Genomic DNA, 54,161 nt, shown 5'->3' on the forward strand with positions numbered 1-54,161 from the left:
CGCCACGACGAGGTCGACGGGGCACTCGTCCTCGAGGACCTCGCGGCCGACGGCGGCCCCGCCCTGCCCGACGGGGACTACGAGACCGTCGGCGGCCTGGTGCAGGTCGCCCTCGACCGTGTCCCGCGCGTCGGCGACGTGGTCGAGGTGGCCGGACACCGGCTCGAGGTGACCGCCATGGCCGGTCACCGCGTCTCCCGCGTGCGGATCAGCGCCGTCCCCGTCGCGGCGGCTGCCGAGGCCGCGGGGTGACCAGCGCCGGACGGGAGGCTCGACACCGGACCGGAGTCGGGCCTCCCGTCCGGCGGTCACCGCGTCGCGCCGCCGTGGCCGGCACCGGCGGTACCCGCACCGGTCCCGGCTCCGCCCCGTAGCCTGGCGTCATGGGTATCGACGTCCGCAACGAGATCCGCGACTTCCTCTCCAGCCGGCGAGCGCGCCTCACCCCCGACCAGGCCGGTATGCCGTCCTTCGGCGGCGGCACCCGGCGCGTCCCGGGCCTCCGTCGTCACGAGGTCGCGATGCTCGCCGGTGTCAGCGTCGACTACTACACGCGGCTCGAACGCGGCACCCTGAAGGGCGTCTCGGAGGGCGTGCTCGACGGTCTCGCCACCGCGCTCCAGCTCGACGAGGCCGAGCGCGCCCACCTGGCCGACCTCGCCCGCCTCGCGAACGCGGGCGTGAAGAGCACCCACCGTGCCGTGCCCACGTCGGTCCGCCCCGCGGTGCAGCGACTCCTCGACGCGATCACCGGGGCACCCGCCTGGATCCGCAACGAGCGGCTCGACATCGTCGCGACGAACACCCTCGGCCGCGCGCTCTACGCGCCCGTCTTCGCCGGGACCGGACGTCCGGTCAACACCGCCCGGTTCGCGTTCCTCGACCCGGCCGCCCGCGACTTCTTCCCGCGCTGGGAACAGACCGCCCGCGACGCCGTCGCCGTGCTGCGCACGACGGCGGCCTCGAACCCCTGCGAGCCGGGCCTGATGACCCTGGTCGGCGAGCTGTCGGTGAAGAGCGAGGAGTTCCGCACGTGGTGGGCCGAGCACGACGTGCACGTGCACCGCTCCGGCCGGAAGCACCTGCACCACCCGATCGTCGGCGACCTCGAGCTGTCGTTCGAGGCGCTCGACCTCGTCGCGGACCCCGGGCTCACGGTGTTCACCTACGGAGCCGACCCCGGGTCGGAGTCCGAGCGATCCCTCTCCCTGCTCGGCACGTGGGCGGCCACCGAGCTCGCCGAGCAGCGGGCGGCGGCACGGTCGTCCGAGTCGGTCGACTGAGGCTCCGCCTCCGACCGGTCGCGGCGCGGGCCCGCCGCCGTAGGCTGACGGCGTGACGAGGACTGCGGACGGATCGGCCGGGGACGCCGACTACGGCACCATCGGCGACGGGTACACCCGGTACCGCCGGCCGGAACCGTCGTTCGAACGGGCGATCCGGGCGGCACTCGGGCAGGCCCGCACCGTGCTGAACGTCGGAGCGGGTGCCGGGTCGTACGAGCCGCGGGACCGCGAGGTCACCGCCGTCGAGCCCTCCGCCACCATGCGGGCGCAGCGTCCGGGCGACCTGCCGGAGGCCGTGGACGCGTCCGCCGAGGACCTGCCCTTCGCCGACGACGCCTTCGACGCGGCGATGGCGACGTTCTCCGTGCACCAGTGGTCCGACCTCGACCGCGGCCTCGCCGAGGTCCGGCGCGTCACCCGGGGCCCGGTCGTCCTGCTCACCTGCGACCCCACGCGCGTCGAGGACCTCTGGCTGGCCGAGTACGCCCCTGAGGTGATGGCGACCGAGGCCCGCCGCTACCCGTCCCTGGACCGCATCACCGCTGCCCTCGGCGGCGACGTCACGACCACGCGCCTGCCGATCCCGTTCACGTGCGTCGACGGCTTCTCGGAGGCGTACTACGGCCGACCGGAGCGGCTCCTCGACCCGGGCGCCCGCAAGGCGAACTCGGCGTGGGCGTTCGTCGACGAGATGACGGCGGCGCGCTCGGTCAACGCGCTCCGCACCGCGATCGAGGACGGTTCGTGGGACGCCCGGCACGGCCGTCTCCGGGTGCAGCCGTCCTACGAGGGGTCGCTGGTGCTCGTCGTCGCGCGACCGTAGGGTGGAGGACGTGAGCACCCGTTCCGAGGAGGTCGTCGGCGCCAGCGCCGGCATCAGGGCCTGACGCCCCCGCCGTGTCGTCCGACACGGCGCCGTCGTCGACCCCTCTGAACGACCGCACCGCTGACGCGCGACACTGCGCCGGTGCCAGAACGACAGGCTCACCATGCTCCCGATCACCCCGGAGGCCGTCCGTGCCTCCTTCGTCAACGCCTCCCGTCGCGAACTCGCCGACATGACCGTCCCCGACCTCGACGCCGTCGTGTGGGACGACCTGACCTTCCTCGGGTGGCGTGACCCGAAGACCGCCCGACGCGCTTACGTGGTCGTCCCGACGCTCGACGGCGACCTCGTCGGCATCCTGTTCCGGCAGGCCGAGGCCTCGCCGAGGTCCCGGGCCCAGTGCTCGTGGTGCCAGGACGTGAAACTGCCGAACGACGTCGTCTTCTACGCCGCGAAGCGCTCGGGGTCGTCCGGCCGGAAGGGCAACACGGTCGGCACACTGGTCTGCCAGGACTTCCAGTGCTCGCGCAACGTCCGGACGACCCCGCCGCCGGCGTACGAGGGCTACGACGTCGAGGCCGCGCGCCTCCGGCGGATGGAGGACCTGCAGCTGCGCGTCGCGGCCTTCGCAGCCGAGGTCTGACGGCGGACATGAGCAATATATCCATGTTGTGTTCCACCCTTCGGTGCGCCACTCTGGCGCTGAGGCTGACGTCGGTCTCGTCGAAGAGAGGAACATGATGTCCAGAACGAGTCGGTGTGCTCCGGTGGCTCTCGCCGCTGCCCTCGTCATGGCAGGAACAGTGGCAGCCCCGTCGGGCGCGCACGCTTCCGGACGGGAGCAGTCGGACCACGAGGAGCTGGTGTCCTCGCTTCCGTCGGTGACGGCTGAGACAGCTCACCGAGCGGTGGCGGAGGCACGGAGCGGAGGAGCGCTGGTTGGAACGACCGTGCGGCCTGACGGCTCGCGTACGTCCACCATCGCTGTCGGAGCGGAGTCGATCGATCTGGTGGAACCGAGTTCCACAGCACGGCTGGGAGCCGGCAGCGACGGGAACGGCTTGTACGTCGACTTCAACTCGTACGACCAGGGAACGATCATCGGTGGAGGAGCCGCTGCCGCGAACTACGGACTGTGTCTGCTCGGTCCCGCGGTGTGCGCCGTCGCGACGGTCGCCGTCGTCCTGGCCTCGACCGCGATCACGACACACGGCATCCGCTGCGGAACGCATGTCATGCGCGTCCACCTGAGTGGCCGGCCCGGCCCGAAGTGCCTGTGACCCGTCGCGAGGTCCGCCGCTTCGTCGTCCATCCGCTGGTCGCCGGGAGCATCGCGACCGCGCTGGTCATCGGTGGAGCCGCGGTCGCGGCTCCACTCATCGGCACTGCACAAGCCACTCTCGGGGGAGCGATGATCGGCGTCACCGCGGCGGGCAGCGGTGCGTACCTCGCTGCCGCCCATCGTGCACGGCGGCGACACCCCCGCGACTGACAGCAGAACGCAACGGAGGCGGCCCCGCGCAACGCGATCGCGTTGTGTGGGACCGCCTCCGTTGCGTGTTGCGGGAGGGTCAGCGCCCGATGCTCGACATGTCGGGGTAGCGGTCCCCGGTCGGCCGCGGCAGCGCCGACAGGCGCTCGACCTGGTCGGCCGACAGCGTGACGTCGGCCGCGCCGACGTTCTCCTCGAGCCGGGTGACGCGCTTCGTGCCCGGGATCGGGACGATGTCGTCGCCCTGCGCGAGCAGCCACGCGAGGGCGACCTGGGCGGGGGTGCCGCCGACCTCGTCCGCGATGCCCTTCACCGCGTCGACGATCCGCATGTTCGCCGCGAAGGCCTCCTCCTGGAAGCGCGGGTTCGCCGAACGGAAGTCGTCCTCGCCGAGGTCGGACGGCTTCGTGATCGCGCCGGTGAGGAACCCGCGGCCGAGCGGCGAGTACGGCACGAGGCCGATCCCGAGCTCGCGGAGGGTGTCGAGCACGTCGCCCTCGGGGTCGCGCGTCCACAGCGAGTACTCGCTCTGCAGCGCGGTGATCGGGTGCACGGCGTGGGCCTTGCGGATCGTCGCGGCAGAGGCCTCGGACAGCCCGATGTGGCGGATCTTGCCCTCCTGCACGAAGCCGGCGAGCTGCCCGATGACGTCCTCGATCGGGACGGCCGGGTCGACGCGGTGCTGGTAGTACAGGTCGATGTGGTCGGTGCCGAGGCGGCGGAGCGACCCCTCGAGGGCGACCCGGACGGACTCGGGGGCGCTGGAGATCGCCCGGGTCTTGGTCGGCGTCTGCTCGTCGGCCTCGTGGTGGTAGAGCCCGAACTTCGTGGCGATGACGACCTCGTCCCGACGGCCCTTGAGGGCTTCGGCGAGGAGTTCCTCGTTCGTGTACGGGCCGTACGCCTCGGCGGTGTCGAAGAGCGTGACGCCGAGGTCGATGGCGCGCTGGATGGTCCGGATCGACTCGGCGTCGTCGGAGCCGGCGCCGGAGTAGAAGGCGCTCATGCCCATGGTGCCGAGGCCGATCGCGCCGACCTGGAGGTCGGAGAGGGAGCGTGTCTGCATGCGTGGTCCTTTCATCAGGTCCGTTGTCTGCAGGTCCCGGTGTACTCGCCCGGGTCGTCGTGGAGGGAGGCCCTGACCGTGCCCGTCTGCCGGGAATGCACCGCGGAGCGGGAAGCGGCGGCGGGGAGCGGGAAACGGCAAGGTCGAGGCGGGCGACGGCACCGTCGTGGTGGGGAACCTCCAACCTCCTCGCGCCGCGGCCCCGGTGGTGGTCGGATCGACCCCGTGAACCTGACCTTCCGGCTCCTGCTGCTGACCCTGCGCATCCGGTTGTCCCGGCGGCGGCTGTCGCTGTGGGACGAGTCGCGGACGCCGTTCCGCGTGACGCTCACCGACCTGGACCCGCTGCGGCACGTCAACAACGGGAAGTACCTGTCGCTGCTCGACCTCGGCCGACTCGACCTCATGCTGCGCTCCGGCTTCTGGCAGGTGGTCGGCGCGCGCGGCTGGTACCCGGTCGTGGCCGCACAGACGATCACCTACAAACGGTCGCTGACGCTCGGGCAGCGCTTCGAGCTGCGCTCGCGGGTACTCGGGGTGGACGAGCGGGCGGTGTACATGGAGCAGACGTTCACGCGGCACGGGGACGTCGTGGCCCGGGCGGTCGTGCAGGCCCGGTTCCTCCGCCGGACTGGAGGCACGGTCCGGCCCGACGAGCTGCTCGCCGCCGCCGGTGGCGCACCGCGTGACCTGACCCTGCCGGACTGGGTGTCCGCGTGGGCCGACGCCGTCCGCATCAGTGGCTCGGGAGGCGACCGCGTGCGACCATGACCGGCATGGAGATCGAGCCGTTCGTCGTCGCCGACGCCGCCGCCTGGCGCGCCTGGCTGGACGGGCACGAGGACACGTCCGACGGGGTCTGGCTCGTCCTCGCCAAGAAGGGCACGACCAGCCCGACGAGCCTGACGTACGCGCAGGCCCTGGACGAGGCGCTCTGCTCCGGGTGGATCGACGGGTCGAAGCGTGGGCTCGACGCGGCCACGTTCCTGCAGCGGTTCACCCCGCGGCGGAAGGCGTCCCTGTGGTCGAAGCGGAACGTCGGACTCGTCGCCGCGCTGGTGGAGGCCGGACGGATGCGGCCGCGCGGGCAGGCGGAGGTCGACCGCGCGAAGGACGACGGTCGGTGGGACCGCGCGTACGCGGGGGCTGCGACCGCCGAGGTGCCCGAGGACCTGCGGGCAGCGCTCGACGCCGCACCGACGGCCGCCGCCCTGTTCGCGGAGCTCGACGCGACGAACCGGTACGCCGTCGTGCACCGGGTGGTGACCGCCCCGAGCGACACCGCGCGGGCGAACCGCATCGCGAAGCTCGTCGGTGGCCTCACGCATGGGGAGACGCCGTACCCCCGTCCCGGTGCGCAGCCTCCACGGGTGGTCGACCCGGAGGCGTAGACCGGGATGCATGACCACTGGCACTGACACCACGAACCGTCCGGCCGCGTCCTCCGGCACCTTCCGCATCGGCGGGGACCTCGAGGTCAACCGCCTCGGCTACGGCACCATGCAGCTCACCGGCCCCGGCGTCTGGGGACCGCCGAAGGACCACGACGAGGCTATCCGCGTCCTGAAGCGCGCCGTCGAGCTGGGCGTGAACTTCTTCGACACCGCCGACTCGTACGGCCCCTACGTCGCCGAGGAGCTCCTCAAGGAGGCCCTCCACCCCTACGGCGACGACGTCGTCATCGCGACGAAGGCCGGCCTGACCCGCACCGGCCCGAACGAGTGGCCGCCGGTCGGCCGCCCGGAGTACCTGCGCCAGGAGGCCGAGATGAGCCTCCGCCGCCTCGGCCTCGAGCGCATCGACCTGTTCCAGCTGCACCGCATCGACCCGAAGGTCCCGCTCGAGGACCAGATCGGCGAGCTGAAGAAGCTGCAGGACGAGGGCAAGATCCGCCACATCGGGCTGTCCGAGGTCTCCGTCGACGACGTGAAGGCCGCGCAGCAGATCGCCACGATCGTCTCGGTGCAGAACCTCTACAACCTCACCGACCGCTCGGCCGAGGAGCTCCTCGACTGGTCGGAGGAGCAGGGCATCGGCTTCATCCCGTGGTTCCCGCTGGCCACCGGCGGCCTGACCGGCGAGGACTCCCCGCTCACCGAGCTCGCGAAGCAGAAGGACGCCACCCCGGCGCAGGTCGCACTGGCCTGGCTGCTCAAGCGCTCGCCCGTCATGCTGCCGATCCCCGGCACGTCGAGCGTCGACCACCTCGAGGACAACCTCCAGGGCGCGACGATCGAGCTCAGCGACGAGGAGTTCCAGGAGCTGTCGAAGCTGCACAGCTGAGCCGTCCCGCTCCGACCGGGAGGCCCGTGGCGGGATCGCCACGGGCCTCCCGTCCGTCTGCAGGATGACTTCCGCCCGACCCGCTTGCCGCCGCATACCGGGTATGTGCATACTCGGTATGCCCGGGGAGAGGCGCTCCGCCGGGTCGGAGGGGGAACGATGAGTGTCCGCATGGGTGTACTCGCACTGCTGGTGGCAGAGCCGGGCTACGGCTACCAGCTCCGGGGGGAGTTCGAGCACCGGACCGGGGGCAGCTGGCCGCTGAACATCGGCCAGGTCTACACGACGCTCGACCGGTTGGAGCGTGACGGCCTCGTGGCCCGCGGGGACGCCGACGACGACGGACACGTCGTCTACACGGCGACCGACGCGGGCCGCGAGGCGGTCGACCGGTGGTTCAGCGAGCCGGTCCCGGCCAAGCGCGGACGGGACGAACTCGCGATCAAGTTCGCGATCGCGGTCACCGTCCCCGGCGTCGACGTGCAACGCCTCGTGCAGGTGCAGCGCACGGCAGCGGTCCGAGCGCTGCAGGACCTGACGCGCCTCAAGCGCACCACGGACCCGGCGACCGACCTGGCATGGTCGCTCGTCCTCGAGTCGATGGTGTTCCAGGCCGAGTCCGAGGTCCGCTGGCTCGACCACGTGGAGTCGAGCGTCGCGCGCTACCAGCCGACGTCGCGCGGGACCCTCGGCCAGCCCGACGACGAGGACGCGTACGGCAGCGAGCCCACCGGCCATCGCTCCGGCGAGGCCGTCCGATGACCTCGACCCCGCTCCTCGAACTCGACGCCGTGGCCGTCCAGTACGGCAGCGGTGCGCAGGCCGTGACCGCTCTGGCCGGTGTCGACCTGACGATCCGCCCGGGCGAGATGGTCGCCGTGATGGGGACCTCCGGATCGGGCAAGTCGACCCTGTTGTCCGTGTCCGGGACGCTCATGCCGCCGACGAGCGGTGAGGTCCGCATCGACGGCGGATGGTTGTCCGACCGTCCGGCCCGGGAGCTCGCGGCCCTGCGTCGGCGGGTGCTCGGCTTCGTCTTCCAGGACTTCAACCTCATCCCCTCGCTGACCGCGGTCGAGAACGTGGCGCTCCCACTCGAGCTCGACGGCTGGCGCACCGGGCGTGCCCGGAAGGCCGCACAGCTCGCACTGGAGAGCGTCGAGCTCGGGCACCGCCTCGACGCCTGGCCGGACGACCTCTCCGGCGGCCAGCGGCAGCGGGTCGCGATCGCCCGCGGGGTCGTCGGCGACCGGAAGCTCGTCCTCGCCGACGAGCCGACCGGTGCCCTCGACTCGCAGACCGGCGAGGTCGTGTTGCGCATGCTCCGCCGACACGTCGACTCCGGTGCCGGCGCGCTGCTCGTCACGCACGACGCCCGGCACGCGGCCTGGGCGGACCGGATCGTGTTCCTCCGCGACGGCCGCATCGTCGACGAGACCGCCTACGCCGGCGTGGAGCTGGCACTGTCGGACGCGCAGGACCGGTCGTGAGCGAGCGGCCCCGTCGGGACACGCACCGTCCGACGATCCGCAGCCGCTCCCCGTTCGCCCTCCGGCCCGCGCTCCTGCTGGCCCGGCGTCTGGCGTTCGCCCGGACCGGTCGCGCGGTCGTCGCGTCGCTCATCGGGTTGCCGATCGCCGGACTCGCGGCGGGCAGCGTGCTCATCGCATCGACGACACAGAGCACCGAGGACGAGCTGACGGTCGAGCTCGGGCGGTCCGCCGCGCTCCTCGAGTCGAACGGCCCGGACCTGGTCGGGATGCGGCAGGACCCGGTCGACCGCTACGCCGCCGTGACGCGGCCCGGCACGCCGCTCCAGCGTTGGCAGGACGACCCGACCAGCACCGACGCCGACACCCCGGCCCCGCCGACCGCGGACCTGCTCACCTCTGTCCCGGACGGAGCCGCGTCCATCCCGGTGCGGGAGGGCTCCGCGGTCGTCGCCGGGCCGGAGGTCCCCGTGACGGTCACCGCGGTCGAGGGCGAGACCTGGGCCGGCGCCCTCCACGGACACTGGGACCGGATCGACGGCGCCGTCCCGCGCGCCGCAGGCCAGGTGCTCGTGACACCCGCCACGCTCGACCGCCTGCACGTCGCCGTCGGCGAGACACTCGAGCTCGAGGACCCGGTGCAGCGGCAGGTCACGATCGTCGGCACACTCCGCGACCTCGGTCGACCGTCGTCCACCCTCGCCGTGTTCGGCCCGTGGGGGTCCCTCGGGCTCGGCGACGACGACGCCACCCAGGTGTTCCTCCCCGACCACAGCGTGACCTGGCCCGAGGTCCAGCGGTACAACGACCACGGCATCGTGGTCGAGTCCCGGGCCGTCGTGCTCGACCCGCCCTTCGCCAGCAGGAGCTCCGGCGGGTACGACCCGATCGTCAGTTACGGGTACGTCGGCCTCGCCGGGGCGTTCGCCCTGTTCGAGGTCGGGTTGCTCGCGGCTGCGGCGTTCCTGGTGAGCTCCCGTGCGGACACCCGCTCGCACGCGGTGCTGGCGAGCGTCGGCGGTGACCGGCGCTTCCTCTTCACGGTCGTGTCGTCCTCCGGCCTCGTGCTCGGTGCCGTCGGGGCGGTGTGCGGCACCGTGCTCGGCATCGGCGGCGGTGTCGCGGCCTTCCACCTGCTCGACTCGGGGGACCGCGCTCGCTACCCCGGGGTGCACCTGCCGTGGCTCGTGCTGCTCGCCGTCGTGGCGCTCGGGGTCCTGGCCGGGTGGGCTGCCTCGCTCGTCGCCGCCAGGAGCGCGAGCCGCGTCGACGTGGACAGTGCCCTCCGTGGCGCCACCCGCCCCGCGCCCGCGTCCCGGCGTCGGTGGGCCGCAGCCGCGGGACCCGTGCTCGCCGGGGTCGGCGTGCTGATGACGATGGCCTGCGGCGTGGGCGTGCTGATGCTCAACGACCGTCCGGTGCAGGACGACCACCTCGCGCTCGTGGTCGGCGTCGGCGTGGCGGTCGGCCCCTGCCTGGCGCAGCTCGGCATCGTCCTCGCCGCGCGTCGGCTGCTCGCCGGGGTCGCCCGGATCGGGGAGCGGCTCGGTCTGCCCGCCCGGATCGCCGTCCGCGACGCCGTCCGCAACCCGGTCCGGACGGTCCCCGTGCTCGCGAGCGTGATGAGCGTCGTGTTCGTCTCGACCGTCGTGCTGACCTTCGCGGCCGCGGGACAGGCGCAGACCGACGCGCAGTACGAGTTCTCCACCGCGGAGGGCGTGGGCACCGCGTCCATCACCGGGGACGGGATCGACGCGGCGCTCCGCGACCGGGCACTCCGGGTCGTGCGCCAGGTCCTGCCCGACGCCGACGTCCGACTCCTCGGCGCGGGCGTCGAGACCGGGTCCGACGACGCCCCGGTCACCCTGCCCGTCGACGTGCACCAGCGGGACTGTGCCGACAGCAGCACCGGAGCGTGCTCCGACTGGCTGAGCGCACCGGACGCCTCGAGCCCGCACGTCCTGACCGGAGACGTCGACGACCTCGCCGAGCTCCTCGGCCACCGGCCGTCCCGGGTCGCACGCGCCGCACTCGAACGCGGTGACGCCGTCTCCATGCGGCCCGAGTACGTGCGCGACGGCGTGGTCCGGCTCGACACCCGACCCTTCTCACAGTTCACCGCGTACGGCGAGCAGCCGACCTCGCGGGCGACGAGCTCGACGACCCTGCCGGCCGTGGTCGAGCACACCGACCAACCCCTCCACCTCGGACTGTTCCTCACGCCGCAGGGCGCCCAGCGGCACGGGCTCGAGACCGAGCGCTCCTTCCTGGTCGGGTCCTTCCCGGGTGGCATCACCGACGAGCAGACGGACACCCTCGCGGCGACCTGGCAGACCGCGGCGGGTGCCGACGCCGACCTCTGGTACCCGTGGTTCTCGGTGGAGAACGGCCCCGAGGACCCGTTCCGGCCGATCGCGGTCGTCGTCACACTCCTGGCCGGGATCGTCACGCTCGGTGCCACGACCGTGGCGATCGGGCTCGCGCGGGCCGACGGGCGTCGTGACGACGAGGTGCTCGACGCGGTCGGTGCCTCGCCCGGTGTCCGCCGCCTGGTCTCGACCTGGCAGGCCGCGCTGCTCACGCTGGTCGGCTCGCTGGTCGGGGTCGCGCTCGGGACCCTGCCGCTCCGCGCCCTGACGCTCCGGTTCACACCGACACCGGACGGCGTCGTCCACATGCCGTTCGCCCCGGATCCGGTGTCGCTCGCGGTGCTCGGACTCGGGCTGCCGGTCCTCGTGACCGCGGGGGTCTGGGCGGTCGCCGGCCGGCGACGGCGTGTGGCGGTCCGACGGACCGCCTGACGGACGGGAGGCCCGCTGCCAGCTGGCTGCGAGCCTCCCGTCCGGCGGTCACGTCGCCGCCAGCGGACACGGCGCGCTAGTCGGCGAGCCGGGCGAGCAGGGGCAGGAACAGCCCGGCCAGCCAGGACAGCACCAGCACCGACGCGCCGACCGCGAGGATCCGTCGGCGTCGGCGCTGCCGAGGGGTCTCGTCGACGCCCCACACGCCGGCCCGGACGAGGACACGGTTCGCCTCGCCGACCAGGCGGCGGACCTCCGGGTCCTCCATGTCGAGACGGCCGGCCTCGGCGTGGTCGGCGATCGCGGTGGCCTCGTCCACCGTCAGCGCGGTGTCACCGGTCGGCCGGTCCCTGCATCGCATGCGCACCACGGTAGCCCGCCGGTGGGGTCGTCGACACCCCGGAACGGCCACCGCGCTCCGCACTCGCGCGGTGCCGGGTCCGCTGCGCGATGTCGGGCGCCGCGACCGTCTACTCGGGGAGCGGCTCCGCGTACGTGCGGAAGTCGCCGCGCTCGGTGTGGATCGACCAGAGCCGCTCGGCGATCGCGGCGCCCGAGTGGTCCTGTTGCCCGTCGTCGATGCCGAACGGGATGATGAGCTGGCCGACGTGGACCTGCTCGTCCCGCACGGCGTCGTGGAGCAGCTGCGCGTAGGCGCTCTCGCCGGCGAAGGCGACCGACGTGCCGGTGACGCGCGCGCCCGGACGGACCGCGCTGCCGCCGTTGACGAACAGGATCGTGCCGGAGCCGATCGCGCGCATGCCGGGCAGGACCTGGCGGACGGCGTTCACCGAGCCGTAGACGGAGAACTCGATCGGGCCGACGAGGTCCTCGGCGGTCGTCTCGAGCACCGGCCGCATGTACTCCTTGGCGGGCAGCGGGCTGTACTGCAGGACCTCGATCGGTCCGAGCTGCTCGGTGGCCTGCTCGAGCGCACGGCGGAGCGAGTCCCCGTCGCGGACGTTCGCGGCGAACCCGGCGGCCTGGTGCCCCTGCTCCCGGAGCGAGGCGGCGAGCTCGTCGAGGCGGGCCTGGTTGCGGGAGATCAGGGCGACGGCGAAGCCCTCACGGGCGAAACGCTCGGCGACGGCGAGCCCGAGGCCCTTGCCGGCGCCGACGATGGCGATGGTGGTCATGTGGTCCTCCAGGGACTGGTGGTGGTCGTTCCACTGAACCAGGCGGCCTCCTGCGGCAGTCAGGTCCGGTCCGGCAGGCACGCGTCGGCCGACACCAGGGCGTCGATGCGCGCCGGTCGTCGTCGGCCGGACAGGTAGTCGTCGAGCGTCTCCCGTCGTGCCCGGAGTCGCTCTTCCTGTCGGAGCAGGTCGTCCCGGACCTGCTCGACCCGGGCGAGGAGGTCCGCCGGCGGCGTTCCTGACCCGTCACCCGTGACGCAGGGCATGACGTCACGGAGGAGTCCCGACGAGAGCCCGGCCGCGAAGAGGTCCTGGATGAGCGCGACCATCTCGACCGCGTCCGGGTCGTAGTCCCGGTACCCGTTCGGACGCCGTCTGCTCGTGATGAGCCCCTCGTGCTCGTAGTACCGCAGCGCCCGCGTGCTCACACCCGTCGCCGCGCTCAACTCGCCGATCAGCACGATCCCGCCGCCCTCCGCTTGACCTTGACGCTGACGTCAATGTCTACGGTACCCGCATGACCACAGCAGCACAGATGCGCGACCGCACCGCCCTCGTCACCGGGGGCTCCACCGGGATCGGCGCCGCCGTCGCCGACGCCCTCGCGCGAGCGGGAGCGCACCTCGTCCTCGTCGCCCGGGACGCCACCCGGCTCGAGCAGACCGCCGACGGCATCCGCGACCGGCACGGTGTCCCCGTCACAGCCATCGCACTCGACCTGGCCGAGGACGGAGCCGTCACCCGCCTGCTCGACCGCCTGGCCGGCGACGGGACCGAGATCGAACTGCTGGTCGGCAGTGCCGGCGTGGCTTCGCGGGGCCTCGTCGTCGACAGCGACCCGGTCGCCCTGCGCCGCCTCGTCGACCTCAACGTCGGAGCACTCACGGAACTCACGACGGCGGTGGTCACGCGGATGGTCGAGCGGGGGCACGGTTCCGTCGTCTCGATCGCGAGCACCGGCGGGTTCGCCCCGGCACCGGTCCTGGCGGCCTACGCGGCCTCGAAGGCGTACGTCCTGTCGTTCACGCAGGCGCTCTGGGCCGAGACCCGGCGAAGCGGCGTGCGGGTCGTCGCCGTCAGTCCCGGCCCGACGCGGACCCCGATGAACGCGGCCACCGGGCGGTGGGGACGGCGACCCGAGCAGGTCGCCGCGACCGTCCTCGCGGCGCTCGACGGCTCCGGCCCGTCCGTCGTCGACGGGCGGGCGAACACACTCGCCGCGACCGTGCTGCGGCTGCTTCCGACCCGTGCCGTCACCGCGCTCGCCCTGCGGGTGCTGGCGCGGTAGCGGGCACCCGGGCGGCTGCCGGTCTCGATGGTGACGGCGCTCCCGGTCGCGGTCCACCCAGCGGTTGTGCACCTGCACGGGGTGCAATCGACGGACACCGCACCGGGAGGCACACCATGGGCAGGACACGTCGTACCGTCTCGGCCGCGAGCGTCGCGCTCGTCGCCCTGACCCTCACCGCCTGCACGGGTACATCCGAGGCCGGCCCGGACCGCGTGCCCCGGGCCTCCGCACCGACCGACCTGGGTGCCGGGCAGCTGGCGCCGGACGGCGAGACGACCGACGTCGTCACCGGACTGGAGGCCCCCTGGTCCGTCGTGCGCACCGGTGACGGTCCCGACGCGCTCATCAGCCTGCGGGACTCCGCGGAGGTGCTGGAGCTGACGGCCGACGGCGAGCGCCGCACGGTCGGGACGGTCCCCGGTGTCCGACACGGGGGCGAGGGCGGCCTGCTCGGACTCGCCCTGCACGAGGACGACCTGTTCGTGTACTCGACCGGCGAGGACGGCAACCGCATCGAGCGCTACGACCTGGAGGGACCGGCCGGGTCGACCACGCTCGGGGACGCCACGACCCTCGTCGACGGCCTGCCCGCGAACACCTTCCACGACGGCGGGCGGATCGCGTTCGGCCCGGACGGCATGCTCTACGCCAGCGTCGGGGACGCCGGCACGAGTGAGGACGCGCAGGACCGGGACTCGCTCGCCGGCAAGATCCTCCGCCTCACCCCGGACGGCGACGTGCCCGACGACAACCCGTTCCCCGGCTCCCCCGTCTGGAGCCTCGGGCACCGGAACGTGCAGGGCCTCGGGTGGAGCGCGGACGGCACGATGTTCGCGTCCGAATTCGGGCAGGACGCCCGCGACGAGCTCAACGTCATCGAGCCGGGGAGCAACTACGGCTGGCCTGAGGTCGAGGGCACCGGCGGCGAGGACCAGGGGTTCGTCGACCCCGTCCAGCAGTGGGCGACCGACGACGCCAGCCCGAGCGGCCTCGCCGTCGTCGGGGACACCGTGTTCATCGCGAACCTGCAGGGCCGGGTGCTCCGCGGCGTCCCGGTCGACGACCCCGGCACAGCGCACGAGTACTTCGCCGGGGAGTACGGCCGGATCCGCACGGTCCTCGCCGGCCCGGACGACACGCTCTGGTTCGTCACGAACAACACCGACGGACGCGGCGACCCGGACGAGGGCGACGACCGGATCGTGCAGGTCCCGCTCACCACGGGCTGACCGCCCGGCCGGTCGAACGGCTGCCGACCGGTCCGGGCGTCACGGGACGAGCCGCTCCGCCCGGTACCGGTCGAACAGCCGCGTGAAGGAGTCGAGCGTCCGGTGGTGCTCGGTGAACCCGGCGAGCCGGCTCTTCGAGATGTCGGTCATCACCTCGATGTCGCGGCCGAGGTCGGCGTCCGTGTGCCACCACGACGCCAGGCGCTCCAGGTCGGGCTCGACGAGGCCGTGCTCGGCGACGACCTCGGCCCAGACCGGTGCGGCGTCGGCCATCTGCTGCTCGAACGGCCGCGGCGCGGTGTCGAACCCCTCGGCCTCGACACCCAGGTGTGCGGCGATCCGCGGCCACATCCACCGCCAGCGGAAGACGTCGCCGTTCGCGGTGTTGAACGCCTCGTCGGCACCGGCCGGGTCGGTCGCGGCCCACACCATCTGCGCAGCGAGCAGGTCGGCGTCGGTGACGTCGGTCAGCCCGTTCCACTGCGTCTCGCTGCCCGGGAACACCATCGGACGCCCGGTGTGGCGGCTGATCGCGGCGGCGACGGCGATCGTCAGCCCCATGTTCATCGCGTTGCCGACGGCGTACCCGAGGACGGTGTGCGAGCGGTGCACCGACCAGGTGAAGCCCTGGCGAGCCGCGGCGGCGAACAGCTCGTCCTCCTGGGCGTAGTAGAAGTTGTCGACGTCCAGTCGGGGCTCGTCCTCGTGGAACGGGGTGTCCGGCATCGCGCCCTGGCCGTACGCCTCGAACGGACCGAGGTAGTGCTTCAGGCCGGTCATCAGTGCGACGTGCCGCACCGGGGCACCGGACAGTGCGGCGAGGAGATCGCGCACCATGCCGCCGTTCACCGCGATGTTCTCGGCCTCGGTGGCCTGGCGCGACCAGGCCGTGAAGAACACGTGCGTCGCCGGGACGTCGGCGAGCGCCGACCCCAGGGACGCCGCCGACCGGAGGTCCGCCGACCGCCAGGTGACGCCGGCGCGCTCGGCTCCGGCTCGGCGCGAGAGCGCGGTGACGGTCCAGCCGTCGCTGACGAGGTGGTCGACGATCGCCGATCCGGCGATGCCGGTGGCGCCGACGACGAGGGCGTGCGGGGTCGCGGTCATGCGGGTCCTTCCGGTGGGGACGGTGGACCGGAGACAACACCTGTCGCCTGGGTGTATTCCGGTGCCCGGTCCATGCAGGTCCTCAGCCCGGGGTCGACGTCCGGTAGCGCAGTTCGATCGCTCCGCCGTCGAACGCCGTCGTGCCGACGAGGTCGAGCGCACCCGTGCCGGACTCGACGGGCAGGAGCGGCGTGCCGGCTCCGAGCGCGATCGGCATCACCGTGACGTGGAGCTCGTCGAGCAGCCCCGCCTGCTGGTACTGAGCGGCGAGCACGCCACCTCCGACGATCCAGAGGTCGCGGCCCCCGGCGGACGCCATCACCAGTCCGTGGTGGCCCCGCACGTCACCGGTGACCACACGGACGTCCCCGTCCGCCGGGACGTCGAGGCTGCGCGACGAGAAGACCCAGGTCACCTTGTCCGGGTACGGCCACGCGTCGTCGTGTCCACGGAGCCACTCGTAGGTCGTGGCCCCCATCGCCAGGGCGCCGACACCGGCGGTGAAGCGGTCGTGGTGTTCCCGGAACGCGTCGAAGCCGAACTGCAGGAGCCAGTCGAGGTCGTCGTCGGGCCCGGCGACGAACCCGTCGAGGGACGCCGCGACGGAGTAGATCGTGCTCATGCCGGGACGGTACCGAGCAGCACCGACAGCGCGTCCGACGGCCCGGCTCAGACGACGAGCGGCCCCGCGACCGCCACCTCGTCGTTGTCGACGAGCCACCGCACCGCGTCGAGCACCGTCTCCTCCGCGGTGTACCGGGGCGCGTAGCCGAGCAGCCGCCGCGCCTTGTCGATGCTGAACACGTGGCTCCGGGAGAGGTGCTCCCAGCTCGCCTCGGCGTGCTCGGCCGGTACCACCTCCCGGAACCGGTCCCAGGAGACGGAACCGAGCCGGGCCTCCCGGCCGAACCAGGACGCGGCGAGCGCGGCGTACCCGCGCACCGTGAGCGCGGTCGGGGCGACGACCGTGAAGTCCTGCCCCGCGGCTGCGTCCCGGTGCTCGACGGCGAGCTCGAAGGCCTGGGCGACGTCGTCGGCGTGCACGTGGTGCATCGACTCGGCTCCGAGCCCGGGGACGGGCAGGGGCTCGCCGGCGGACAGCGTCCGCCAGACGGTGGGGTCGAGGTTGCCGACGGGGCCGATCGGCGCCCAGCCCGGACCACTGATGTGTCCGGGGTGGAGCGACGTCGTCACGACACCCCCGTCGGCGGTTTCCTCCTTGAGCATCCGCGCGATGGCGTCCTTCCCGATGCCGTACTCGCCGACCGGCGGGGTCGCGTTCTCCTCGGTCACCGGCAGCACGGCGCTCGGTCCGGCCCGCCAGATCGACCCACAGTGGACGAGGTGCACGTCGGTCCCGCGGAGCGCCGCGACCAGGGCCGCAGCGGACTCGACCGTGAAGCAGACGAGGTCGACGACGACGTCCGGCCGCAGCGTCACGACCCGGTCACCGAACGTGCCGTCGCGGTCCTCCTGCTCGCGGTCGGCGACGACCTGCTCGACGTGCTGCCACTCCGGTGCGTCGACGTAGGCGGACCGGGTGCCGCGGCTGATGGTCACGACGTCGTGTCCGGCACGCACCAGGCGCGGGACGAGGAAGGAGCCGATGTGGCCGGTCGCGCCGATGACGACGATGCGCTTGCTGTCCATGCCGTCACCGTACGCGCGGGCCCTCGGCGAGCAGGGGCTACCGTCGTTGGCATGCAGCGACGCACCCTCGGCCGTACCGGCCGCGACGTATCCGTGATCGGCCTCGGCACCTGGCAGTTCGGCGGTGACTGGGGTCCGGTGGCCGCGGAGGACGCCTTCGCCGTGATGGATGCCTCCGCCGAGGCCGGCATCACCCTGTTCGACACCGCCGACGTGTACGGCGACGGCCGCAGCGAGCAGCTCATCGGCCGGTGGATCGCCGCGCATGCCGACGCCGGTGTCACGGTCGCCACGAAGATGGGCCGCCGGGTGGACCAGGTCCCCTCGAACTACGTGGCCCAGAACTTCCGCCAGTGGGTGGACCGGTCGCGGGAGAACCTGGGTCAGGACACGCTGGACCTCGTCCAGCTGCACTGCCCGCCGACCGCGGTCTTCGAGGACGACGCGGTCTACGACGCCCTCGACGCGCTGGTCGCCGACGGGTCGATCGCCGCGTACGGGGTCTCCGTCGAGACCGCCGACCAGGCCCTGACCGCGATCGCCCGACCCGGGGTCGCGAGCGTGCAGATCATCCTCAACGCGTTCCGCCTCAAGCCGCTCGACCGCGTGCTCCCCGCCGCCCGGGAGGCCGGGGTCGCGATCCTGGCCCGCGTCCCGCTGGCCTCGGGGTTGCTCTCCGGCAAGTACACGACGGACACCACCTTCGCCCCGGAGGACCACCGCACGTACAACCGCAACGGCGAAGCGTTCGACCAGGGCGAGACGTTCAGCGGCGTCCCGTTCGAGGACGGCGTCCGCGCGGCACAGGAGTTCGCGGCGGCCCTGCCCGACGGCGTCAGCGTCCCGCAGGCGGCCCTCGCCTGGGTCGTCGCGCAAGAGGGCGTCACGGCTGCCATCCCGGGTGCCCGCAACGCCGAGCAGGCCCGGTCGAACGCCGAGGCCGGCTCGCTCGAGCTGCCCGCCGACCTCGGGGCGACGGTCCGCGACCTCTACGACCGCTGGTTCCGCGCCACGGTGCACGAACGCTGGTAGGCGCCGACACGACGACGGACGGGAGGCCCGGCTCACCAGGTGAGTCGGGCCTCCCGTCCGTCAGGTCGTGCGACCGGCAGACCGCGGCTCAGGCGCCGCGGACCACCGCACGCGAGCCGGCGATGACGGCCGCGTCCTCGGCGACGGCGACCACCGGGTCCGGCAGGACCGTGCCGACGGCCTTGCGGGCCGCCCAGGCGACGTAAGAACCGACGAGCGCCCCGATCGCGCCGACGATGGCGCCCTCGATCCGCAGGTCCGACTTCCCGGACTTCGTGGTGGTCCCGAACGCCGCACCGACGAAGGCGCCGGCGCCGATGCGACCGAGCAGTGCGGGGAGGGCGATGCGGTTCGGGGTCTTCGGCATCTTGTCGCCGATGATCTCGCCCGCGGCACCCGCGACGAGTCCGGCGCGGCCGAGCGACGAGTCAAAGGTCTTCCACTTCTGCCAGTCGCCGGACAGGCGCTTGTCGCCCTGGTGCAGGCCGAGGACGGCGAGCGGGGTGGCCGAGCGGCCTCCGCTGAGGACCCCGAGCAGCAGGGCGCGCGTGAGGGTGCTGGTGGTCCGGCTCTTCTTGGACATGCGGGTGGTCTCCTTCGTTTCCCTGCCGGCGTCGTCGCGGTCCGGACGCCGCCGTGGTGCGGACGTCGGCACGGTGCGGACGTCGGCACGTGCCCGACGCTACTCAGCGCGGCTGGTGGCGGTCAGTGGTGGGCGGGCACGGCGACGGCCACGGCACCGCGAGCGTCGTCCGGGACCACCGCGGCGGCGTCGTCCATCGCGGCCGTCATCTCGGCGAAGAAGGCGCTCATCTCGGCGATCGTCGTCGGGGAGAGCCGGTCGGCGGCGGCGATCATCCGCGCGTGCACCGCGGTGAGGTTCGACCGCACCGTCTCGTCGCCCGAGTCGGTCGCGACGAGCAGGAACCCGCGGCCGTCGTCGGGGTCGGTCTGCCGGTCGACGTGTCCGGCTGCGACGAGTCGCTTCACGAGGGCCGTGGTGGACGCGGTCGTGATGCCGAGGTGTGCGGCCAGTCCGGTCGGCTTCACCGCGGTGCCGCGCTGTCGGGCCTGCAGGAGGAACCGGACGGCGGCCATGTCGGTGGCGCCCATGTGCATGGTGTCGCGCGTGCGCTGGCGCATGGCGACCTCGGCGGAGCGGTAGCGGCGCATGGCGTTGAGCAGCTCCACGCCGCTCTTCGCCGCACGGTCGGGGTACCAGTACCCGGACTCGTCGTAGGTCCTCGCGTCGACCATGGCGTCACCTCGTCCTCGGTTGCGGGCGCAGCCGATCCCCAAGGAGTACCAGGACCGGGCGGGCCGGACTCAGCCGGGTCGCAGCGGTGTCCCCCGGTACGGCCGGGCGGGGACGGCTGACGCATCGAGACACCCCCGTCAGCGAGCGACACCTCCATCGCCTCGAGACGCCGCCGGAAGTGACGGCGTCCCGGCCAGGCCGAGGCGTCTCGCAGGCACACGGGCGTCTCGCAGGCACACCGGCACCCGCAGGGACACCGGCGTTCCGCAGGGACGGGAATGTCCGCGGCGGCCCGCGTGTAGAGATGAACACCCCCGAACGAGAAGGAGTCCGCCGTGATCGACGACGACCGCACCCCTGGCCAGCGCGACGACCTCGCCCGCCACCCGCACCTCCACCTGCAGGACGACGACCACGCGGGCTTCGGCCGCTGGCTCGGCCTCATCAACGCCGGGGACTGACCCCGGGCCGGCACGCCGATGCCGGTACCGCAGTACCGGCGGACCCCTTCCAGGAGGCCCGTCACCCGTCCGTCGGACCGGTGACGGGCCTCCTGTGCGTTGCCCCGGCGGGCAGCGGGAGGTCGGCCGCCACGGGTACGGTCGGAGCGTGCACGGGGTCGGAGTGGTCGACGAAGCCGGGCGGCTCCGGCTGCTCGGCACCGCGGTGGCGGGTGCTGCGTTCGCGCTCGTCCTCACCATGCTCGTCCTGTCGTCGTTCCGGACCGCGACCCCGCAGGTGCTCGTGTCCGTCGGCCTCCCCGCCGGAGTGGTCGGGGCCGCGGTGGCCGGCTGGCTGCGGCTCCGGTCCTGGCGTGCCGAGGGCGGGTACGAGCGCGTGGTGATGGTCGAGCGGTGGGTGACCGACCGGCACGTCCCCGCCGAGGTGCCCGCGGACGTCTGGGTCCCGCGGCTGCAGGCCCAGGCGGACCAACAGGTCGGCGGCTGGGGCAAGATCGTGCTCTGCGTCTTCTGGAGCGCGATGACCTGGTCCATGCGTGACCAGCACGGCACGGTGATCACCCTGCTGCTCCTCGGCCTCTGGGCCGGACTGGCGCTGTGGAGCGCGCTGTGGGTGATCCCGCGGGCCCGGGTCGCGCGGGACATGCTGCGGCAGGGCGTCGTCGCGCGGGACTGACGTGGGTACTGCGGTCCCGTGCAGCGACCCTGCGCGGATCAGCCGAGTGCTGCCGTCGCGCTCCGGAGCTCCTGCAGGACGTCGAGTGCGTGGCGTGCGAGACCGTCGTCGTCGCTCCGTTCACCCTCGGACCACCGTGCGTAGCCGTGCTTGAACGCGAGGACGCCCATCTCACTGGCCAGGTGCGCGGTCGTCTCGGGCACCCCGCGCTCGAGCAGCGCCGTCGTCATCGCGGCCGCCATGCCGACGCTCTTCAGCGCGTCCCGCTCCTGGAGCTCGGTACTCGCGGCCACGGCGGCCTTGAGTCGGGGGCCGAGCTCCCGGTTCCGCGGCCCCATCTCGCCGGAGGCCCGCTCGAGTCCGGCAGCGACGGCCTCGAGCGGGCTCGCCTCGGTCGGGGCACCGGCGATGCCCTCGGCGAGCAGACGGCTCAGGGTCTCCTGTCCGGCGACGAGCAGTTCGCGCTTGTCCGGGAAGTGCCGGAAGAAGGTGCTCTTGGTGACGCCGGCGCGCTCGGCGATCTCGGTGACGGTCGTCGCGTCGTAGCCCTGCTCCGTGAACAGGTCCACGGCGGCGATGACGAGCCGCTCCCGTGCTCCCGGTTCCCATCGCGCCATGCCCACCATCCTACTGATGGCACTCTTGTCCCGTCAGCGCACTCCGACGGGACAAGAGTGCCGTCAGTGTCCTACGGTGACGGTACCAACGTCCCATCACTCGAGGAGTCCCCATGCACGTCTTCGTCACGGGCGGAACCGGCACGATCGGCACCGCCGTCGTCGCCGAGTTGCTCGCCACCGGTCACACCGTCCTCGGCCTCGCCCGGTCGGACGCGTCCGCTGCCACACTCGAGGCCGCCGGCGCCGAGGTCCTGCGCGGCTCGCTCACCGACCTCGACGTCCTGCGCGAGGGAGCCACGCGCGCCGACGGCGTCATCAGCCTGGCGTTCAGTCGCGACTACGGTAGCGCCGAGGCACTCGAGCAGGGCCTCAGCGAGGAGCGCGACGCCATGGCCACGCTCGGTGCAGCACTCATCGAGAGCGGCAAGCCGATCGTCACCGTGTCCGGCACGCCCTGGGTGGCCGGACGCGCTGCGACCGAGGACGACCCGCTGCCCGTCGAGGGTCCGGTCGCGAGCCGCGCGGTCGCCGTCACCGACCTGCTCGCACTGTCGTCGCAGGGCGTCTGCGCCTCGGCCGTCCGGATGCCCCGGACCGTTCACGAGGACGGGCAGGGCGGGTTCGCCGGCCTGCTCACCGAGGCCGCGCGTCGGACCGGGATCGCGGGGTACCCGGGCGACGGTCAGCAGCGCTGGCCCGCCGTGCACGCGCGGGACGCCGCCTCGCTGTTCCGCATCGCCCTCGAGTCCGCGCCGGCCGGCACCGCGTGGCACGCCGTCGGTGACGAGGGCGACCGCGTCGTCGACATCGCCACCGTGGTCGGCCGCCGCCTCGGACTCCCCGTGCAGCCCGTGCCGGACGAGACGTTCGGTCCCTTCGGGCCGATCTTCGCCATGGACCAGCCGGCGTCGAGCGCGCACACCCGGCAGGCGCTCGGCTGGGAGCCGACGCACCCGGGCCTCCTCGAGGACCTGGAGGCGCTGCAGCCCTGACGGCGCAGACGACGGACGGGAGGCCCGGTGCCAGCTGGCACCGAGCCTCCCGTTCGACAGGTGGTCGCGTCGCGACGGCCGGTCAGTTGTAGTTCGCCACCCGGTTCGGCGAGGTGTTGCCGGCGGGCGTCGGGACGGCGCCGCCGACCCCGTTGATGACGCTCGAGATGGTGCCGACGTCACCGAGGGACACCGTGACGAGACCGTGCGCCTTCACGCCCGGCGTCTGCGGCACCTCGAGCGCCCGGTCGGCGTGCACCGAGGGGTTCGTGTTGAAGAAGCAGTAGACGCCGCCGCCCCAGATCTCGTGCGTGGTGACGTTCGACGCGACCTTGTACGCCGCGTACCCGGCTCCGGTCGGGCTCTGCCACGAGGCGTTGTCCGGCACGTCGTACGGCATCTCGTTCTGGAAGAAGATCGTCTTCCCGTTGTTGCCGTTCCACAGCACTTCGTACTTCTGGTAGTGCTCGACGAAGAGCCCGGTGGCGAGGACGTCGTTGCCGTTCACCTCGACGCCGGTGGCGCCGGTGTTGACCGTCCAACCCGTCGGGGCTCCACCGTGGTCGGCACGCCAGGCCCAGATGTGGTCGATCAGGGTGTCGTCGGCGTTGACCCGCAGCGAGGTGCTGGCCTTGCCCTGGATGCTCGACCCGACGCGGAAGAAGACGTCCTGGATGCTCTGCGGGTTCGCCGCGTGGTCGATGTGCGAGTCCGCCGTCCCCAGTCGGATCAGCTGCGTGCTGTTCTGCGTGCCGGCGTCGACGACGAGGTTCGAGACGTTCACACCAGCGACGTCGTTCGACACCAGGACGGAGTTGCCCTTGGTCGGCACGAGCGTCGGGAAGCCGATGCCGGTCACGACGGTGTTCGCCCGCTGCACGTTGATCGCCGCGTCGAGCTGGTACGTGCCCGGGGTGAAGAACAGGTTCAGCCCCTGCGCGAGCGCACTGTTGATCGTCGCCGCCGTGTCACCCGGGTGCGCGACGTAGAAGTTCCGCATCGGGATGTCCGTGCCCGCGGTGTTCGGCCAGGTGACGCCGCTCGAGTTCTGCCGGAGCGACGGGACGAACACGTGGTACTTGTTCGACGAGTCCACGTACAGGTAGGGCTTCTCGCGCGTCGTCGGCGTGGTGGCGAGCGTCGTGTAGCTCTTCGAGAAGTCGTTCGCCGGGGCACCCTGCACTCCCGAGAACGTCATGTTCCAGTTCCCGCCCTGCCACGAACCGAGCGTGGAGTTGCGGGTGTACCACTGCTGCTGCGACCCCGAGGTGACGGTGCCGTCGACCTTGCTGTCCGCGGTGTAGCCGCCGGACGAGTAGCCCTGGCCGCCGTCCTGGTTCGAGGGGCCCATCGTCAGGTTGCCCTTGATGTGCACGCGCCGCATCGGAGCGGCCTGCGACACGGCCCAGCGGTCGGTACCGCCCTCGGGGACGACCGCGACGTTCTCGACCGACCGCCAGAAGTTCTGCGTGGCGTTCTTCTCGTCGCCCGCGTTCCACCCGGAGTCCACGTTGACCGCGCCGGTGATGGTGACGTCGTCGGGGTTCTTCCCGAGGCCGGCGACCGTCGTGTAGAAGCCGAGGTTCGCCCAGACACGGTTGTAGCTGCCCGGCTTGAACAGGAAGACGTGCCGCTGGGACCCGAACTGCGCCGTGGTGCTGCGGAGCTGCGAGGTGAAGGCGGCGTCGACGTCGGCCTGGATGGTCGAGGTCGGGGTCGATGGGCTGTAGACCTTGACGTTGCTCCCGAAGTCCGGGGTGTCGCTCGTCGTGACCGCCTGCGCCGAGATCGCCGGGACCAGGGCCCCCACGACGCCGGCACTCACGGCGAGGGCGACGAGACTTCTCATCCGTCGTTGCATGATGCTCGATTCATGACCGGTGCGGCCCCGTTGCCGCACGGACGCGACGGTAGACCCGATCATGCGCGTTCCGCAGTCGGACGAACGGCGGACAAGCACGGGCGTCGCGGAACGTGTTCGGCCGCCTGATCACCACCCGAAGGCGACCAGACGGCCGGGCTCACCACCCTGGGTGAGCGAGCAGGGCGCGGATACCCGGTCCACGCCCCGCGGTCCATCCTGCCCGATCGCGGAGCGCTCCACCGCCCCCAACTCACGGGGGAGAACGGACGGTTCCGGCGTCAGGGTGCCGGTGCGACCGGGATCTCCCAGTAGCTCGGCTGCTCGTACTGCTCCGACCACCCCCGCCGCATGCGCGCGGCGGCACGGTCGAACGCCTCCACCGGGTCGGTGTCACCCGTCAGCAGGGCCTGCAGCCGGAGACCGTCGTACAGGGCGAGCAGCTGCTGCGCGCCCCGCTCCGGGTCCATCGTCGCCGGCTCACGGCCCTCCCGCACGTCCGCGGCGAGTGCCGTGCGGACCGTCTCCCGGAACTGCCGGTAGGCGGACCGGTAGTAGTCGGCACCGTCGACCGAGGGGTCCGTCGCCGCGGCGAGTGTCGACGCGAGCAGGCGCATCAGTCCCGATTCCTCGACGTGCGCGGCCAGCAGGGCGTGCATGAACGCCACCGTTCCGCGCTCCGTGATCATCGGGAGCAGGGGTGCCGACACCGCACGCGTCCAGCGCTCCACCGTCGCCGCGAGGAGGGCGTGCCGGTTCGGAAACAGCCCCTCGATCTCGGACACGCTCATGCCGCTGCGCTCCGCCACCGCCTCGATGGAGAAGCTCGTCGTCCCGCCGTCGTGCAGGACGGCGATCGCGCTGTTCACCGCGCGGGTGCGCGGGACCTCGTCGTCGGCCGCGTTCTGGTTCGTCAGCGGCGCGAGCGGGTGCTTGCGGAACCACTCGAGCAGGGCGCGGGCCCGCGAGGCACCGAACTCGGCGTCGCTCGGCCGCTGCACCTCGAACAGGTCGCTGAAGCCCGGGACCTCGCGCAGGAGCGGGTCGAGGGGCTGGAACGCCATGGACCAGTCCGGGAAGGAACGCTGCTGCACCGGGTCGTCGCAGAGCACCCGGACGTTGGTGTGCCGGGGGTCCAGGCGGATCTGCTCGAAGCGCTGGTGGACGACGTCGTCCTCGCCCTCGATGATGCCGATGCAGTTGCTCTCGCGGTGCGCGAGCATGCCGGTGATGCCGAGGCGCGTGTTCTTCTCGCGTCCGACCGCCAGGATCTGCGCGAGTTCGGAGTCCGAGATCGGTCGGGTCTGCGTGCTGGTGTAGACGAGTGTGCGCACGGTCGGCCTCCCTGGTCGTGGCTGGGCCGGATGCCCTGGCACGAGTCAAACGCGCGACGGGCGACCGCACCAGTCCCGTGTTCGGGTCGCGTGGTCGCGGTGCGTCGGTGCCGGCCGGGAGGCCCGGGGCGGGCCCGTGCTGCGCCTCCCGTCCGGCTCGTGGGACGACGGAGGGCGGGTGACCTCGCGATCACCCGCCCTCGTCGATCAGTGCGGCACTACTTGTGGATCCGACCCGACAGCCCGGTCGTGGTCCCGGTCGTGTAGCCGGTCTTCTTGGCGGTGACGGTCACCTTCAGCCGTTCCCCGACGTCCTTCGACGTCGTCTTGTAGGTGGCCTTGGTCGCTCCGGGGATCGACTTCCCGTCACGCGACCACTTGTAGGTGAACGTGACCCCGCTCGCGTTCCAGGAACCGGGCTTCGCGGTGATGGTCCGGCCGACCTTCCACGACCCGCCGACGGTCGCGCGGCTGCCCTCCTTCAACGCGAGCTTCGGCGTGGTCGCGACGACCGTGACGGTGGTCCGGGCCTCCCGGCCGGAACCGGCGCCGACGGCGGACACGGCGAGCGCACCGAGGTCCGCGTCGGCCGGGACCTGCAGGGTGCCGGCGACCGCGCCGCTCGACCCGGCGACGGCCGTGTCGACGACCGTCTCACCGGAGCGGAACGTGACGCCTTCGCCCTGGCGGAAGCCCGTGCCCGTGAGCAGGACGGTGGTACCCGGCGTGACCTTCGCAGCGGAGGTGCCGAGCGCCACCGGAGCGGCTGCGGCGGTCCGCTCGGCGCACACGTCACCCTGCTTGCCGACCGGCGCGATCGCCTTCGCCGGCGCCGTGACGCCGTCGTCCTCGCGGACGGTCAGGTTCGTGAACGCGGACGCGCCCATGACGGCGTTGCTGGTGTTCGTGACGCTCACCTTCAGGGCGGAGCTGGGCGTCGCCGAGGCGATGGTGTTGCCGGCCGTCGGCACGGTGACCGCGCGGCAGGTCTCGCCGGGTGCGAAGGTCACGCGCTCCATGCCGACGCCGACGGTGCCGGTCGCCGAGCCGAGGACGCTGACGTACGCGGTGACCGGACGGGACTCGGCACGCGACAGGGAGACGGCGACGTCGGCGGTGCCGGGGCCGGCGCCCTCCTCCACCGCGGTGGGGGCGACGTTCACCGTGGTGCGCGTCTGGGCGACGGCGGTGCCGACGCTCGGGGTGTCGAACGCCAGGTCGGACAGGTAGACCCCGCCGGTGCCGGTGCCGTCGGCCCCGACGCCCGCGGTGAAGCGGACCTCGCGGACGTCGGTGAGGTCCAGGCCGGTCATCGACGCCGTGGGGATCGTCAGCTGCTGCAGGACGATCTTGTTGAGCGTCGTGTTCGTGCCGCCGGGCATCCGGTTGACGGCGAGCGGGTTGACCGCAGAGGCAGCGGTCGACCAGGTCCCGCCGGAGCCGTCGAGGACCGTGATCCGGAAGTCGGTGCCGGTGGACACCGCCTCGTCGGGCGCGGTCTTCAGCGTGAGCTGCGTGCTGTCGGAGACGTTGCGTGCCGTCGCGGGGACCGAGACGCGGAGTTCACCGGTGCTCGGCGCTGCCGGGTCGGTGGTGGAGGCTCCGGTCCACAGGAACCGGGTGGTCGGGAACGCGGGGACGTTCGGTGCGAACGAGCCGGGCGTCCAGTGCGGCACCTGGGCCGAGCCCTTGGTGGTGGCGCAGAACGGGTTCGACTGGGGCAACGTCCGACCGGTCAGGTTCGAGCAGACCGCGGCCGTGGCGCCCCCGACGGTGCGGACGAGGGAGCTCGACTTCGTGAAGTCGGTGACGAGCTTCGTCTTCGAGGTGGGCTGCGCGGCCATGGTCCGGACGTCGGCGAACGGCGTCGCGGTGGTCGCGGGCTTGACCGACCCGTCGAACATCGACTGGAACTGGGTCTCGCCGCCCATGGTGAGGCGGAAGAAGCCGGTCATGTAGCTGACGCCGACCTGGTACTGCTGGTCCGCGGTGAGGCGGGTCGGGCTGGTCGTGGCACAGGTCGACGTGGTGTCGCGGACGTTCCAGTCGTCGCCGGTCGCCGCCGGGTACTTGCCCGGGGTCCACACGGTGTTGAAGAAGTTGTGGTTCGCGCCCATCACCCACACCGCGGAGCGGAGGACCTCGTCACCGAAGGCGTGCCGGGAGTCGTCGATGAAGTGCTGACCCTGCTGGTTCGACACGTCGCCGTCGCAGTAGGGCAGGAAGACGGCGGTCGGCACGTCGGGCAGCGTCATGCGGCCGAAGTCGACCGGTGCGAGCGGCAGGACAGACTCGATGCCGAACGGCTTCGGGAGCGCTTCGTTGAGGGTGGCGGCCGAGACCACACCCTCACCGCCGCGGGAGTGGCCCATGATGCCGACGTGCGTCAGGTCGAACCGGCCCTTGAGCGACGCCGCCGTCACGGTGGAGGCGGCGGCCGGCTGGTCGGTGCGGGTCGTCGCGCGGACGAGGGCGTCGTCGAGCGTGCGGGTCGTGGTCGTGCTCGGGGCGGAGCTCGTCGCCGTCGTGACGTCGTCGTACGAGACGGCCGTCCCGGCGTCGGCCTTGCCGAGCATGTCCAGCGTGTCGAGGATCAGCTGACCGCGGGCCTGTGCGCCGTAGTCGAGGGCGAGCTGGTTGTCGTTCGAGTTCACGGCGTTCGCCGCGATGGAGACGACGTTGTAGCCGCGGGTGGCGAGCGCACGCGCGGTGCCCTCGTACCCGAGGTACGAGCGGACGTTCGACTGGGTCGGACCGCAGGGCCAGCGCAGCGGGTTGGCACCGGTGCCCGCGCACGAGGTGTGGCGGCCGTGCAGCAAGACGACGGTCGGACGCTCGCCGGCAGCGCTCGTCAGGTACATCTTCCCGGTGAGCTCACCGCGGATGCCGCCGATCGCCGCGAGGGGGATCGCCTGGTCACCGAAGTCGTACTCGGCCTCGGTCACCTCGTAGGCGCCCGGCGTGGACGGGTCCTCGACCGCGTCCGCCGTGGCGAGGGACTTCATCTGCCGCTTCAGGGTGCGGTTCTCGGGGACGGCCGGGGTGACCGGGGCCGTCGTCGTCTCGGTCGCCTTGTCCGCGTCGCCGCTCGACCAGGCCTTGGTGACGTCCTTCGCGTCAGCGACGGACCGGTCGGCGGTGAGGACCTGCAGGGTCTTCCCGTCCGCCGACTCGGTGGCGAGGCCGATCGGCTCACCGTCGACGACGAGTGTGGGGGCGTCGTCGACCATCGGCAGCGGTGCGTCGAGGTCGAGGGACACGAGGTACCCGCCGGGAGCGGTCGTGACGTCCCAGTCGGAGCCGGAGGCGACGACGGGGTCAGGGGTCGGGGCCGCGAACGCAGGGGCTGCGGTCAGGACGAGGGCGGGAGTCAGCGTGGCGGTGATCGCCAGTGCGGCGAGCCGACTCCGGGAACGGGTTCTGGACAAGGGGCTCCTCGAGTGCAGGGGTTCTCAAGAGGAAGCTTCGAGGAGCGTGAGCGTTCGCCGAGCATCGGAAACGGGCTCGTAACCAACACTTGACGGGCGGGAAACACCGGCGCCCCGCCTCAGCCACGGAACGCGACGAACGACGCCAGCAAGCGGCTGGACCGTCCGGTCGGACCGCTCCAGCCGCACGGGTGCGGCGATCGCGGAGGTCACCGCGTCACGCTCCGGCGAGCAGCGCGTCCGTTTCCCCAGCCGTCGGCGCGGTCGCCGGCCCGGACCGGGTCACCGCGAGCGCCGCTGCCGCGTTGGCCCGACGGACCGCGTCCGGGAGGCCCGCCCCACGCCCCAGCGCGGCGGCCAGCACGCCAGCGTGCGCGTCCCCCGCTCCGTTCGTGTCGACCGCGACGACGGGGAACCCGGGGACCAGGACCGGTGTGCCACCGGACTCGACGACCCAGCAGCCGTGGGCGCCGTCCCGGACCAGGGCGGTCCCCCGCGCTGTCGCCGCGATCGCGGCGGTGGCCTCGGCGAGGGTGGCCGATGTCGGGGAGAGCAGTCGTGCCTCCCGGCTGTTGGCGCTGACCACGTCCGACCGTGCGGACACGGCGGCCAGGAGGTCTCCGGGCAGGGTGTCGACGAGCGGCGACGGGTCGAACACCACGCGGACGGACGGCGGGACGGTCTCGAGCCAGTCGGCGATGGCCGCACCGTTCACCGGGTGCGCCAGGCCGTAGCCCGACACGAAGACGATGTCGTCGTCCTGCAGGTCCACACGGTCCAGGTCGGCGCGGGTGAGCTGCCCTTCCGCGCCGACGCTCGTGACGAAGGTGCGCTCGGTCGTGGCGTCGACGAGCGCCACGCAGTAGCCGCTGTCGACGTCGGCGAGCCCGGGCTGCACGACGGTGACGCCCGAGTTGGCCAGCGCCCGCCGGACGACGTCCCCGAAGGGGCCGGTGCCGTACTGCCCGGCGAACACGACGTCCATGCCGTCCCGGCGGGCGGCGACCATGGTGTTCAGGCCGCCACCGGCCGTGATCTCGGAGCCCGCGGCGATGACGTCCCCGCCCGGCTCCGGGAGGGCGTCGATGCGCATCACGATGTCGACGATGACGTTGCCGACCGAGACGAGGCGGCCCATCAGACCGTGTGCTCGGTGTGCGGCAGCGGAGCGGACTGGTCGGGCTGCTCGTGCAGCGTGCCGCGGGGGCCGCCGGTCAGCAGGTAGACCGCGGCCGCGACGATGAACGTGACGACCCAGCCGAGGCCGTTCGCGCCGATCCAGGTGTCCGAGAACGCCCCGACGAACACCGGGTCGGCGTCGCCCACCTGGACGTTCGTGAACAGGAAGCCGACGACGATCGCGACGACCCAGGCGATGACCGCGGGCCAGGCGACCCCACCCGCGTACCAGTAGCGGCCACCACGGCGGAGGTCGAGCAGCGCTTCCGGGTCGTACCAGGTGCGGCGGAGCATGTCGGCGATGAAGACACCGAGCCAGGCCGTGATCGGCACGGCGAGCACCGAGATGAAGGTGATGAACGGGGCGTAGAACCCGTCGGCGACGAGCATGAAGTACATGGCGCCGAGCGTGGTGATGACGACGTCGACCGCGACGGCCCAGACCCGCGGCACCTTCACGCCGAGGGTCAGCGTGGTGAGGCTCGCCGAGTACACCGACAGGTGGTTCGAGAGCAGCAACCCGCCGAACGCGGCGATCAGGTACGGCACGGCCATCCAGCTCGGCAGCATGTCGCGGATCGCGGCGACCGGGTCCCCGGCCTGCGCCAGGGTCGGGTCACCGGCGGACACGAGCGCGCCGAGCCCGACCAGGACGACGAGCGGGATGCCCGCACCGGCCGCACTCGCGGCGACGAGCTTGCCGGCGCGGACGCTGGTGCGCGTGTACCGGGCGATGTCGGCGCCCGCGGTGGCCCACCCGATACCGGTCCCGGCCGCGATCGTCCCGATGCCGATCACCATCGCGGCGACCGGGCCGGCGGGCTGCGCGCCGACGACGTCCCAGTCGATGCGGGCGACGAGGAACACCGCGACGAAGACGTTCAGCGCACCGAAGACCCACGTCGCCCACTTCTGCACGGCGACGATGAACGCGTGCCCGAGCCCGGAGATGAGCACCGTGGCGGCGACGAAGACCAGGATCGCGACGATCGTGATGACCGGGTGGGCCTTCGAACCCCCGTCGGTGCCGAAGAGGATCGTGAACAGCGACAGCAGCACGAACGCGGCGGTCGTGGTGTTCACGGTCTCCCAGCCCAGGCGGCTCAGCAGCGAGATGAACGTCGGGCCGACGTTGCCGCGGACGCCGAACACCGCGCGGCTCAGGGTCAGGCCCGGCGCTCCCCCGCGGCGTCCGGCGATCGAGATGACCCCGACCACGGCGAACGAGCCGGCGGCGCCGATCACCGCGACGAGGAGCGCCTGCCAGACGGTCAGTCCCTGGAAGGCGACGAGCGTGGCACCGAGGGGGAGCCCGAGGATCGAGATGTTCGCGGCGAACCAGACCCAGAACAGCGCGCCGGGCGTCCCGGTGCGTTCGGCGGCCGGCACCGGCTCGATGCCCCGCTGCTCGACGGTGGTCAGGGTCCCGGCGCGGGTGGTGGCGTCGGTCGGCGTGCTGGTCATCAAGTCCTCTTACGTCATCGGAAGGGTGCGAGGGGGAAGCCGGGCGGCGGCAAGGGGGGAACCGCCGCCCGGCGGTCTGGGTGCCGCTACCGGCCGGGGCCGGTGCGGAGGTCGAGGAGGCGCTCGGTGAGCTCCTCGAGGTGCAGGTCGTTGACGGTCTCCACCTGGTGGACCGCGTCGGCGGACCAGGCGGCCGCACCGTGCACGGCACCGAGGACGGCGCCGGCCATGGCGGCGATCGTGTCGGTGTCGCCCCCGATGCTCGCCGCGGTGCAGACGGTCCGCCAGGGGTCGAGGTCGAGCGCCACGAGCGCGAGCGCGGCGACGACGGACTCCTGCGACGCGACGCTCGTGCCGATCAGTCCGGACACGACGTCGATCCGTTCGGCGTCGGGGACGGTGGCCAGGTGGCCGCGTGCCCACTCCGTGCGGTCGGCGATCGAGCCACCGGCGACGCAGTGGCCACGGGTCTCGCCGATCCGGGCGGCGGCGACGGCGACGTCGAGCGCCTCGGCGCGCGTGGCGCCGTCGATGCCGGCCGAGACCGCTGCCGCGACGGCGCTCGCCCCCGCGATGCCGAGCCCGGTGTCGTGGGTGACCCGGCAGGCGTCCTGCACGGCGTCCACGAGTCCGGCGAGCCCGTCGGACCCGGTACCGAGCGGCGTCGCGATCCCGACCGGGGTGATCCGCATCGCGGCGCCGTTCGTCGTGCCCGTCGAGCCCGCTTCGGACGCGGGGACACCGTCGAGGATGCGCTGCACGGCGGTCTTCGTGCTCGGCCCGAGCAGGTCGAGGGAGCCCTTGGCCGCCATCGTCCGCTCCCAGTCGATGAGCGCGCGGGCGAAGTCGACGGGGTCCAGCCGACCCTGCCCCTGCACGAGCAGTTCGGCGACGAGGACGGCCTGCTCGGTGTCGTCGGTGATGCTCCCGGCCGGCATGCCGTGTGCGATGCGCTGGTTCGGCCCGGCGTCGACGAACCCGCTGATCACCCCGTGGTCGGAACGGATCTGCTCGAGCGACAGCGACTGCGTCGGCATCCCGAGGGCGTCGCCGATCGCCAGGCCCCGGAAAGCGGCGAGGGCGTGCTCGGCGGCGGTGCTGGTCGTCGTCATCGTGCGCTCCCGAACGTCATGTGGATGCGGAACCGGCTCGGGTCGAGCAGGCTGTCGACAGCCTCCACGAACGTGCCATCGGCCGTGCGCGAGACGCGTCGGCTGTGGAGGAACGGGTCGCCCGCAGTCCTGTGGAGGAGCACCGCGTCCTCCTCGGTCAGCGGGAGCACGTCGACCCACTGCTCGGCGAGCGCCGGCACCAGGCCCGTCTCCGCGATCGTGGCGGTGAGCGACCCGTCGACGAGACCCTCGTCGACGGCTCGGGCGAGCCTCCCGAACGGCGGAACCAGGCTGCGTTCCAGGGAGATGTCCGGTCCCCCGGCCACGTGCCGGACGCGGTCGACGGCGACGAAGTCGGCGTCGTCGAGCCCGAGCTCCGCGGCGAGCGCCGGCGCGCTCACCGCGGCGATCCGGAGGACGCGGACGGCGACCTCGGTGCCCGTCGCCTCGAGGGACCGGGCCCATCCGCTCCGGGGGTCGAGCGCGGCGCCGTCGAAGGTGACGACCGAGCCGATGCCGCCGCGGATCGCGATGTACTCCTCGTCCGCCAGGTCGGCGAGCGCCGCCCGCACCGTCCCGCGGCTGACGGCGAACCGCTCGGCCAGGTCGTGCTCCCCGGGCAGGCGCTGGCCCGGGGCGTAGCGGCCCGTCGCGATCGCGTCGCGGAGGGCATCGGCGACGAGGCGTCGCTTCGGTGGGACGGGCATGCAGAGGAGACTACATGTACAAGACCTGTCCAGTCACGTCGGGGCCGTTCGGACGCATGCGGTCAGTTCCCCCAGACGTTGGGGACGACCTCGTGCAGCGCAGTCGGCCCCCGGTCGGTGTAGCCGTCGGACACCAGCGAGACCCGGTGTCCGTCGTCGCCTTCCATGGTCACGAGCACCTCCGCGGCCGGCACATCGGTCCCGCCGCACGTCGCCCAGTTGTCCGGGCTGGCCGGGTCGGGGTTCTCCGCGATGAGGCACGCTCCGCCGTTCGACGCCGCAGCCACCCAGTAGGTGGTGCCGTGCCACGCACCGGCACGACGCTGGCTGTTCAGCACCACCTCGTCGAGCGTCGAAGCGGCCGCCTCCGTGTCCGGCAACGCGTCCGTCGCCGTGAAGGGCCGGTGCAGGATGGCCAGGTGCTCCGGCAGCCCCGGCGTCGCGGACGGCGTCGGCCTCGCTGCGGCTGCCGATGGTGGCGTCCCGCCGTCGGGTGCGTCGGTGCACCCCGTCATGCCCATCGTCACCGTCGCCATGACGACGGCTGCGCAGAGTGTGGTCAGAGTCCGCATCGTGTTCCCCCCGGTCCGTGCTCGCACCGTAGCAGTGGTCGGCCCACCCTCGGCGGCCGAGGTCAGGAGACGGGCACGCTCACGCCCCGGTCCGCCGTCCGGCGCCCATCACGGGATCGGGACGGGGTCCCACGCGCCGTTCAACCGGAGGGTGAAGCGCAGGGGCTCGTCGTTCGGCCGGAACGACGTGCTGGGCCCGAAGTCGAGTCCGTCCGTCTTCGGCACGCTGGCCCCGACGCTGACCCGCTGAGACGCGTCCACCGGGTCGACCGAGTCGGCCGCTGCGATCTTCTGCTGGAGCTCCCCGACGGACGTGTCCGGCAGGTCGAGCTGCTCGAGGACGTCGCGGTACGCGTCGACGCCGGCCTTCGCGCCCTCCACCGGCACGGCGTTGACGCGGAGGTGGAACAGCCGCCCCTGCGGCAGGATCACCTTGCCCGACTGGTCGGTCATCTCCTGCGCGTTGTCGAGGGCGTCGAAGATCACCTGGGTCGCCTGGACCCGGACCTCCTCGCCGCCGGGGAGCAGGAACCGGACCGGACGTCCCCCGCCGGACTCCGAGCCGTACGCACCGACCCGGGTCCGCGCGCCTTCCGGGACGTCGGTGTCGATCCCGAACGCCTCGACCGAGGGCGGCACCGTCAGGTCCCAGGTCTCGACCCCGTTCTCGACCGTCATCGCCGTCGGTTCGGGGCCGACGTGGCTTGCGCTTTGACGAGCCGTGACGCTGTTGCTCGGCTCGCTGACCGAGCCCATGGGTTCGGCAGCCACACACCCTGCGAGCAGGACGGCGAGCAGGACGGTGATCACCGCCGCCGGGAAGCGCCGCGGGCCACTCTCAGCACCATTGCGAGCGTCGCGTCCTGGTTCCTGATGGTCCTTGCTCATGTGCTCCCCGATGCTCCGTTTTCGGCAGCGGGAGCGGCTCCAGGACGGGACGAGACCTCCGCGGCTGCGCGTCCGGAGAGGAGCAACGACTGCACGACCACGCCCGCACCGATGCCGAACCGTCCGCGGCGTCCCCGTCCCGAGTACATCACGGGATCGGGACGGGGTCCCACGCGCCGTTGAGCCGCAGGGCGAAGAGCAGCGGCTCGTCGTTCGGCCGGAACGACGAACTCACGCCGAAGTCGAGCCCGTTCGTCTTCGGCACGCTGGCGTTGGCACCGACTGGTTGGGACGCGTCCACCGGGTCGACCGAGTCGGCTGCTGCGACCTTGTCCTGGAGCTCCCGAACGGACGTACTCGGAAGGTCGAGCTGCCGGAGGACGTCCCGATACCCGTCGACACCGGCATCTGCGCCCTCGACCGTCAGGGCATCGACCTGGAGGTGGAACAGCCGACCTTCGGGCAGGGTCACCGCACCCGAGTCGTCCTTCCGCTCCTCTTTGCTGTCGAGTGCGTCGAAGATCACCTGGGTCGCCTGCACCTGGACCTCCTCGCCGCCGGGAAGCAGCAGCCTGACCGGGCGACCGCCGGGACCCGTGGAGGCATAGGCGCCGACGAGGGCGGCGGTGTTCTCCGGGACGTCCGTGTCGATCCCGAACGCCTCGACCGAGGGCGGCACCGTCAGGTCCCAGGTCTCGACCCCGTTCTCGTAGGACATGGCGGTGGGTTCGGGGCCTCGATGGCTCACGTCGTGCTCGCTTCCGTCGGAGGTGGACGACCCGACGGGCGCCGGGTCGGCGGGTCCGGGCGTGCACCCGGTGAGGAGCACGACCACCAGGGCGGCGATCGCGGGCCCGAGGACGCGGGTCGGTGTCATCGCCATCTGAACTCCGTGTCGTGCAGGTCGTCCACCAGGTCGCCCAGGCGGTGGTCGAGTCGTCGGTCCTGGATCCGGTCGGGGACCGACCCGGCGACGAGCTCGCGCGCACGCTCCGGGTCGTCGTGCGCGAGGGTCTGCCAGGCGGGCAGGGTGTCGTGTTCGATGTAGTCCCAGCGGACCGGGAACTCGGAGAGGTTCTGCGACGGGATGTACACCGTCTCGGTCACCCCCTGCACCCCGGGGACCAACGGCATGGCGTCCACCGTGACGGACGTCCCGCCCTCGTACTGGCCGAGCGTCTTCGTCCCCGGGATCGACGCGTCCCCGACGATGCCCAGCACCGTGGTGAAGGCCTCACCGGTGACGGGGTGGTCCCGCATGGTGTTGTACTGGCGCTGGATCGTGTCGTGCTGCTCCCGGTACAGCAGCGCCCCGTTCCCCCGGTCGACCAGGTCCTGCGACCCGGTTCGCATCCCCGTGTCGATGTCGTTCCAGGCGTCTTCCGCGTACTGTGCCGACACTGTTTGCTCCGACGGGGACTGGTCGGCGCCACCCGCGAGCAGTCCGGCCGCGCGCAGCTCCTTGATACCGTCCATGCCGGAGTCGAGGTACGCCTCGTGCATCGTGGACGCGTCGAGGAAGATGCCCTTCTGCATGTCGAGGAAGGTCTTCTCGTAGAAGGCGATCTCGTCGTCGCCCATGTCCGCCAGCACGTCCGTGAGCGGCCGCAACGACGGCGGCAGGAGCGGCGCCACCTCGCCGATGTGGTCGCGCATCGAGTGCAGGTCGAGGAACCCCGCGGCGAAGTCCGGACCGACCATGTTCGCCATCCCGGCCCACATGAAGTCCGGGTTGTCGAGGTAGAGCTGTGCGTAGTACTGGTACGACCCCGTCACTTGTCCGAGCAGCGCCTGCGCACCCCGACCGGTGTCCCAGGTGGCCATGTCGATGCCCACCTTCTCCGCCGCCCGAGACACGTACATGCGCTGCAGCACGGTCGCGAAGTCGACCGGGTCGGCTCCGCGGGCGCGCTCAGCCTGGACGATCGCGGAGTAAACGGCGGACGGGGTGCCCCACGCCGGCGGTGTCGTCACCAGGGCGTCGAGCACCTCGGGGTGCGCGGCGAGCCACGCAGCACCCACGTCCGCGTCCATGTGCCGGAGGACCTCGACCGGGTCCTGGCCCTGCGTCGTCAGGTAGGCGGCGACCGCGAGGTCGAGCGCGTGGTTCGTGAGCGTCCCGCTGCCGGCGTGCTCGAACGCGGCGGCCACGTGCTCCATCCACGTGACGTCGGCCTCGTTCTCGTCGACGAAGCGCGACCCGTTGTCGAGGAAGCCGGAGCCACCGACCGGCACCCACGAGGAACTCGACGTGAACCGTGTCCAGGCGTCCGCGACCTCCTCCAGGTGCTGCCGCATGGTGGTGTTGCACGACCGGGACTGCGTCGCGAAGGACCGGAGGGCATCCGGTTTCGCGCTGCTGGTCCCCGATGCGTTGCCGCTGCTCGTACGCGTGCGCTGCGAGGCGGTGAACGCGACGGAGATCGTCGACGGCCGGACCGCGGGCTCGGACGGTCGGGGGTCGAACAGCTCCTCGATGTCGCTGACGACGGGACCGAGCGGCTGCGTCCGTCGACGCTCGTCCCGGTCGGCCTCCCGGCCCTCCCACGCCCGCACCTCGTCGAGCCGTCGGTTCTCCTCCGCAGCCTGCTGCTTCGCCCGCTCGACCTGTTGCGCGAGGTCGTCCATCGCACGAGCGAGCCGGCCCCGCTCCGCGGACTCGGTGACGCTCGCCGTCCGGAACAGTTCGGCGTACCCCCCGCGGAACTCCTGCATCGCGGTCTCGACCGCGCCTCGCCGGGCACCGCTCTGCCCGGTGAACGCTCCGTCCGCGGACTGCGCCGCCCTGATCAGCGCCCCCGCTGCAGCTTCGTCGAATTCGACCCCCATGGGTGGCATGGTAGCCACGTTGCCCGGGCACCGGTACGGCGTCGTGCTCCGGACCCGTTCAGCGCTCGGAACGCGGACCGCCCCTGACGATGAGCGCGACCATGAGCGCCGCCGCCCCCAGCAACAGGAGACCGAGCGGACCCGCTGCCCCGCCGAAGCTCGCGGCCACACCGAGCCAGACGACCCCGCCCAACGCCATCAGCCCGGCCAGGACGCCCGCTCCGGCGTCGAGCAGCTCGCGGGGTGCCGGCACCACCACCAGCGCGATCACCGTGAGCACGGCCGCTGCCGGCGCACCCCACGTGAGCAGCCCGTACGCGATCCCGTTGTACGAGGCCAGTCCGAGCGGGTAGCTCACGATCAGGAAGGGCAGTGGCAGGACCATCAGCACGTCGACGACCACGACGAGCAGTGCGAACAGCCACCAGCGGCGACGGACGCGCGGTCGCGGTTCCGACATGGTTCCCCCTCGTCACCGCGCACGGTCGGCGCGGCCCCCGCCCTCAGTCTGCCGGACCGGGCCGGTCGCGGCCGGGAGGCCCGTGGCGGTGCCGCGGTGCGCCTCCCGGCCGCCACACGGTCGCGACTACAGGACGACGACCGTCGTGCCGGCCGCCGTCGCCGGCCGGTCCATCGCGGCGAGCGCCGCCGGCGCGTCCTCGAGCGCGATCGTCCGCCCGACCAGCGGTGCCGGGTCGAGACGGCCCGCGGCGATCTCGGCGAGCATCGCCGGGTACTCGTGCGCGGACATCCCGTGGCTGCCGAGCAGTTCGAGCTCGAGGCCGATGACGCGGCCGAGGTCGACCTGGGGGCTGGCCTCCGCGCCGGCGAGGAGCCCGACCTGCACGTGCCGACCGCCGGGGCGGAGGGCGGCGATGCCCTGCCGCACCAGGGCGGCCCGTCCGAGCGCCTCGACCACGACGTGCGCGCCGCCGTCCGTCGCCGCGAGGACCTGCTCGTCGACGTCGTCCGTCCGCGCGTCGACCGTGGTGGTGGCGCCGAGGGTGCGGGCGAGCGCGAGCGCCTCGGCGGAGACGTCCACTGCGGTCACCCGTGCACCGCGGGACACGGCGACGACGATCGCCGAGAGCCCGACTCCCCCGCAGCCGAACACGACGACGTGCTCGCCGGGGGCGGTTCGGGCGCGGTTCACGACCGCGCGGTAGGCGGTGGCGAACCGGCAGCCGAGTCCGGCGGCGGTGGCGTCGTCGATGGCGTCCGGCACGGCGACGAGGTTCGTGTCCGCGTGGTGCACGACGACCCGCTCGGCGAAGGACCCGGGCCGGTCGAACCCGGGCTGGGTCTGGTTCGGGCAGATGCTCTGGCGGCCGGCGACGCACGTGGGGCAGGTGCCGCACGCGTTCACGAACGGGGCGGTGACGCGTGTGCCGGCCTGCCACTGCCGGACCTCGTCCCCGACCTGCTCGACGACGCCGACGAACTCGTGTCCGGGGACGTGCGGCAGCGACACCGTGTCGTCGTGCCCGTGCCAGGCGTGCCAGTCACTGCGGCAGACGCCGGTCGCGACCACGCGGACCACGGCGGCGTGCGGCGGACACTCCGGGTCGGGGACCTCGGTGACGGCCGGCGTCGCGGAGAAGGCGGTGAAGGTGACGGCGCGCATGGGCACGATCCTCCCATCCCGGCCCGTAGTGTCGACGGCATGGTGACCGCCAGGACGTTCCCGTTCTCCCCGCGCAGCGCCACCGCGCTCCGGGTCGGGGACCTCGTCCCCGTGCAGGGCGAGAGCGGGCGGTGGTCGTGTCTGCAGGTCCTCGAACTGCAGCCGCGCGTCCGCGTGAACCTCGTCGTCGGGATCCTCGACTGGCGGGCCGACGGGCCGCCGTCACCGGAGACCGTCAGCGGCGTCGCGCCGCTCGAGCGTGCTGCGACCCGGATCGAGGTGTTCACCGAGGGCGGCCTCCAGGTCGTCGGATCGGTGCCTCCGAGTGACGCCGGACAGGAGACCTGGTTCGGCCCGGCGTACATCGGCAAGCGGACGCATGTGTGGGGCTGGATGGCCGCCATCCGGCTGGCTCGCGGGTACGCCGACACCGGGATGCTGCCGTACCGCTCCTCGGGGCCGGCCGGTGAGGGAGGCCCGACGGTCAGTCCGCCGGGTGGTCGCTGACCGGACGCGTGCCCGAGGAGTGCGCACCCGGAGCCGGGGTCGTGCGCTCCCGGACCAGTGTGGACACCTCGTCGATCGTCTCGGCCAACGACCGCTCCCCGGTCCCCGCCGCCCACTGCTCGAGGGCGACCTGGAACACGAGCACGCCGAGTTCCGCGACGACGGTCGCCTGCAGCGGGGTCTGTCCACGCTCGACGAAGGCGGCCTGCGCGGCACGGACCAGGTCGGACCGCTTGCGGGCGTCCCGGTCACGGAGTTCGTCGTTCCCCTCGATGATCCGGCGCCAGGCGGCGGTCTGCTCGTGGTGGCCGTCGAAGCGCGCCGCCGAGATCTGGTGCAGCACGTGCCGGACGACCTGCGTCGGGTCGAGGTCCGCCGGTGCGCCGACGATCAGTCGCGCTGCGGTCTCGGGGATCTCGGACCCGGCGAAGACGACCTCGCGCTTGTCGGTGAAGTGCCGGAAGAACGTCCTGGTGGTCAGCCCGGCGCGCGCGGTGATCTGCGGCACCGTCGTGGCGGCGAACCCCTGCTCGGCGAAGAGCTCGAACGCGGCGCGCTCGAGCCGTCCTCGTGCATCCGGAGCCCATCGCATCGTCCGATCGTAGCTGACGACACGACGTGTCATGAGGCGTACGATGACATCACGTGTCATCGCGATGATCGGCACCGGAGAGCGAGGAGCCCGCATGACCGCCGACGACCCCACCACCACGAACGCCGCACTCTTCCTGCTCAGCCCCCGCGGCCCCTTCGAGGTCCGCCCCACCCCGGTGCCGACCCCAGCCGCCGGCCAGGTCGTCGTCCGCGTCCGTGCCGTGGCGGTCAACCCGGTCGACGCGATCACCGGCCCGCTCCGGCGCCTCGTGACCCCGTGGGTGCGCTTCCCGACCGTCCTCGGCAGCGACGTCGCCGGCGAGGTCCTCGCCGTCGGACCGGACGTCACGGCCCTCGCGGTGGGCGACCGGGTGACCGCGTTCGCCGCCGGACAGGAGAAGCCGCGGAACAGCGCGGCCGAGGGCGGGTTCCAGCGGATCGTGACCGTCCTCGAGCGCGTCACCACGCGCCTCCCGGACGACCTGTCATTCGAGCAGGCCGCCGTCCTGCCGCTCGCGCTGGCGACGGCGGCTGCGGGGCTGTACGAAGCCGACCAGCTGGCCCTCCCCCTGCCGTGCGACGGCACGGACCGGAGCGACCAGGTGGTCCTCGTCTGGGGCGCGTCGACGAGCGTCGGGAGCAACGCCGTCCAGCTCGCCCGTGCCAGCGGCTACACGGTGGTCGCGACCGCCGGTCGGGCGAACCACGACCTCGTCCGTTCCCTCGGCGCCGACACCGTCCTGGACTACCGGGACGACGACGTGGACGGCGACGTGGTCGCGGCACTGCGGGGCCGTCGGCTCGCGGGCACGATCGCTATCGGCAGTGGATCACTCGGGCACGCCCTGCGGATCACCCGTCGTGCATCGGGCGCGAAGCGCATCGCGTCCGCCTACCCCGATCCGGTCACCGCGGTGCGGTCGCGGATCGCCCGCCTCCGCGGCATCCGCGTCTCCGCCATCTGGGGCGGGACCCCGGTGGTCTCCCCCGTCGGTCCGGCCGTCTTCCGCGACTTCCTGCCCGCGGCGCTGGCCGACGGGCGCTTCCGCGCAGCCCCGGAAGCGATGGTCGTCGGGCACGGACTGGAGGCCCTCCCCGGTGCCCTGCAGACGCTGCGGAACGGCGTTTCCGCCCGCAAGGTCGTGGTGTCGATGGGCGACTGAGTCCCCGCGCCTCGAGGCCGTCGATCAGGCGAGCGAACCCACGACGCGGTAGCCGTACCCGTCGGCAGCGAGGGGGCGGTGCAGGCGGGCGTGCGTCGCCGCCCACATCCGTCCCAGGTAGCGGAGTCGTTCCGGGGCCATGCCACGAACGGTCAGGTCCACGTCCTGGGCTCCCGGCTCCTGCAGCACCAGGGTGCGCAGGGTGCCGGTCGGGTCGAGGGTGACGTGCTTGGCGGTGGTGCTGGTCATGGTGGAGCTCCTTCGTCGCGTTCCGTCCGGGACCCGGAGGGTCGGGGGCGCGCTGTGTCCCACGATCCTCGGTCCGGCGTGCGCGTGGGCACAGGCGCAGGGGACGCACGGTCCCGGTGCGCCTGACGTGCAGCCGCGGTGGAGTCAACGTCAGCCGTGTGCCCGAACTCGTCAGTCCACGACGCAGTGGGTGACCACGCCCAGTTCGAGTGTCGACGCCTCGTGTCCGGGCGGCGGGACAGGAGACTCCACGTCGACGAACAGGTCTCCGGAGCGCGTCGAGACGACCAGCCGCGAGACGCCACCGGTGTCGTCGTCCGTCTCCACCTCGACGGAGCGGCCGTGTGCCTCGGCGTCCTCGCGGATGGCGTCGAGCGCGTCCTGGACGTCGTCGACCTCGTAGGACTCGAGGTCCACACTCGACCAGTCGGCGCCGTCGTAGCCGACGGACAGGTCGCAGATGTCCCCGCGCAGCCATCGCATGTCGTCGGACGACTCGCTGCCGGGCTCAGGGGCGGAGCCGGACGGCGGTGGCTCCGGCAGCGTGGCGACGGCGTCGGCGTGGACCTGCTCCAACTCGTCGCGCATCGAGTCGGGGTCCTGCCGTTCTGCGGCCGTGGTGCGGTCGAGCGCGGCCCGGTACTCCTGCGCGTCCGGGATCCGGGTCGCGAAGAGCGCCGGCGCCAGCAGTGCCGTCAGGAGCAGGCCCGCGGCGCCGCCGACGAGCGCACCCGCGAAGGACGGCGACCGTCGGACGACGCACAGGACGGCGAGCACGACGGCACCCGCCATCGGGACCAGTCCGCCGAGGACGATCGCGAGGACCCACACGTGGAGGTGCTCGAACGCGTTGGCGGGATCCCCGAACGACGAGTCGAGGCTGAACCCGACCAGGATGCAGAACGCGACGACCGCGAGCACCGGGCCCAGGACCGCCAGGGCGATCGACCACTGCCGCAGTCGAGTGTCCCGATGGACCACCAGGTCGTCCCGCTGCACGTTCGTCATGATCCCCCCGACCAGTCAGTCACCACCGTAGCCAGGGAGCACGCTCCGCGTCCGGTCGACGTGGATCTCCCCCGGTGCTGCGGCACCCCAGCGCTACCGGCCGTCCTTCCCGAGCATCGCGACGAGCGCAGTCGCCAGCCAGTGATCGACGTCCGCCGGCACCGGCCCGACCTCGGACGCCGGGACGTCCCCACGGGCGATCGCCGCGAGGCTCCGCGCCTGCAGCGACAGCCCGAGGTCCATCGCCTGGATCGGGTTGCCGCCCGCGGCCGTGAGGTTGATCATCCGCGTCCCGGACAGCGTGACGACCTCGCGCCCGTCGACCAGGCGGTGCAGGACGCGCGCGTCCGGGTCGGAACCCGGCCCCGCGAGATCGGTGGTCTCCGCGGTCACCGTGAGCAGGGCCTCCAGGTCGAGCTCGAGCCCCTCGTGACCGACGCCCGCGATGACGACGCCGTCGCGGAGCAGCGCGATCTCGGCGGAGCCGATCACGCCCCGCGCGCCGGTCGCGAGGAAGAGCAGTTCGGTGCCGGGCAGCACCGCCTCCATCGGGCCGACGCGGTGCCCGCGCATGATCGCCTCGAGCGCGCGGAACGGGTCCGTGTCGACGACGCTCACGACGGCCCCGAGGCTCCGGAGCGTGTCCGCGACGCCCTTGCCGCACGGGCCGTACCCGACCACGGTGGCACGGGCTCCCGGCACCATGGCGTTCGTGGCGTTCATGAAGCCCTGCACGATGCTCTGTCCGACGCCGTGCTCGTTCTCGACGATGAGCTTCAATCGGCTGTCGTTGATGACGACGACCGGGAAGTCCGGTGCCTGCGGCAGGGCGCGGATCGCAATGCCGCCGGTGGTCGTCTCCTCCGTCGCGCCGAGGAACGTGCTCGACCGCGGCGCTCCCCTGGTCAGCTTCGCGATGAGCTCGCCGCCGTTGTCCATCACCAGGTCCGGCAGGGCGGCCAGCAGCTCGTCGAGGTTCCGGTCGTGCTGCTCGGCGTCGTCACTGCGGCCGCCGATCACCGTGACGCCGAGCGCCCGGAGGGCCTCCGCCGTCTCGGGCACGGTCGTGCCGACGTTGCCGGTGATCGTCACGCGGGCGCCCTGGTCGAGCAACCACCGGCACAGGACGGCGGTCTTCGGCTCGATGTGGATGCAGATGCCGACGTGCAGCCCGGCGAACACCGGGGCGTCCTGTTCGATGCTGGCCGCGAGGAGCGGCATGGACCGGGTGGCCCAGTCGATCGCCGGGGAGCCGGAGGGGGTGAGGGTGCGTGCGGGCATGACGGTGCTTCCTGTTCCGAGAGGTGGATGGTGCGGGGTCGGGCCGCTGCTCCCCCGCCTGGTGTGGCGGGGTGGGAGCCGTCGGCCTGGAGGCGCGGGGCGCGCCCGTCACGCATCTACGGATGGAGCTCGCGGCGGCTGTCGTCGCTGCCGTACAGGTCGGCCTTCTCGGCGGAGACGACCGGCATCCAGCGCGGGGCGGCGACCGCTGCGCGCTGGCGCGGCGGCACCGCGCTGATGGTGCGGACGCGCGTGGTCATCGGGACTCCGGGAGGCTCGTGGGGACGGATCGATCCTGTCACGTCCGGTGCGCCGCGTGGCCGTCTGACCGATCTGGTCCCTCGCTAGGGTCACTGCTGTGAACGCACCCTCGCCGTCGGTCGTCGCCTTCTGGGAGGCGCGCCGCCACGACTCCCCCGATCTCCCCGATGCTGTTCCCCCCGCGTGGGCGTTCGGTGCGACGCCAGACCACGCGGACGCCCTGCTCGACCTCGTGCTCGCCGGCGTGAAGGACGGGACCGCGTCCTCGCTGTGGGACCACGAGGCAGCCGGTGAACCGCTGCCGGAGGCAGGCGAGTACAGCATCGTCCTCGACGGCGCCGACGAGCCGCGAGCCGTGCTCGTGACGACCGACGTCCGGATCGTGCCGTTCGACCGGGTCAGCGCCGAGCACGCCCGCGCCGAGGGTGAGGGCGACCGGACCCTCGATTACTGGCGCGCGGCGCACGAGCGGTACTGGCGGGAGCACTCGGAGAACCCGCGGGGGTGGGCGCCGGACATGCCGGTGGTGTGCGAGCGGTTCCGGGTGCTGTGGCCGGAGGAGACCGACGGGCCAGGCTCGCCAACGCCCTGAGGATGCTGTCGTCACCGCATCCAGGCGCCCGTCGTCTCGAGGGGCCGGCCGTCGCCCTCAGGCCGCTCGGCGCTCAGGTGCCGGACGTCGACGCAGGCTGGCCTCCAGGACCGCCGGCGGCGCGTACTGCTGGTCGAGCCGTCCGACGTCCGTGCCCGGCGGGACGATCGCGTCGATCCGGTCGAGGACCTCGTCCGACAGCGCCACGTCGGCGCCTGCGAGCAGGTCGTCGAGCTGCTCCATCGACCGCGGGCCGATCAGTGCACTCGTGACGCCGGGATGCGCGATCGCGAACGCCATCGCGAGGTGGGTCATCGGGATGCCCGTGTCCTCGGACAGCGCGACGACCTGCTCGACGGCGTCGATGCGTCGCTCGTCCTGGTTGTGGCGGAACATGCCGACACGGGCGAGGTCGCTCTGCTGGCCCTTGCGGAACCGACCGGTCAGCATGCCGCCGGCCAGCGGGCTCCAGACGAGGGCGCCCATGCCGTAGCGCTCGACGACGGGCAGGACCTCGCGCTCGATGCCGCGGTTCAGGATCGAGTAGGTCGGCTGCTCCGTCCGGAACCGCTCCAGGCCCCGGCGCTCCGAGGTCCACTGCGCCTCCACCTGGAGCGACGCCGGGAAGTCACTCGTGCCGATGGCACGCACCTTGCCGCTGCGCACCAGGTCGGTCAGCGCCGACAGGGTCTCCTCGAGGTCGACCGTGTCGTCCGGTCGGTGTGCCTGGTACAGGTCGATGTGGTCGGTCTGCAGACGGCGGAGCGAGTCCTCCACCGCGCGCATGATCCACCGACGGGAGTTCCCGCGGCGGTTCGGGTCCTCCCCCATCGGGCCGTTGAACTTCGTGGCGAGCACGACGTCGTCACGGCGACCCGCGAGCGCCTTGCCGAGCAGGGTCTCCGACCCACCCTGCGAGTAGCGGTCGGCGGTGTCGATGAGGTTGATGCCGGCGTCCAGTGCCCGGTGGACGATCCGGATCGAGTCCTGTTCGTCACCGTTGCCGATGCGGCCGTCAGTGCCGAGCATCATGGCGCCCAGCGCGAAGGGGCTGACCTGGAGGCCGGTCTTGCCGAGGGTGCGGTACTGCATGGGTTCCTCCTGTCGATGGCGTCCCGCGTGCGGATGTCGTAGGCTGACTCGAAGTGGAACGCTCTTCCGGAACTATACGGAACGTGTTTCCGTTTCACAACCCCCATCCGAGGAGGACCCGTGCGTGCCGACGCCCGCCGCAACCTGGACGCGCTGATCGACGCCGCGAAGGCCGTCTTCGCCTCCGAGGGCGTCGACGCCCCTGCCAAGGCGATCGCCGACCGTGCAGGTGTCGGCGTCGGCACCCTGTACCGCCACTTCCCCCAGCGATCCGACCTGGTCGTGGCGGTGTTCCAGCAGGCCGTCGAAGCCTGCGCGGACGCCGCCGACGACCTGCGCGCAGCACACGCGCCCGACGAGGCGCTCGCTCGGTGGCTCCAGCGGTTCACGGAGTTCGTCGCCACCAAACGCGGGCTCGCCGCCGCGCTGCAGTCCGGCGACGCCGCCTTCGCAGCCCTCCCCGCCTACTTCGTCGCACGGCTCGGTGGCACCCTGGCGGAGTTGCTCGACGCAGCGTCAGCAGCCGGAACGGTCCGCGCCGACATCGACGCACCCCAGCTGCTCCGGGCGGTCGCCGACCTGTCCCACGGTGCGGCGACGCCCGAGCAGAGCCAGCAGCTCGTCGGGCTCCTGGTCGACGGGCTGCGCTACCGCGCCACCGTGTGACCATCGCTGCCCCTCAGATGTGGGGTCGTGCCCGTACGTCGGCATCAACAGGATGGGTCGGGTCCGCCCGATCTCCCGCTCCTGAGGAAACGATGACTTGCTACACCACGACCGGCGCCGACTCAGCCGACGTTGCCGTGCATCCGCACAGTCGTGCTCGTGACCGCGGCGGTCGACATCGCGTCGATGTCCTCGTCGCGGCCGGCCAGCACGAGGAGGTCCGTGTCGTGGCTCGCGACGAAGGTACCGTCCCCGGTCTGCTGGACGTCCACCTCGACGCGGTCCGGGTGCAGGGCTGCCGCTGCTTCGAGGCCGGCGATGGTGTTCTCCGGCCCGCCCCGGTCGTACCCACGGTGGGCGATGACCAGGGGATCAGTCGACGTGCACGCCGTCGGGCTGTGACACGGCTCGCGACGGCACGAGGAGCGCAGTGCACCCGACGACGGCCACCATCACCACGGCGACGATCCGACGGGTGGTCGGACCCGGGGCGTTGACCCGTTCGCCGATCGGGCTCCCGATCCCCCTGGCGCTCTGCACGGTCGCCACGACGGAGAACGCGACCGCCTGCGCGGTCACCACCGTGAGCGTGGAGAGGACCAGGACGGGCAGGACGTCGACGACCGCCCGGAGCTGCTCGGAGGGGATGAGTTCGACGAGCGGAGTCGAGGACCAGACGACCACGACGCGTGCGATCGCGGAGCTGACGAGCAGCACCGTCATCCGTCCCGCGACGGGCAGACCTACGGAGCGGGTCACGCGGAGGCTCGAGAGCAGGCCCCGGATCGGTCCCTCCCCGGCGACGACCGTGAACGCCGGAGCGAGCACGATCCGGAAGCTGACGAAGACGACCAGGGCGGCGAGGCTGCACCAGAGCGCTGCACTGAGCGGCGCCTTGAGGAACTCACGACCGATGAACGGCGGAACTGCCACTTCGCCGGTGATCGGCGCGAACACGGTGGTCCCCGCCAGCGGTTGCAGCACGGCGAGCTGCAGTCCGGTCACGAGGACGCCCGGCCGCAGGAGCCGAGGGGCAGCCGACAGGACCCCCCGCAACACCGCACGCACTGACGGTCGTCGGTCGGCCCGTCGGTGATCGGCGACCGTCAGGACGAGGACGGCCCAGCCGAGGGTGGCAGCGAGCGTGAGACCCGAGGCGGTGGCCATGCCGGCGAGAGCGACGGGTCACCGATCAGGGTGACGAAGCCGCCCGGGGTCGCGGTGACCCCGCCGGCGCGGTCGGTCACGAGCGTTAGCGACCACTTTGCCGCTGGACGCACGATCACCGCGATGACGGCTTAGACCGCCAGGAGCAGCAGCCACACGCGAACCGGGAGCCGGACCAGCTGGGCGAGCGTGTCGTGGACGGGCGACACCACATGACGGACGGGAGGCGCGACACGTGTCCGCATCACGCCTCCCGTCCGTCGTCTCGTCGGCTCTGTTACTGGATGGACCAGCCGCCGTCGGACGGCAGGACGACCCCGTTGAGGTTCGTGCCGTCGTCGCTGAGGAGGAAGGTGATCGACGCGGCGAGCTGCTGCGCTGTGGCGACCGCCGGGATCGTCTGCAGGAAGGGCTGCAGGCGGGCTGCGCCCATCTCGGAGTCGAACCGCGTCGGGATTCCGGTGGCGACACCGCCCGGCGCGATCGCGTTCACCCGGATCCCGCTCGGGCCGTACATGAACGCGCTGCTCTTCGTCAGTCCGACGACGGCGTGCTTCGACGTCGTGTAGGCCATGCCGGCCGCGTTGCCGCGCAGTGCCGCCTCCGAGGCGATGTTCACCACTGAGCCGCGCCCTGCGGCGAGCATCGCCGGCAGGACCGCACGGGTGAGACGGAACGTCCCGGTGACGTTCACCCCCATGACACGCTCCCACACCGCGTCCGAGGTCTCGTGGAGCGGGGACATGGTGTCGGTGATGCCCGCGACGTTCGCGAGCCCGTCGATGCGGTCACCCGCGGCCTGCACCACGCGCTGGACGTCGTCCTCGCTCGTGATGTCACCGACCACCGTCACGACGTCGGCGTCGGGCAGCTCGTCGACCAGCGCTCCCAGACCGGCTTCGGCGATGTCGACCGCGATGACACGGCCGCCCTCGCGGGCGACGCGGGACGCCGTTGCGCGGCCGATACCGCCGCCGGCACCGGTCACGACGACGGTCTGGCCCGCGAAGCGGCCCGGCACGATGGTCTCGCCGCTGCCGTCCGATGCCCCGTCGGCGGGCATCTCCCCGCCGTTCGCGGCGCGGACGAGGCCGTCGATGGCGGCCTGGGGCAGCTGACCGTTCGAGAGCGCGACGAGCTGCTGCAGCGGAAGGCCGCGCGCGGGGGTGAGTGTTTCGGGGTCGGTGCCGCCCTGAGCGAGGAGGCCGCGGATGAGCTCACCGCCGATGGGGTGGTCCAGCCATGTGCCGACCGTGGAGGATCCGGTGAGGATGACGTTGTCGTTCGACATGGTTGTGTCCTTTCTCGGGAGGCGCTCGAGAGCGCCGTCATGGACGGTGTGCAGGTGCACGCCGAGTGGTGGTCAGAATCCGGCGCCGGCGGCCGCGGTCGCGGTCCCGCTCTCGACGCCGTCGGGGGTGCTCGAGCGGCGTTTCCGGGCCACGCGACCCGCCAGCACGGTCAGGACGACTGCGGCGATCGCCCAGATGCCGAGCTGCAGGATCCAACGACCGGCGTTCGCGCCGTCGAAGTAGATGATGCTGCGCATCGCTTCGTAGCCCCCCGCACCGAACCAGCTGTTGTGCACGCCCTGCCAGAACGTCGGCAGCATCGACACGGGGGAACTCCCACCGCTCGAGGGGAAGTTCAGTGCGACGAGGAACAGGATCTGCCCGAAGATCGCCGCGTTGCGGAGGAACGTGTTCAGCACGATGGAGAGCAACCCGACCGTGAGTGTGTAGAGCATGCCCACCCCCAGCACTGCGGCGATCTCACCGAAGGTGCGGTCGTAGTCACCGACGAAGATGCTGAGCATGCCGAAGGCGATGACGGGGACAAGGACCGCTGCGATGGCGGCGACACCTGCGGCGGCCCGGGTCGTCGCTCGGGGCATGGCCTGCGCGACGACGGTGATGGTCATGAAGGCGCCGACGGTGCAGGCGACGAGGAGGAAGAACAGCACACTGCCGCCCGGGTCACCACTCGTGGTGGGAGCGACGTCCTTCGCGGTGACTGATCCGCCGAGCTCGTCGGCCACCTGGGTGCCGAGGTCCTGCACGGCGCCGACAGCGGTCCGGCCACCTCCGGAGGCGATGACCGTGGTGACGTTGCCGTCGTCGTCGATCAGGATCGCACCGGCGGCGTCCCGGTCCGCCACGTCCTGCGTCGCTGCGACGGTGCTCGTGGTGCGGGTGATCTCGAAGGCACCCTCGGCGCGATCGTCGACCTTCGCTGCGATCTGCTTCGTGACGCTGGCCGGCCCCGCCATCGTGAGCGTGAAGTCGTGCGGGACGGGTGCGTGGAGGGCACTGAGGTAGCAGAGACTGAAGGTGATGATGAAGAACAGCGGCATCATCACCACGGCGATGACGCGGGTCTTGGTGGACGCTTGCCGGCGTTCGTCGACGGACCCGGTGCTGACGACCTGATCCAGGTGGTTCTCCGGCATCGTCATGAGTTCGCCGTCGCCGGTGGAGCGGTGGGCGCGGTGTTCCGCGTGGGCGTTCATCGGGCAGTCTCCTCGGCGCTCAGTGCGGGCTGCGGTGCAGGTCGTTCCGTCGGTTCGACCACCAGGTGGCGGTGCTCCAGCGGCACGGGGCGCAGCTCGGCGAGTTCGGCCTGCTGGCGTCGGGTGGTCTTGGTGAGGTGGACCACGAGGTTGACCAGCAGCAGCCCGACGGTCCAAGCGGCCAGCTGCGGCAGCCAGCGTCCGACGCCGTTGCCGCCGAAGTAGATCAGGGACCGGAACGACTCGTAGGCACCGGCACCGAAGTAGGTGTCGTGGACGTGCTGCCAGAACGTGGGCAACATGTCATGCGGGATCGCGCCGCCCCCCGACGGGAAGTTGAGGAACACGACCAGGCCCATGATCGCGATCGTCGCCGCGTTCCCGAGGAACTGTTGCGCGAGGATCGCGATGTTGCCGACGGTGAACACGTAGAGCGCGTCGATCGCGAGGACACCGACGATGGTCCCGAACGATGCGCCGTAGTCACCGACGAAGATCGAGGCCATCGCGAACGTGAGGATCGGGGCTGCGATGGCGGACGCTCCGATGACGGCGAACCGGGTGACGAGCTTCGCCTTCGGAGCGACCTGCATGAGCACGATGATCACGAGGTACCCCGCCAGCGACGAGTAGACGAGGAGGTAGAACAGCGACGTGCCGACGCTGTCCTCCTTCGACAGCGGTGCGACATCGACGGTCTTCGCCGTCGTCCCCAACTGCTTCGCGACCTGATCGCCCACGGCCTGCACCGCTGACGCAGCGGGGCGGCCGCCACCGTTCGCGACGTAGGTGGTGACGGAGAACTGCTGCTGCGCCGCGGCGGAGCCGGTGGCATCGGCACCGGCACCGGCATCGGCGCCGGGGCTGACCGGCTCGATCTTGATCGCTCCGGTCGCATCTCGACGCTCGACGCTCCCACGCGCTTCCGAGAGCACGTCGGTCTGGGTCGCCGCGAACGCCGCCTGGTCGTCGAGCTTCGTCGTGATGTCGGTGACGACCTGCGCCGGCCCGGCGATCGTCAACGACAGGTCGTTCGGGGCTGGGTTGTGGATGGCGCTCCCGAACGCAAGCGGGAAGAACACGACGAAGAACAGCGGCATGACGAACGCGGGCAGGACACGGAGGAGAGCGTTGCGCTCCTTCGGTTCCGCGTCATCCTGCGGGGGGCTTGCTTGGGACATGACTCTCCTGGATCAACGGTGTTGACAAGAGTCAACCGCGTTGACAGCGTGGTGTCAACTCTGTTGACAGAACTCGGGTGGTCGACCCGGAGATGGGATGATCGGGCGATGGACGACAAGGAAGCGCGCCCGCGGGCGGACCGATCGGCGAAGGTCAAGGACGCCATCCGGGCTGCTGCGACGGCGATGTTCGCCGAGGAGGGCTACCACGCCACCGGTGTGCGGGACATCGCGCGGACCGCCGGTGTCGACCCGGCGATCGTCATCCGCCACTTCGGGTCGAAGGAGGGCCTGTTCCTCGAGACCATGTCGTTGCCCCCCGTGTGGCGTGAAGCGTTCGACGGGCCCGTCGACCAGGTGGGGTACGCGATCACCCGCCTGATCATGAGCGGACGAGAGGGCGGTCTCGGTCCGTACGCCGCGCTCATCCGCGCGTCCGACCGGCCGGAGGTGGCCGAGAAGCTCCGCCGAGCGTTGATCGAGGACTTCGTCGTCCCGCTCGCTGCTCGTCTCGATGGGGAGGACGCTGCATTGCGTGCCCACTTGTTCACGGCGCAGGTGCAAGGGCTGATGGACGTCCTCGCGGTGCGGCCGGACCAATTCCTGCTGGACACCCCAGCAGACGTCATCGTTCAGTGGTACGGCGCTGCTCTGCAGCGCACGCTGACCGGTGCGCCCTGAAGCGCGGGCGTACTGCGTAGTCAGTCACCGCACGGAATGGGTGTCAGCCCTGTCCGGACGATGACCCGAACCGTCCTCGGACTCGAGGTCGCGGAGGTAGGCGGTGATGTCGAGTGGCTGCGTGTCGAGGAGCGTGATGTCCTCGGGTCGGATCATCCGTTGCATGGCCTCGTCCTATCGGTTGATCACGCTGCGGGCACCGGCGTCGACGCCCATGGCGGCGAGGATCGTCATGAACCCTGCGAACCGGATCACTTCGGAGAGGCCCTTGAGGGTTCCCCATGCCGCGATCTTCGGTACGCGGGTGATCGCCCGACGCTGCGCGGAACGGGTCGGGGGAAGTGCGGGGCGGGTGATGACGGTCATGATCGAGTCCTTTCGAGGAGTGGTACGTCGATCATCGATCGGCTGCGGATCGAGGACGTCGTCGATCGGGACCGGCCGGTGTACTGCGTTCGCAGTACACGTCCCCCTGGTAGAACGGCCACACTCGGAGGATGACGAGTACGGGTGACATCGCGCTGCCACGGAATCCCTGGTGGTTGCGGTGGCCGAGCGTCCTCCCGATGGGTGCCACCGTCGTCGCGATCATCGCTGCCGTCGTCGACAGCGTGCGTATCGTGGTGCACGGCGACGCCCTGCTGCTGCTCGTCGGGGTCGTACTCGGTGCCGTGGGAGCCTTGATCGCTGGGCGTTGGTCCTGGCTCGGCCTGCTCCTCGCAGTCGCGGGCACCGCGGTGACCGCCATGCAGGCGTGGGATCCCACTGCTGAGTGGACGATCGTCGTGTTCGTGCTCTTCGCGATCACGTTGCGAGGAGCGCCTCCCGTCCGCGGCATCATCGCGAGTGCGTTCCCCGTGTACTTCGTCGTGTCAGTGAACACGGGCGGGTTCGTCAGCCCTGATGCGTTGGCAGGATTCGCAGCGTGCATCGCGGGCGGAGCCGCTGGTGCTGGCATCCGGAGCCAGCAGCGGTACTGGGAGAGTCTGCGGGCGCACGCGCGGGAAGCGATCGCGACACGAGACGCCGAAGCGAGCCGGCGAGTCGACGAAGAACGCTTGCGGATCGCCCGCGACCTCCACGACGTGGTCGGCCACCAGATCGCGGTGGCGAGCATGCACCTCGGCGCAGTCGAAGTGACCGTGCACAACAAGCCGGATGCTGCCGCACGGGCAGCCGCCGAAGCACGCAAAGCCCTCCGCGCAGTGACCGGCGAAACGCAGCAGATCCTCGAGCTCCTCCGTTCCCGTGATCGAACCCCTGACCACACCGTCGCAGGCCTGGCGTCGTTGCCTGCGCTCATCGCCTCGTTCGAGGCGCTCGGACTGGACATCCGCAGCGACATCTCCTTGCCGACAAATGAGGTGGTGCCCATGACCGGGATGACCGTCTACCGCGTCACGCAAGAGGCGCTCACCAACGCCCACCGGTACGGCGCCGGCCACGTCACTCTCTCCATCAGCAACGACGGAAGCAACATCACGGTCGTCGCGCGGAACGGTCGCTCGACAGCAGA

General features: G+C 72.1%; 60 protein-coding genes (2 of these 60 only partly in view). 24 read left to right on the forward strand and 36 right to left on the reverse strand.

The features are described from left to right. From DEJ34_RS15775 to DEJ34_RS15210, 6 genes are all read left to right on the forward strand, one after another. Positions 1-252, forward strand: partial view of a hemolysin family protein gene (locus DEJ34_RS15775; RefSeq protein WP_502864383.1) — the 3' end only. Its footprint begins 852 nt before the window's first position; only the last 252 of its 1,104 coding nucleotides appear in the window; the start codon falls outside the window, past its left edge; it ends in the stop codon at positions 250-252. A 131-nt stretch (positions 253-383) separates the two neighbouring features. After that, a complete protein-coding gene (locus DEJ34_RS15190) occupies positions 384-1,283 on the forward strand; it encodes a helix-turn-helix transcriptional regulator (RefSeq protein ID WP_110910587.1) in 900 nt (299 codons plus the stop codon). Positions 1,284-1,335: 52 nt separating this feature from the next. After that, on the forward strand, positions 1,336-2,109 hold the full coding sequence (locus DEJ34_RS15195; RefSeq protein ID WP_110900329.1) for a class I SAM-dependent methyltransferase: 774 nt from the start codon (positions 1,336-1,338) through the stop codon (positions 2,107-2,109). Positions 2,110-2,275: 166 nt separating this feature from the next. Continuing rightward, positions 2,276-2,755: an FBP domain-containing protein gene (locus tag DEJ34_RS15200; RefSeq protein ID WP_110900328.1), complete on the forward strand. Its 480-nt coding sequence runs from the start codon at positions 2,276-2,278 to the stop codon at positions 2,753-2,755. Positions 2,756-3,122: 367 nt separating this feature from the next. After that, positions 3,123-3,392 (forward strand): hypothetical protein, encoded by a 270-nt coding sequence (locus DEJ34_RS15205; protein ID WP_110910588.1) that lies wholly within the window; start codon positions 3,123-3,125, stop codon positions 3,390-3,392. Further along, positions 3,389-3,604, forward strand: coding sequence for a hypothetical protein (locus DEJ34_RS15210; protein ID WP_110889368.1), 216 nt, complete (start codon positions 3,389-3,391; stop codon positions 3,602-3,604). Before DEJ34_RS15205 ends, DEJ34_RS15210 begins: the two co-directional genes overlap by 4 nt. A gap of 79 nt (positions 3,605-3,683) precedes the next feature. On the opposite strand, the gene DEJ34_RS15215 is transcribed toward DEJ34_RS15210, so the two are convergent. After that, the gene (locus DEJ34_RS15215) at positions 3,684-4,670 is read right to left on the reverse strand and encodes an aldo/keto reductase (RefSeq protein ID WP_110910589.1); all 987 of its coding nucleotides are present in this window, start codon (positions 4,668-4,670) and stop codon (positions 3,684-3,686) included. A gap of 225 nt (positions 4,671-4,895) precedes the next feature. Here DEJ34_RS15215 and DEJ34_RS15220 point away from each other — a divergent pair, with 225 nt between their 5' ends. The 6 genes from DEJ34_RS15220 to DEJ34_RS15245 all read left to right on the forward strand — a co-directional run bounded on the left by DEJ34_RS15220 (position 4,896) and on the right by DEJ34_RS15245 (position 11,244). Next, a complete protein-coding gene (locus DEJ34_RS15220) occupies positions 4,896-5,441 on the forward strand; it encodes an acyl-CoA thioesterase (protein WP_110900325.1) in 546 nt (181 codons plus the stop codon). Positions 5,442-5,446: 5 nt separating this feature from the next. Beyond that, a complete protein-coding gene (locus tag DEJ34_RS15225; RefSeq protein ID WP_220032782.1) occupies positions 5,447-6,061 on the forward strand; it encodes a YdeI/OmpD-associated family protein in 615 nt (204 codons plus the stop codon). Positions 6,062-6,071: 10 nt separating this feature from the next. Then, a complete protein-coding gene (locus DEJ34_RS15230; protein ID WP_110900323.1) occupies positions 6,072-6,953 on the forward strand; it encodes an aldo/keto reductase in 882 nt (293 codons plus the stop codon). 171 nt (positions 6,954-7,124) lie between these two features. Next, the gene (locus DEJ34_RS15235) at positions 7,125-7,715 is read left to right on the forward strand and encodes a PadR family transcriptional regulator (protein ID WP_110910591.1); all 591 of its coding nucleotides are present in this window, start codon (positions 7,125-7,127) and stop codon (positions 7,713-7,715) included. Then, on the forward strand, positions 7,712-8,443 hold the full coding sequence (locus DEJ34_RS15240; RefSeq protein WP_110910592.1) for an ABC transporter ATP-binding protein: 732 nt from the start codon (positions 7,712-7,714) through the stop codon (positions 8,441-8,443). The genes DEJ34_RS15235 and DEJ34_RS15240 overlap by 4 nt, the downstream gene beginning before the upstream one ends. Beyond that, positions 8,440-11,244 carry an FtsX-like permease family protein gene (locus DEJ34_RS15245; protein WP_110910593.1) on the forward strand — a complete coding sequence of 935 codons (2,805 nt, stop codon included), beginning with the start codon at positions 8,440-8,442 and terminating at the stop codon, positions 11,242-11,244. Before DEJ34_RS15240 ends, DEJ34_RS15245 begins: the two co-directional genes overlap by 4 nt. Before the next feature lie 76 nt (positions 11,245-11,320). On the opposite strand, the gene DEJ34_RS15250 is transcribed toward DEJ34_RS15245, so the two are convergent. The 3 genes from DEJ34_RS15250 to DEJ34_RS15260 all read right to left on the reverse strand — a co-directional run bounded on the left by DEJ34_RS15250 (position 11,321) and on the right by DEJ34_RS15260 (position 12,841). Further along, the gene (locus DEJ34_RS15250) at positions 11,321-11,605 is read right to left on the reverse strand and encodes a hypothetical protein (protein ID WP_110910594.1); all 285 of its coding nucleotides are present in this window, start codon (positions 11,603-11,605) and stop codon (positions 11,321-11,323) included. Positions 11,606-11,714: 109 nt separating this feature from the next. Further along, positions 11,715-12,380: an SDR family NAD(P)-dependent oxidoreductase gene (locus tag DEJ34_RS15255; protein WP_110824378.1), complete on the reverse strand. Its 666-nt coding sequence runs from the start codon at positions 12,378-12,380 to the stop codon at positions 11,715-11,717. Between the two features lie 59 nt (positions 12,381-12,439). Next, entirely contained in the window at positions 12,440-12,841 is a 402-nt protein-coding gene (locus DEJ34_RS15260; RefSeq protein ID WP_110910595.1) for a MerR family transcriptional regulator, read from the reverse strand. A gap of 56 nt (positions 12,842-12,897) precedes the next feature. On the opposite strand from DEJ34_RS15260, the gene DEJ34_RS15265 reads away from it, so the two are divergent. Together DEJ34_RS15265 and DEJ34_RS15270 are read left to right on the forward strand one after the other, a co-directional pair. Beyond that, entirely contained in the window at positions 12,898-13,668 is a 771-nt protein-coding gene (locus DEJ34_RS15265) for an SDR family NAD(P)-dependent oxidoreductase (protein WP_110910596.1), read from the forward strand. 116 nt (positions 13,669-13,784) lie between these two features. After that, positions 13,785-14,900 carry a PQQ-dependent sugar dehydrogenase gene (locus DEJ34_RS15270; RefSeq protein ID WP_110910597.1) on the forward strand — a complete coding sequence of 372 codons (1,116 nt, stop codon included), beginning with the start codon at positions 13,785-13,787 and terminating at the stop codon, positions 14,898-14,900. Positions 14,901-14,939: 39 nt separating this feature from the next. Here the strand turns inward: DEJ34_RS15270 and DEJ34_RS15275 are convergent, their stop codons facing one another. The 3 genes from DEJ34_RS15275 to DEJ34_RS15285 all read right to left on the reverse strand — a co-directional run bounded on the left by DEJ34_RS15275 (position 14,940) and on the right by DEJ34_RS15285 (position 17,657). Then, positions 14,940-16,007, reverse strand: a complete 1,068-nt coding sequence (locus tag DEJ34_RS15275; RefSeq protein ID WP_110910598.1) for an SDR family oxidoreductase — start codon at positions 16,005-16,007, stop codon at positions 14,940-14,942. 82 nt (positions 16,008-16,089) lie between these two features. After that, entirely contained in the window at positions 16,090-16,629 is a 540-nt protein-coding gene (locus DEJ34_RS15280; protein ID WP_110900317.1) for a dihydrofolate reductase family protein, read from the reverse strand. 47 nt (positions 16,630-16,676) lie between these two features. Beyond that, positions 16,677-17,657 carry an NAD-dependent epimerase/dehydratase family protein gene (locus DEJ34_RS15285; RefSeq protein WP_110910599.1) on the reverse strand — a complete coding sequence of 327 codons (981 nt, stop codon included), beginning with the start codon at positions 17,655-17,657 and terminating at the stop codon, positions 16,677-16,679. Between the two features lie 51 nt (positions 17,658-17,708). On the opposite strand from DEJ34_RS15285, the gene DEJ34_RS15290 reads away from it, so the two are divergent. Further along, a complete protein-coding gene (locus tag DEJ34_RS15290) occupies positions 17,709-18,689 on the forward strand; it encodes an aldo/keto reductase (protein WP_110910600.1) in 981 nt (326 codons plus the stop codon). A gap of 88 nt (positions 18,690-18,777) precedes the next feature. On the opposite strand, the gene DEJ34_RS15295 is transcribed toward DEJ34_RS15290, so the two are convergent. Together DEJ34_RS15295 and DEJ34_RS15300 are read right to left on the reverse strand one after the other, a co-directional pair. Beyond that, on the reverse strand, positions 18,778-19,272 hold the full coding sequence (locus DEJ34_RS15295; protein ID WP_110824391.1) for a DUF4126 family protein: 495 nt from the start codon (positions 19,270-19,272) through the stop codon (positions 18,778-18,780). Between the two features lie 122 nt (positions 19,273-19,394). Further along, positions 19,395-19,946: a MarR family winged helix-turn-helix transcriptional regulator gene (locus DEJ34_RS15300; protein WP_110824392.1), complete on the reverse strand. Its 552-nt coding sequence runs from the start codon at positions 19,944-19,946 to the stop codon at positions 19,395-19,397. 336 nt (positions 19,947-20,282) lie between these two features. Between DEJ34_RS15300 and DEJ34_RS15305 the strand changes: the two genes are divergently transcribed. Together DEJ34_RS15305 and DEJ34_RS15310 are read left to right on the forward strand one after the other, a co-directional pair. Then, positions 20,283-20,408: a hypothetical protein gene (locus tag DEJ34_RS15305; RefSeq protein WP_258365834.1), complete on the forward strand. Its 126-nt coding sequence runs from the start codon at positions 20,283-20,285 to the stop codon at positions 20,406-20,408. A gap of 148 nt (positions 20,409-20,556) precedes the next feature. Further along, positions 20,557-21,084 carry a hypothetical protein gene (locus DEJ34_RS15310; RefSeq protein WP_146232823.1) on the forward strand — a complete coding sequence of 176 codons (528 nt, stop codon included), beginning with the start codon at positions 20,557-20,559 and terminating at the stop codon, positions 21,082-21,084. A gap of 38 nt (positions 21,085-21,122) precedes the next feature. Here the strand turns inward: DEJ34_RS15310 and DEJ34_RS15315 are convergent, their stop codons facing one another. Beyond that, positions 21,123-21,701 (reverse strand): TetR/AcrR family transcriptional regulator, encoded by a 579-nt coding sequence (locus tag DEJ34_RS15315; protein WP_110910601.1) that lies wholly within the window; start codon positions 21,699-21,701, stop codon positions 21,123-21,125. 113 nt (positions 21,702-21,814) lie between these two features. Here DEJ34_RS15315 and DEJ34_RS15320 point away from each other — a divergent pair, with 113 nt between their 5' ends. After that, positions 21,815-22,696, forward strand: coding sequence for an SDR family oxidoreductase (locus tag DEJ34_RS15320; RefSeq protein ID WP_110910602.1), 882 nt, complete (start codon positions 21,815-21,817; stop codon positions 22,694-22,696). 82 nt (positions 22,697-22,778) lie between these two features. On the opposite strand, the gene DEJ34_RS15325 is transcribed toward DEJ34_RS15320, so the two are convergent. The 13 genes from DEJ34_RS15325 to DEJ34_RS15385 form a co-directional block, all read right to left on the reverse strand. Further along, positions 22,779-24,545: a pectate lyase-like domain-containing protein gene (locus DEJ34_RS15325; RefSeq protein WP_110910603.1), complete on the reverse strand. Its 1,767-nt coding sequence runs from the start codon at positions 24,543-24,545 to the stop codon at positions 22,779-22,781. A 293-nt stretch (positions 24,546-24,838) separates the two neighbouring features. After that, positions 24,839-25,891 (reverse strand): BLUF domain-containing protein, encoded by a 1,053-nt coding sequence (locus DEJ34_RS15330; RefSeq protein ID WP_181422172.1) that lies wholly within the window; start codon positions 25,889-25,891, stop codon positions 24,839-24,841. 218 nt (positions 25,892-26,109) lie between these two features. After that, a complete protein-coding gene (locus tag DEJ34_RS15335; protein WP_110910605.1) occupies positions 26,110-29,319 on the reverse strand; it encodes a hypothetical protein in 3,210 nt (1,069 codons plus the stop codon). A gap of 217 nt (positions 29,320-29,536) precedes the next feature. After that, positions 29,537-30,457 carry a PfkB family carbohydrate kinase gene (locus DEJ34_RS15340; RefSeq protein WP_110910606.1) on the reverse strand — a complete coding sequence of 307 codons (921 nt, stop codon included), beginning with the start codon at positions 30,455-30,457 and terminating at the stop codon, positions 29,537-29,539. After that, positions 30,457-31,962, reverse strand: a complete 1,506-nt coding sequence (locus DEJ34_RS15345) for a purine-cytosine permease family protein (protein WP_110910607.1) — start codon at positions 31,960-31,962, stop codon at positions 30,457-30,459. Before DEJ34_RS15345 ends, DEJ34_RS15340 begins: the two co-directional genes overlap by 1 nt. Positions 31,963-32,048: 86 nt before the next feature. After that, positions 32,049-33,074 (reverse strand): ADP-ribosylglycohydrolase family protein, encoded by a 1,026-nt coding sequence (locus DEJ34_RS15350; protein WP_110910608.1) that lies wholly within the window; start codon positions 33,072-33,074, stop codon positions 32,049-32,051. Next, entirely contained in the window at positions 33,071-33,781 is a 711-nt protein-coding gene (locus DEJ34_RS15355) for a GntR family transcriptional regulator (protein ID WP_110889390.1), read from the reverse strand. The genes DEJ34_RS15350 and DEJ34_RS15355 overlap by 4 nt, the downstream gene beginning before the upstream one ends. Positions 33,782-33,843: 62 nt before the next feature. Further along, entirely contained in the window at positions 33,844-34,353 is a 510-nt protein-coding gene (locus tag DEJ34_RS15360; RefSeq protein WP_110910609.1) for a hypothetical protein, read from the reverse strand. A gap of 108 nt (positions 34,354-34,461) precedes the next feature. Then, the gene (locus tag DEJ34_RS15365; protein ID WP_146236862.1) at positions 34,462-35,031 is read right to left on the reverse strand and encodes a hypothetical protein; all 570 of its coding nucleotides are present in this window, start codon (positions 35,029-35,031) and stop codon (positions 34,462-34,464) included. Between the two features lie 358 nt (positions 35,032-35,389). After that, entirely contained in the window at positions 35,390-36,124 is a 735-nt protein-coding gene (locus tag DEJ34_RS15370) for a hypothetical protein (protein ID WP_110900300.1), read from the reverse strand. Then, positions 36,115-38,070 carry a hypothetical protein gene (locus tag DEJ34_RS15375; protein ID WP_110910611.1) on the reverse strand — a complete coding sequence of 652 codons (1,956 nt, stop codon included), beginning with the start codon at positions 38,068-38,070 and terminating at the stop codon, positions 36,115-36,117. Before DEJ34_RS15375 ends, DEJ34_RS15370 begins: the two co-directional genes overlap by 10 nt. A 58-nt stretch (positions 38,071-38,128) precedes the next feature. After that, entirely contained in the window at positions 38,129-38,530 is a 402-nt protein-coding gene (locus DEJ34_RS15380; RefSeq protein ID WP_110900298.1) for a hypothetical protein, read from the reverse strand. Between the two features lie 126 nt (positions 38,531-38,656). Then, positions 38,657-39,694: a zinc-binding dehydrogenase gene (locus tag DEJ34_RS15385; protein WP_110910612.1), complete on the reverse strand. Its 1,038-nt coding sequence runs from the start codon at positions 39,692-39,694 to the stop codon at positions 38,657-38,659. Between the two features lie 39 nt (positions 39,695-39,733). On the opposite strand from DEJ34_RS15385, the gene DEJ34_RS15390 reads away from it, so the two are divergent. Beyond that, positions 39,734-40,201, forward strand: a complete 468-nt coding sequence (locus tag DEJ34_RS15390; protein ID WP_110910613.1) for a hypothetical protein — start codon at positions 39,734-39,736, stop codon at positions 40,199-40,201. On the opposite strand, the gene DEJ34_RS15395 is transcribed toward DEJ34_RS15390, so the two are convergent. Beyond that, positions 40,179-40,793, reverse strand: a complete 615-nt coding sequence (locus DEJ34_RS15395; protein ID WP_181419469.1) for a TetR/AcrR family transcriptional regulator — start codon at positions 40,791-40,793, stop codon at positions 40,179-40,181. The genes DEJ34_RS15390 and DEJ34_RS15395 overlap by 23 nt on opposite strands. A 94-nt stretch (positions 40,794-40,887) precedes the next feature. Here DEJ34_RS15395 and DEJ34_RS15400 point away from each other — a divergent pair, with 94 nt between their 5' ends. Continuing rightward, positions 40,888-41,958, forward strand: coding sequence for a zinc-binding alcohol dehydrogenase family protein (locus tag DEJ34_RS15400; RefSeq protein WP_110910614.1), 1,071 nt, complete (start codon positions 40,888-40,890; stop codon positions 41,956-41,958). A 24-nt stretch (positions 41,959-41,982) separates the two neighbouring features. Here the strand turns inward: DEJ34_RS15400 and DEJ34_RS15405 are convergent, their stop codons facing one another. The 4 genes from DEJ34_RS15405 to DEJ34_RS15420 form a co-directional block, all read right to left on the reverse strand. Next, positions 41,983-42,207 carry a hypothetical protein gene (locus DEJ34_RS15405; protein WP_110824414.1) on the reverse strand — a complete coding sequence of 75 codons (225 nt, stop codon included), beginning with the start codon at positions 42,205-42,207 and terminating at the stop codon, positions 41,983-41,985. A 171-nt stretch (positions 42,208-42,378) separates the two neighbouring features. Then, entirely contained in the window at positions 42,379-43,215 is an 837-nt protein-coding gene (locus DEJ34_RS15410; protein ID WP_110910615.1) for a hypothetical protein, read from the reverse strand. A 93-nt stretch (positions 43,216-43,308) separates the two neighbouring features. Further along, on the reverse strand, positions 43,309-44,496 hold the full coding sequence (locus DEJ34_RS15415; RefSeq protein WP_110910616.1) for an adenosylhomocysteinase: 1,188 nt from the start codon (positions 44,494-44,496) through the stop codon (positions 43,309-43,311). Positions 44,497-44,612: 116 nt separating this feature from the next. Next, a complete protein-coding gene (locus DEJ34_RS15420; RefSeq protein WP_181420297.1) occupies positions 44,613-44,756 on the reverse strand; it encodes a hypothetical protein in 144 nt (47 codons plus the stop codon). 98 nt (positions 44,757-44,854) lie between these two features. On the opposite strand from DEJ34_RS15420, the gene DEJ34_RS15425 reads away from it, so the two are divergent. Further along, complete coding sequence (locus tag DEJ34_RS15425) at positions 44,855-45,349, forward strand: ASCH domain-containing protein (RefSeq protein ID WP_110910617.1); 495 nt, start codon at positions 44,855-44,857, stop codon at positions 45,347-45,349. A 57-nt stretch (positions 45,350-45,406) separates the two neighbouring features. Here DEJ34_RS15425 and DEJ34_RS15430 read toward each other — a convergent pair whose 3' ends face one another. After that, positions 45,407-46,441: an aldo/keto reductase gene (locus tag DEJ34_RS15430; protein ID WP_110910618.1), complete on the reverse strand. Its 1,035-nt coding sequence runs from the start codon at positions 46,439-46,441 to the stop codon at positions 45,407-45,409. Positions 46,442-46,561: 120 nt separating this feature from the next. On the opposite strand from DEJ34_RS15430, the gene DEJ34_RS15435 reads away from it, so the two are divergent. Then, entirely contained in the window at positions 46,562-47,107 is a 546-nt protein-coding gene (locus tag DEJ34_RS15435; protein ID WP_110910619.1) for a TetR/AcrR family transcriptional regulator, read from the forward strand. Positions 47,108-47,229: 122 nt separating this feature from the next. Here the strand turns inward: DEJ34_RS15435 and DEJ34_RS15710 are convergent, their stop codons facing one another. The 5 genes from DEJ34_RS15710 to DEJ34_RS15460 form a co-directional block, all read right to left on the reverse strand. Further along, positions 47,230-47,538: a glycerophosphodiester phosphodiesterase family protein gene (locus DEJ34_RS15710; RefSeq protein ID WP_110910620.1), complete on the reverse strand. Its 309-nt coding sequence runs from the start codon at positions 47,536-47,538 to the stop codon at positions 47,230-47,232. Next, the gene (locus DEJ34_RS15445) at positions 47,480-48,274 is read right to left on the reverse strand and encodes a glycerophosphoryl diester phosphodiesterase membrane domain-containing protein (protein ID WP_110910621.1); all 795 of its coding nucleotides are present in this window, start codon (positions 48,272-48,274) and stop codon (positions 47,480-47,482) included. The genes DEJ34_RS15710 and DEJ34_RS15445 overlap by 59 nt, the downstream gene beginning before the upstream one ends. 277 nt (positions 48,275-48,551) lie before the next feature. Continuing rightward, positions 48,552-49,565: an SDR family NAD(P)-dependent oxidoreductase gene (locus tag DEJ34_RS15450; protein WP_110910622.1), complete on the reverse strand. Its 1,014-nt coding sequence runs from the start codon at positions 49,563-49,565 to the stop codon at positions 48,552-48,554. Between the two features lie 72 nt (positions 49,566-49,637). Further along, positions 49,638-50,783: a hypothetical protein gene (locus DEJ34_RS15455; RefSeq protein WP_110910623.1), complete on the reverse strand. Its 1,146-nt coding sequence runs from the start codon at positions 50,781-50,783 to the stop codon at positions 49,638-49,640. Beyond that, entirely contained in the window at positions 50,780-51,964 is a 1,185-nt protein-coding gene (locus tag DEJ34_RS15460; RefSeq protein ID WP_110910624.1) for an ABC transporter permease, read from the reverse strand. Before DEJ34_RS15460 ends, DEJ34_RS15455 begins: the two co-directional genes overlap by 4 nt. A 108-nt stretch (positions 51,965-52,072) precedes the next feature. Here DEJ34_RS15460 and DEJ34_RS15465 point away from each other — a divergent pair, with 108 nt between their 5' ends. Continuing rightward, complete coding sequence (locus DEJ34_RS15465; protein ID WP_110910625.1) at positions 52,073-52,645, forward strand: TetR/AcrR family transcriptional regulator; 573 nt, start codon at positions 52,073-52,075, stop codon at positions 52,643-52,645. A gap of 24 nt (positions 52,646-52,669) precedes the next feature. On the opposite strand, the gene DEJ34_RS15470 is transcribed toward DEJ34_RS15465, so the two are convergent. Both DEJ34_RS15470 and DEJ34_RS15475 read right to left on the reverse strand, forming a co-directional pair. After that, a complete protein-coding gene (locus DEJ34_RS15470) occupies positions 52,670-52,810 on the reverse strand; it encodes a hypothetical protein (RefSeq protein WP_181422173.1) in 141 nt (46 codons plus the stop codon). A 9-nt stretch (positions 52,811-52,819) separates the two neighbouring features. Beyond that, positions 52,820-53,011, reverse strand: coding sequence for a hypothetical protein (locus tag DEJ34_RS15475; RefSeq protein WP_110910626.1), 192 nt, complete (start codon positions 53,009-53,011; stop codon positions 52,820-52,822). A 200-nt stretch (positions 53,012-53,211) separates the two neighbouring features. Between DEJ34_RS15475 and DEJ34_RS15480 the strand changes: the two genes are divergently transcribed. Then, positions 53,212-54,161: the 5' portion of a sensor histidine kinase gene (locus DEJ34_RS15480; protein WP_181422174.1), read on the forward strand. 139 nt of this gene lie beyond the right edge of the window; 950 of the gene's 1,089 nt are visible here — the first part of the coding sequence; it begins with the start codon at positions 53,212-53,214; its stop codon lies off the right edge, out of view.

Origin of the sequence: Curtobacterium sp. MCPF17_050 (assembly GCF_003224435.2) — a bacterium.
Taxonomy (GTDB): domain Bacteria; phylum Actinomycetota; class Actinomycetes; order Actinomycetales; family Microbacteriaceae; genus Curtobacterium.

Bases quoted from the DNA above. Each gene is read 5' to 3' on its own strand.
- DEJ34_RS15190 (WP_110910587.1), top strand. From the start codon at position 384: ATGGGTATCGACGTCCGCAACGAGATCCGCGACTTCCTCTCCAGCCGG.
- DEJ34_RS15200 (WP_110900328.1), top strand. From the start codon at position 2,276: ATGCTCCCGATCACCCCGGAGGCCGTCCGTGCCTCCTTCGTCAACGCC.
- DEJ34_RS15215 (WP_110910589.1), bottom strand. From the start codon at position 4,670: ATGCAGACACGCTCCCTCTCCGACCTCCAGGTCGGCGCGATCGGCCTC.
- DEJ34_RS15225 (WP_220032782.1), top strand. From the start codon at position 5,447: ATGGAGATCGAGCCGTTCGTCGTCGCCGACGCCGCCGCCTGGCGCGCC.
- DEJ34_RS15230 (WP_110900323.1), top strand. From the start codon at position 6,072: ATGACCACTGGCACTGACACCACGAACCGTCCGGCCGCGTCCTCCGGC.
- DEJ34_RS15235 (WP_110910591.1), top strand. From the start codon at position 7,125: ATGGGTGTACTCGCACTGCTGGTGGCAGAGCCGGGCTACGGCTACCAG.
- DEJ34_RS15240 (WP_110910592.1), top strand. From the start codon at position 7,712: ATGACCTCGACCCCGCTCCTCGAACTCGACGCCGTGGCCGTCCAGTAC.
- DEJ34_RS15250 (WP_110910594.1), bottom strand. From the start codon at position 11,605: ATGCGATGCAGGGACCGGCCGACCGGTGACACCGCGCTGACGGTGGAC.
- DEJ34_RS15255 (WP_110824378.1), bottom strand. From the start codon at position 12,380: ATGACCACCATCGCCATCGTCGGCGCCGGCAAGGGCCTCGGGCTCGCC.
- DEJ34_RS15265 (WP_110910596.1), top strand. From the start codon at position 12,898: ATGACCACAGCAGCACAGATGCGCGACCGCACCGCCCTCGTCACCGGG.
- DEJ34_RS15270 (WP_110910597.1), top strand. From the start codon at position 13,785: ATGGGCAGGACACGTCGTACCGTCTCGGCCGCGAGCGTCGCGCTCGTC.
- DEJ34_RS15275 (WP_110910598.1), bottom strand. From the start codon at position 16,007: ATGACCGCGACCCCGCACGCCCTCGTCGTCGGCGCCACCGGCATCGCC.
- DEJ34_RS15280 (WP_110900317.1), bottom strand. From the start codon at position 16,629: ATGAGCACGATCTACTCCGTCGCGGCGTCCCTCGACGGGTTCGTCGCC.
- DEJ34_RS15285 (WP_110910599.1), bottom strand. From the start codon at position 17,657: ATGGACAGCAAGCGCATCGTCGTCATCGGCGCGACCGGCCACATCGGC.
- DEJ34_RS15290 (WP_110910600.1), top strand. From the start codon at position 17,709: ATGCAGCGACGCACCCTCGGCCGTACCGGCCGCGACGTATCCGTGATC.
- DEJ34_RS15295 (WP_110824391.1), bottom strand. From the start codon at position 19,272: ATGTCCAAGAAGAGCCGGACCACCAGCACCCTCACGCGCGCCCTGCTG.
- DEJ34_RS15300 (WP_110824392.1), bottom strand. From the start codon at position 19,946: ATGGTCGACGCGAGGACCTACGACGAGTCCGGGTACTGGTACCCCGAC.
- DEJ34_RS15315 (WP_110910601.1), bottom strand. From the start codon at position 21,701: ATGGCGCGATGGGAACCGGGAGCACGGGAGCGGCTCGTCATCGCCGCC.
- DEJ34_RS15320 (WP_110910602.1), top strand. From the start codon at position 21,815: ATGCACGTCTTCGTCACGGGCGGAACCGGCACGATCGGCACCGCCGTC.
- DEJ34_RS15325 (WP_110910603.1), bottom strand. From the start codon at position 24,545: ATGAGAAGTCTCGTCGCCCTCGCCGTGAGTGCCGGCGTCGTGGGGGCC.
- DEJ34_RS15340 (WP_110910606.1), bottom strand. From the start codon at position 30,457: ATGGGCCGCCTCGTCTCGGTCGGCAACGTCATCGTCGACATCGTGATG.
- DEJ34_RS15345 (WP_110910607.1), bottom strand. From the start codon at position 31,962: ATGACCAGCACGCCGACCGACGCCACCACCCGCGCCGGGACCCTGACC.
- DEJ34_RS15350 (WP_110910608.1), bottom strand. From the start codon at position 33,074: ATGACGACGACCAGCACCGCCGCCGAGCACGCCCTCGCCGCTTTCCGG.
- DEJ34_RS15355 (WP_110889390.1), bottom strand. From the start codon at position 33,781: ATGCCCGTCCCACCGAAGCGACGCCTCGTCGCCGATGCCCTCCGCGAC.
- DEJ34_RS15360 (WP_110910609.1), bottom strand. From the start codon at position 34,353: ATGCGGACTCTGACCACACTCTGCGCAGCCGTCGTCATGGCGACGGTG.
- DEJ34_RS15365 (WP_146236862.1), bottom strand. From the start codon at position 35,031: ATGACGGTCGAGAACGGGGTCGAGACCTGGGACCTGACGGTGCCGCCC.
- DEJ34_RS15370 (WP_110900300.1), bottom strand. From the start codon at position 36,124: ATGGCGATGACACCGACCCGCGTCCTCGGGCCCGCGATCGCCGCCCTG.
- DEJ34_RS15375 (WP_110910611.1), bottom strand. From the start codon at position 38,070: ATGGGGGTCGAATTCGACGAAGCTGCAGCGGGGGCGCTGATCAGGGCG.
- DEJ34_RS15380 (WP_110900298.1), bottom strand. From the start codon at position 38,530: ATGTCGGAACCGCGACCGCGCGTCCGTCGCCGCTGGTGGCTGTTCGCA.
- DEJ34_RS15385 (WP_110910612.1), bottom strand. From the start codon at position 39,694: ATGCGCGCCGTCACCTTCACCGCCTTCTCCGCGACGCCGGCCGTCACC.
- DEJ34_RS15390 (WP_110910613.1), top strand. From the start codon at position 39,734: ATGGTGACCGCCAGGACGTTCCCGTTCTCCCCGCGCAGCGCCACCGCG.
- DEJ34_RS15395 (WP_181419469.1), bottom strand. From the start codon at position 40,793: ATGCGATGGGCTCCGGATGCACGAGGACGGCTCGAGCGCGCCGCGTTC.
- DEJ34_RS15400 (WP_110910614.1), top strand. From the start codon at position 40,888: ATGACCGCCGACGACCCCACCACCACGAACGCCGCACTCTTCCTGCTC.
- DEJ34_RS15405 (WP_110824414.1), bottom strand. From the start codon at position 42,207: ATGACCAGCACCACCGCCAAGCACGTCACCCTCGACCCGACCGGCACC.
- DEJ34_RS15410 (WP_110910615.1), bottom strand. From the start codon at position 43,215: ATGACGAACGTGCAGCGGGACGACCTGGTGGTCCATCGGGACACTCGA.
- DEJ34_RS15415 (WP_110910616.1), bottom strand. From the start codon at position 44,496: ATGCCCGCACGCACCCTCACCCCCTCCGGCTCCCCGGCGATCGACTGG.
- DEJ34_RS15420 (WP_181420297.1), bottom strand. From the start codon at position 44,756: ATGACCACGCGCGTCCGCACCATCAGCGCGGTGCCGCCGCGCCAGCGC.
- DEJ34_RS15430 (WP_110910618.1), bottom strand. From the start codon at position 46,441: ATGCAGTACCGCACCCTCGGCAAGACCGGCCTCCAGGTCAGCCCCTTC.
- DEJ34_RS15445 (WP_110910621.1), bottom strand. From the start codon at position 48,274: ATGGCCACCGCCTCGGGTCTCACGCTCGCTGCCACCCTCGGCTGGGCC.
- DEJ34_RS15450 (WP_110910622.1), bottom strand. From the start codon at position 49,565: ATGTCGAACGACAACGTCATCCTCACCGGATCCTCCACGGTCGGCACA.
- DEJ34_RS15455 (WP_110910623.1), bottom strand. From the start codon at position 50,783: ATGAACGCCCACGCGGAACACCGCGCCCACCGCTCCACCGGCGACGGC.
- DEJ34_RS15460 (WP_110910624.1), bottom strand. From the start codon at position 51,964: ATGTCCCAAGCAAGCCCCCCGCAGGATGACGCGGAACCGAAGGAGCGC.
- DEJ34_RS15465 (WP_110910625.1), top strand. From the start codon at position 52,073: ATGGACGACAAGGAAGCGCGCCCGCGGGCGGACCGATCGGCGAAGGTC.
- DEJ34_RS15470 (WP_181422173.1), bottom strand. From the start codon at position 52,810: ATGCAACGGATGATCCGACCCGAGGACATCACGCTCCTCGACACGCAG.
- DEJ34_RS15475 (WP_110910626.1), bottom strand. From the start codon at position 53,011: ATGACCGTCATCACCCGCCCCGCACTTCCCCCGACCCGTTCCGCGCAG.